The sequence below is a fragment of the Halorussus sp. AFM4 genome (genome assembly GCF_051194995.1).
Classification (GTDB): Archaea; Halobacteriota; Halobacteria; order Halobacteriales; family Haladaptataceae; genus Halorussus.
In genome coordinates, this window is the sequence record NZ_JBNTJT010000001.1 from 1471088 (window position 1) to 1526804 (window position 55717).

Annotated in this window: 55 protein-coding genes (2 of these 55 cut by a window edge); 38 read left to right on the top strand and 17 right to left on the bottom strand. The window is 69.0% G+C overall.

All coding sequences use genetic code 11. The features are described 5' to 3' along the window. Positions 1-26, bottom strand: the 5' portion of a protein-coding gene (locus ACQUQF_RS07690) for a hypothetical protein (protein ID WP_435177385.1). It extends 154 nt beyond the left edge of the window; only the first 26 of its 180 coding nucleotides appear in the window; the start codon lies at positions 24-26; its stop codon lies beyond the left edge, outside the window. 87 nt (positions 27-113) lie between these two features. Between ACQUQF_RS07690 and ACQUQF_RS07695 the strand changes: the two genes are divergently transcribed. From ACQUQF_RS07695 to ACQUQF_RS07720, 6 genes are all read left to right on the top strand, one after another. Continuing rightward, the gene (locus ACQUQF_RS07695; protein ID WP_435177387.1) at positions 114-446 is read left to right on the top strand and encodes a hypothetical protein; all 333 of its coding nucleotides are present in this window, start codon (positions 114-116) and stop codon (positions 444-446) included. A 51-nt stretch (positions 447-497) separates the two neighbouring features. After that, positions 498-905: an SRPBCC family protein gene (locus ACQUQF_RS07700; protein WP_435177389.1), complete on the top strand. Its 408-nt coding sequence runs from the start codon at positions 498-500 to the stop codon at positions 903-905. 163 nt (positions 906-1068) lie between these two features. Then, positions 1069-1293 carry a zinc-ribbon domain-containing protein gene (locus ACQUQF_RS07705; protein WP_435177391.1) on the top strand — a complete coding sequence of 75 codons (225 nt, stop codon included), beginning with the start codon at positions 1069-1071 and terminating at the stop codon, positions 1291-1293. 256 nt (positions 1294-1549) lie between these two features. Continuing rightward, positions 1550-1846 carry a hypothetical protein gene (locus tag ACQUQF_RS07710; protein ID WP_435177393.1) on the top strand — a complete coding sequence of 99 codons (297 nt, stop codon included), beginning with the start codon at positions 1550-1552 and terminating at the stop codon, positions 1844-1846. 1 nt (position 1847) lies between these two features. Then, the gene (locus ACQUQF_RS07715) at positions 1848-2816 is read left to right on the top strand and encodes an ArsA family ATPase (RefSeq protein ID WP_435177395.1); all 969 of its coding nucleotides are present in this window, start codon (positions 1848-1850) and stop codon (positions 2814-2816) included. A gap of 198 nt (positions 2817-3014) precedes the next feature. Next, positions 3015-4844: a carbon starvation CstA family protein gene (locus ACQUQF_RS07720; RefSeq protein ID WP_435177397.1), complete on the top strand. Its 1830-nt coding sequence runs from the start codon at positions 3015-3017 to the stop codon at positions 4842-4844. A gap of 12 nt (positions 4845-4856) precedes the next feature. On the opposite strand, the gene ACQUQF_RS07725 is transcribed toward ACQUQF_RS07720, so the two are convergent. Next, complete coding sequence (locus ACQUQF_RS07725; RefSeq protein WP_435177399.1) at positions 4857-5549, bottom strand: hypothetical protein; 693 nt, start codon at positions 5547-5549, stop codon at positions 4857-4859. Next, positions 5546-5935: a cupin domain-containing protein gene (locus ACQUQF_RS07730; protein ID WP_435177401.1), complete on the bottom strand. Its 390-nt coding sequence runs from the start codon at positions 5933-5935 to the stop codon at positions 5546-5548. The genes ACQUQF_RS07725 and ACQUQF_RS07730 overlap by 4 nt, the downstream gene beginning before the upstream one ends. A 118-nt stretch (positions 5936-6053) precedes the next feature. Here ACQUQF_RS07730 and ACQUQF_RS07735 point away from each other — a divergent pair, with 118 nt between their 5' ends. After that, complete coding sequence (locus ACQUQF_RS07735; protein WP_435177403.1) at positions 6054-6290, top strand: hypothetical protein; 237 nt, start codon at positions 6054-6056, stop codon at positions 6288-6290. A gap of 19 nt (positions 6291-6309) precedes the next feature. Here ACQUQF_RS07735 and ACQUQF_RS07740 read toward each other — a convergent pair whose 3' ends face one another. Both ACQUQF_RS07740 and ACQUQF_RS07745 read right to left on the bottom strand, forming a co-directional pair. Continuing rightward, the gene (locus ACQUQF_RS07740) at positions 6310-7749 is read right to left on the bottom strand and encodes a hypothetical protein (RefSeq protein WP_435177405.1); all 1440 of its coding nucleotides are present in this window, start codon (positions 7747-7749) and stop codon (positions 6310-6312) included. 1 nt (position 7750) lies between these two features. After that, the gene (locus tag ACQUQF_RS07745; RefSeq protein ID WP_435177407.1) at positions 7751-8698 is read right to left on the bottom strand and encodes a DUF7537 family lipoprotein; all 948 of its coding nucleotides are present in this window, start codon (positions 8696-8698) and stop codon (positions 7751-7753) included. 185 nt (positions 8699-8883) lie between these two features. Between ACQUQF_RS07745 and ACQUQF_RS07750 the strand changes: the two genes are divergently transcribed. Together ACQUQF_RS07750 and ACQUQF_RS07755 are read left to right on the top strand one after the other, a co-directional pair. Further along, on the top strand, positions 8884-9570 hold the full coding sequence (locus tag ACQUQF_RS07750) for a DUF5828 family protein (RefSeq protein ID WP_435177409.1): 687 nt from the start codon (positions 8884-8886) through the stop codon (positions 9568-9570). Between the two features lie 138 nt (positions 9571-9708). Then, positions 9709-10896, top strand: a complete 1188-nt coding sequence (locus ACQUQF_RS07755) for an anion permease (protein ID WP_435177411.1) — start codon at positions 9709-9711, stop codon at positions 10894-10896. A 72-nt stretch (positions 10897-10968) separates the two neighbouring features. Here ACQUQF_RS07755 and ACQUQF_RS07760 read toward each other — a convergent pair whose 3' ends face one another. Beyond that, on the bottom strand, positions 10969-12333 hold the full coding sequence (locus ACQUQF_RS07760; RefSeq protein ID WP_435177626.1) for a hemolysin family protein: 1365 nt from the start codon (positions 12331-12333) through the stop codon (positions 10969-10971). 177 nt (positions 12334-12510) lie between these two features. On the opposite strand from ACQUQF_RS07760, the gene ACQUQF_RS07765 reads away from it, so the two are divergent. The 4 genes from ACQUQF_RS07765 (at position 12511) to ACQUQF_RS07780 (ending at position 14588) form a co-directional block, all read left to right on the top strand. Continuing rightward, entirely contained in the window at positions 12511-12825 is a 315-nt protein-coding gene (locus ACQUQF_RS07765) for a glutathione S-transferase N-terminal domain-containing protein (RefSeq protein ID WP_435177413.1), read from the top strand. Further along, positions 12825-13340 (top strand): redoxin domain-containing protein, encoded by a 516-nt coding sequence (locus tag ACQUQF_RS07770; protein ID WP_435177415.1) that lies wholly within the window; start codon positions 12825-12827, stop codon positions 13338-13340. The genes ACQUQF_RS07765 and ACQUQF_RS07770 overlap by 1 nt, the downstream gene beginning before the upstream one ends. A 43-nt stretch (positions 13341-13383) precedes the next feature. Then, complete coding sequence (locus ACQUQF_RS07775; RefSeq protein WP_435177417.1) at positions 13384-13968, top strand: L-threonylcarbamoyladenylate synthase; 585 nt, start codon at positions 13384-13386, stop codon at positions 13966-13968. Positions 13969-14270: 302 nt separating this feature from the next. Beyond that, a complete protein-coding gene (locus ACQUQF_RS07780; protein ID WP_435177419.1) occupies positions 14271-14588 on the top strand; it encodes a HalOD1 output domain-containing protein in 318 nt (105 codons plus the stop codon). A gap of 6 nt (positions 14589-14594) precedes the next feature. On the opposite strand, the gene ACQUQF_RS07785 is transcribed toward ACQUQF_RS07780, so the two are convergent. Both ACQUQF_RS07785 and ACQUQF_RS07790 read right to left on the bottom strand, forming a co-directional pair. After that, positions 14595-15266 carry a CRISPR-associated protein Cas4 gene (locus ACQUQF_RS07785; protein ID WP_435177421.1) on the bottom strand — a complete coding sequence of 224 codons (672 nt, stop codon included), beginning with the start codon at positions 15264-15266 and terminating at the stop codon, positions 14595-14597. Between the two features lie 184 nt (positions 15267-15450). Beyond that, the gene (locus ACQUQF_RS07790) at positions 15451-16053 is read right to left on the bottom strand and encodes a conditioned medium-induced protein 4 (RefSeq protein WP_435177423.1); all 603 of its coding nucleotides are present in this window, start codon (positions 16051-16053) and stop codon (positions 15451-15453) included. A 115-nt stretch (positions 16054-16168) separates the two neighbouring features. Here ACQUQF_RS07790 and ACQUQF_RS07795 point away from each other — a divergent pair, with 115 nt between their 5' ends. The 4 genes from ACQUQF_RS07795 (at position 16169) to ACQUQF_RS07810 (ending at position 20676) form a co-directional block, all read left to right on the top strand. After that, entirely contained in the window at positions 16169-16750 is a 582-nt protein-coding gene (locus tag ACQUQF_RS07795; RefSeq protein WP_435177424.1) for a biotin transporter BioY, read from the top strand. Positions 16751-16769: 19 nt separating this feature from the next. Then, positions 16770-17498: an energy-coupling factor ABC transporter ATP-binding protein gene (locus tag ACQUQF_RS07800; RefSeq protein WP_435177426.1), complete on the top strand. Its 729-nt coding sequence runs from the start codon at positions 16770-16772 to the stop codon at positions 17496-17498. After that, complete coding sequence (locus ACQUQF_RS07805; protein ID WP_435177427.1) at positions 17495-18202, top strand: energy-coupling factor transporter transmembrane component T family protein; 708 nt, start codon at positions 17495-17497, stop codon at positions 18200-18202. Before ACQUQF_RS07800 ends, ACQUQF_RS07805 begins: the two co-directional genes overlap by 4 nt. A gap of 287 nt (positions 18203-18489) precedes the next feature. After that, positions 18490-20676 carry a heterodisulfide reductase-related iron-sulfur binding cluster gene (locus tag ACQUQF_RS07810; protein WP_435177429.1) on the top strand — a complete coding sequence of 729 codons (2187 nt, stop codon included), beginning with the start codon at positions 18490-18492 and terminating at the stop codon, positions 20674-20676. Between the two features lie 265 nt (positions 20677-20941). Here the strand turns inward: ACQUQF_RS07810 and ACQUQF_RS07815 are convergent, their stop codons facing one another. Beyond that, the gene (locus ACQUQF_RS07815) at positions 20942-21487 is read right to left on the bottom strand and encodes a DedA family protein (RefSeq protein WP_435177628.1); all 546 of its coding nucleotides are present in this window, start codon (positions 21485-21487) and stop codon (positions 20942-20944) included. A gap of 411 nt (positions 21488-21898) precedes the next feature. On the opposite strand from ACQUQF_RS07815, the gene hemB reads away from it, so the two are divergent. Further along, positions 21899-22885 carry a porphobilinogen synthase gene (gene hemB, locus ACQUQF_RS07820; RefSeq protein WP_435177431.1) on the top strand — a complete coding sequence of 329 codons (987 nt, stop codon included), beginning with the start codon at positions 21899-21901 and terminating at the stop codon, positions 22883-22885. Between the two features lie 18 nt (positions 22886-22903). Here the strand turns inward: hemB and ACQUQF_RS07825 are convergent, their stop codons facing one another. After that, complete coding sequence (locus ACQUQF_RS07825; protein ID WP_435177433.1) at positions 22904-23398, bottom strand: cupin domain-containing protein; 495 nt, start codon at positions 23396-23398, stop codon at positions 22904-22906. A 200-nt stretch (positions 23399-23598) separates the two neighbouring features. Between ACQUQF_RS07825 and ACQUQF_RS07830 the strand changes: the two genes are divergently transcribed. The 6 genes from ACQUQF_RS07830 to ACQUQF_RS07855 all read left to right on the top strand — a co-directional run bounded on the left by ACQUQF_RS07830 (position 23599) and on the right by ACQUQF_RS07855 (position 30239). Beyond that, a complete protein-coding gene (locus ACQUQF_RS07830) occupies positions 23599-24447 on the top strand; it encodes a DUF7344 domain-containing protein (protein ID WP_435177435.1) in 849 nt (282 codons plus the stop codon). 2 nt (positions 24448-24449) lie between these two features. Beyond that, complete coding sequence (locus tag ACQUQF_RS07835; RefSeq protein WP_435177437.1) at positions 24450-24770, top strand: HalOD1 output domain-containing protein; 321 nt, start codon at positions 24450-24452, stop codon at positions 24768-24770. Between the two features lie 369 nt (positions 24771-25139). Beyond that, entirely contained in the window at positions 25140-26840 is a 1701-nt protein-coding gene (locus ACQUQF_RS07840; RefSeq protein WP_435177439.1) for an ammonium transporter, read from the top strand. Positions 26841-26987: 147 nt separating this feature from the next. Next, the gene (locus tag ACQUQF_RS07845; RefSeq protein WP_435177441.1) at positions 26988-27404 is read left to right on the top strand and encodes a DUF5518 domain-containing protein; all 417 of its coding nucleotides are present in this window, start codon (positions 26988-26990) and stop codon (positions 27402-27404) included. A 94-nt stretch (positions 27405-27498) separates the two neighbouring features. Continuing rightward, positions 27499-28839 carry a glutamate-1-semialdehyde 2,1-aminomutase gene (hemL, locus tag ACQUQF_RS07850; protein ID WP_435177443.1) on the top strand — a complete coding sequence of 447 codons (1341 nt, stop codon included), beginning with the start codon at positions 27499-27501 and terminating at the stop codon, positions 28837-28839. 50 nt (positions 28840-28889) lie between these two features. Continuing rightward, positions 28890-30239 carry a sodium:calcium antiporter gene (locus ACQUQF_RS07855; protein WP_435177445.1) on the top strand — a complete coding sequence of 450 codons (1350 nt, stop codon included), beginning with the start codon at positions 28890-28892 and terminating at the stop codon, positions 30237-30239. Positions 30240-30470: 231 nt separating this feature from the next. Here the strand turns inward: ACQUQF_RS07855 and ACQUQF_RS07860 are convergent, their stop codons facing one another. Continuing rightward, on the bottom strand, positions 30471-30668 hold the full coding sequence (locus ACQUQF_RS07860) for a hypothetical protein (RefSeq protein WP_435177447.1): 198 nt from the start codon (positions 30666-30668) through the stop codon (positions 30471-30473). A gap of 138 nt (positions 30669-30806) precedes the next feature. Between ACQUQF_RS07860 and ACQUQF_RS07865 the strand changes: the two genes are divergently transcribed. Beyond that, the gene (locus tag ACQUQF_RS07865; protein WP_435177449.1) at positions 30807-31265 is read left to right on the top strand and encodes a hypothetical protein; all 459 of its coding nucleotides are present in this window, start codon (positions 30807-30809) and stop codon (positions 31263-31265) included. A 1-nt stretch (position 31266) separates the two neighbouring features. Here the strand turns inward: ACQUQF_RS07865 and ACQUQF_RS07870 are convergent, their stop codons facing one another. After that, complete coding sequence (locus tag ACQUQF_RS07870) at positions 31267-33573, bottom strand: AAA domain-containing protein (RefSeq protein ID WP_435177451.1); 2307 nt, start codon at positions 33571-33573, stop codon at positions 31267-31269. Between the two features lie 107 nt (positions 33574-33680). Between ACQUQF_RS07870 and hemC the strand changes: the two genes are divergently transcribed. From hemC to ACQUQF_RS07920, 10 genes are all read left to right on the top strand, one after another. After that, positions 33681-34856 (top strand): hydroxymethylbilane synthase, encoded by a 1176-nt coding sequence (hemC, locus tag ACQUQF_RS07875; RefSeq protein ID WP_435177453.1) that lies wholly within the window; start codon positions 33681-33683, stop codon positions 34854-34856. Then, positions 34849-35592, top strand: a complete 744-nt coding sequence (locus tag ACQUQF_RS07880; protein ID WP_435177455.1) for a uroporphyrinogen-III synthase — start codon at positions 34849-34851, stop codon at positions 35590-35592. Before hemC ends, ACQUQF_RS07880 begins: the two co-directional genes overlap by 8 nt. 295 nt (positions 35593-35887) lie before the next feature. Then, complete coding sequence (locus ACQUQF_RS07885) at positions 35888-36559, top strand: RNA 2'-phosphotransferase (protein ID WP_435177457.1); 672 nt, start codon at positions 35888-35890, stop codon at positions 36557-36559. Positions 36560-36992: 433 nt separating this feature from the next. Next, positions 36993-38459 (top strand): DHHA1 domain-containing protein, encoded by a 1467-nt coding sequence (locus ACQUQF_RS07890; RefSeq protein WP_435177459.1) that lies wholly within the window; start codon positions 36993-36995, stop codon positions 38457-38459. 573 nt (positions 38460-39032) lie between these two features. Then, positions 39033-39365, top strand: coding sequence for a DUF5783 family protein (locus tag ACQUQF_RS07895; RefSeq protein ID WP_435177461.1), 333 nt, complete (start codon positions 39033-39035; stop codon positions 39363-39365). Between the two features lie 283 nt (positions 39366-39648). Beyond that, entirely contained in the window at positions 39649-40890 is a 1242-nt protein-coding gene (locus tag ACQUQF_RS07900; protein WP_435177463.1) for an ABC transporter substrate-binding protein, read from the top strand. A 178-nt stretch (positions 40891-41068) separates the two neighbouring features. Next, positions 41069-41446 carry a NifU family protein gene (locus tag ACQUQF_RS07905; protein ID WP_435177465.1) on the top strand — a complete coding sequence of 126 codons (378 nt, stop codon included), beginning with the start codon at positions 41069-41071 and terminating at the stop codon, positions 41444-41446. Between the two features lie 94 nt (positions 41447-41540). Beyond that, positions 41541-43025 (top strand): sulfatase, encoded by a 1485-nt coding sequence (locus tag ACQUQF_RS07910; RefSeq protein WP_435177467.1) that lies wholly within the window; start codon positions 41541-41543, stop codon positions 43023-43025. Position 43026: 1 nt separating this feature from the next. Continuing rightward, on the top strand, positions 43027-44073 hold the full coding sequence (locus ACQUQF_RS07915; RefSeq protein ID WP_435177469.1) for a lysylphosphatidylglycerol synthase transmembrane domain-containing protein: 1047 nt from the start codon (positions 43027-43029) through the stop codon (positions 44071-44073). Between the two features lie 129 nt (positions 44074-44202). Then, positions 44203-44397 carry a hypothetical protein gene (locus tag ACQUQF_RS07920; RefSeq protein WP_435177471.1) on the top strand — a complete coding sequence of 65 codons (195 nt, stop codon included), beginning with the start codon at positions 44203-44205 and terminating at the stop codon, positions 44395-44397. Positions 44398-44477: 80 nt separating this feature from the next. On the opposite strand, the gene ACQUQF_RS07925 is transcribed toward ACQUQF_RS07920, so the two are convergent. The 5 genes from ACQUQF_RS07925 to ACQUQF_RS07945 form a co-directional block, all read right to left on the bottom strand. Beyond that, positions 44478-45392 carry a ketopantoate reductase family protein gene (locus ACQUQF_RS07925; RefSeq protein WP_435177473.1) on the bottom strand — a complete coding sequence of 305 codons (915 nt, stop codon included), beginning with the start codon at positions 45390-45392 and terminating at the stop codon, positions 44478-44480. A gap of 383 nt (positions 45393-45775) precedes the next feature. Continuing rightward, positions 45776-46117 carry a DUF7130 family rubredoxin-like protein gene (locus tag ACQUQF_RS07930; RefSeq protein WP_435177475.1) on the bottom strand — a complete coding sequence of 114 codons (342 nt, stop codon included), beginning with the start codon at positions 46115-46117 and terminating at the stop codon, positions 45776-45778. Between the two features lie 320 nt (positions 46118-46437). After that, entirely contained in the window at positions 46438-51486 is a 5049-nt protein-coding gene (locus tag ACQUQF_RS07935; RefSeq protein ID WP_435177477.1) for a DNA polymerase II large subunit, read from the bottom strand. Beyond that, positions 51486-51905: a PPC domain-containing DNA-binding protein gene (locus ACQUQF_RS07940; RefSeq protein ID WP_435177479.1), complete on the bottom strand. Its 420-nt coding sequence runs from the start codon at positions 51903-51905 to the stop codon at positions 51486-51488. Before ACQUQF_RS07940 ends, ACQUQF_RS07935 begins: the two co-directional genes overlap by 1 nt. A gap of 101 nt (positions 51906-52006) precedes the next feature. Next, positions 52007-52177 carry a DUF7556 family protein gene (locus ACQUQF_RS07945; RefSeq protein ID WP_165881768.1) on the bottom strand — a complete coding sequence of 57 codons (171 nt, stop codon included), beginning with the start codon at positions 52175-52177 and terminating at the stop codon, positions 52007-52009. A 292-nt stretch (positions 52178-52469) separates the two neighbouring features. Here ACQUQF_RS07945 and ACQUQF_RS07950 point away from each other — a divergent pair, with 292 nt between their 5' ends. The 3 genes from ACQUQF_RS07950 to ACQUQF_RS07960 form a co-directional block, all read left to right on the top strand. Further along, complete coding sequence (locus ACQUQF_RS07950; protein WP_435177481.1) at positions 52470-54308, top strand: ABC transporter substrate-binding protein; 1839 nt, start codon at positions 52470-52472, stop codon at positions 54306-54308. 217 nt (positions 54309-54525) lie between these two features. Then, positions 54526-55542, top strand: a complete 1017-nt coding sequence (locus ACQUQF_RS07955; protein ID WP_435177483.1) for an ABC transporter permease — start codon at positions 54526-54528, stop codon at positions 55540-55542. A 1-nt stretch (position 55543) separates the two neighbouring features. After that, positions 55544-55717: the 5' end (the start) of an ABC transporter permease gene (locus ACQUQF_RS07960; protein ID WP_435177485.1), read on the top strand. 1224 nt of this gene lie beyond the right edge of the window; the window shows 174 of its 1398 coding nt (coding positions 1-174); it begins with the start codon at positions 55544-55546; the stop codon falls past the right edge of the window.

Sequence of the window (55717 nt, forward strand, 5' to 3'; positions counted from 1 at the left end):
CGCGGGTCGCCCTTCGAGTTCGCCATCGTGCGGGTGTCTCGGCCCGATCGACTTATCTCTTGTCCGATACGAGCCAGCAGAGCGAAAGGGACGCGGACCGTACCCCTACGTCCATGCGCCCGGAGAACAGCCGCGGGATCCCGGTCGACCCGGTTCCGTTTATCGTGGTGGCGGCGATGGGGTTCCTGTTCTGCTACAGCTACGGCCCCATCTACCTGATGGAGTTCGGCGCGGAGCTGGGGGGCGCGCTCGGCTACACGACGATGGTGTTCCTCGCGTTCGCCTGGTACGCCTACTACCGGCTCGTCTGGACCGCCCGGCCGGACCTCCGCGTCGAGGTGCCCGCGCACCTCCGGCTCCGGCGGCTCGTGCTCGGCGCACTCGTCGCCGCCGGGGTGCTCGCGCTCCTGTCGCTTCCGCTGCTCGGTCCGCACCTCCCGAGGTAGCGGGGGCCGGCCGACCGTAACCCTTTCTTGCCGTCGTGCGTAGGGCCGACGATGCGCGAAGTCGAAGTCTCGGCGTTCGTGCCCGCGTCGCCCGCGGTGGTGAAGCGCGCGCTCACGCCCGAGACCGTGGTCGATTACGAGGGGAGCTTCCAGGTACGGCAGGTGGACTCGACCGACGACGGCTGGACCGTGACCGCGGGGGCCAGGGGGCTGACGATGCGGCTCGACTTCGAGGAGCGGGAGGACGGCCTGTACTACCGCCAGCGCGGCGAGGAGGGGCCCTTCGACGCGATGGAGACCGAGGTCGCGGTCGACGCCGCCGACGAGGGGAGCAGGGTGACGATGCGGTCGACGGTGAGCCTGGGACTGCCCGTTCCGGCGCTCTCGGACCGCGTCGCCGCGTGGAAGCGCCGCGGGGAGCTCCGCCGGGCGCTCGACGCGCTCGCGGAGGACGTGTGAGGACGGCCGAAGTACGAGGAGGGCGGAGTCCCGGGTCGTCGAGGAGCCTCGGGACGGCGGAGCGCGGTTCCCCACGTCCGGCGACGTGACCGGGCGAGCGGTCGTGCGTCCGACTCGCACGACGGACGGGGAGTTTTATTGCGGCGGCGAGTGATCCAACACCATGGGCATTATTGGCACGGCCAAGGAGATGCTGCGGGCCTCCACCGAGTCGGCCGACCGCGGGGACGGTGCGGCCGAGCGGTCGAAGGGCGCGTACTGGTGTCACGACTGCGACGAGCGCATCCGGGACGTGGAGGTCGCTGGCGATGACGCCCCGACCTGCCCGGAGTGCGGCGACGAGATGGAGTTCGAGCGGTCGCCGTCCTCGACGGGGTGCGCGTGCTGACGGGCGGAGGCAACGACGGATTTCTTCGCATATCGTGTCGGTTACCGGGGCATACATCCGGCGCGTCGACCCGCCCGTGGTTGTTCCCCGGATAGCCGGGGCGCCACGGGGAGAGGGCGCCACAAGGCGAGGTCGAGACCGGTCGCCGGCGCTGCGCGCGAGACGAGCGCCGTTCGACTCGGCGACCCGACGGAGCGCCGGCCGGCGTGCGGCGGGTCGGCAGCCTTTTATCGGCGGGACGACTGTGTGACGACTGATGACACTTGCCGACCGAATCGAGACGTACCGCGAACGACTCGAGGAGTGGCTCCACGGGCTCTACCACGGGATGGTAGAGCACCCGGCCTACGAGCTCATCGAGCAGGAGGCCGAGGACACCGAGGACGCCTTCATGTTCGCGTGCTTCTCCGACGCGTTCGGCATTCCGAGCCCGGTCTCGTACTACACGGCCGAGCTGCTGCCGTACCTCGGCGAGGAGTTCCAGCACTGGGAGCGCCGGATGTGGGACCGCGAGTCGATGCTCGAGCGCAAGGGCCACCAGTACCACTTCTAACATGAGCAAGTTCGTCTTCTTCGGCGGCAAGGGCGGCGTCGGCAAGACCACCGTCTCGTGCGCGTACGGGCTCAAGTGCGCCCGAGCCGGCCAGAGGACCCTGGTGGTCTCGACCGACCCGGCCCACAGCACCTCCGACGTGTTCGACCAGCAGTTCGGCGACGACCCGAAGGCGGTCGAGGGGTACGAGAACCTCTGGGCGATGGAGCTCGACCCCGACGAGGAGGTCGAGCGCCACATGATGGAGATAAAGCGGACGATGAGCGACCAGGTGAGCCCGGCCATCGTCAACGAGATCGACCGCCAGATAGAGCTGGCCCACCGGACCCCCGGCGCCCACGAGGCGGCGCTGTTCGACCGGTTCATCGACGTGATGCGGAACGCCGAGGAGTACGACCGCGTGGTGTTCGACACCTCGCCGACCGGCGGGACGCTCCGGTTGCTCTCGCTGCCGGGCTTCCTCGAGAGCTGGATCGACCGGCTGCTCGAGAAGCGCGAGCAGAGCATCGACCTCTACGAGAAGGCGGCCATCGGCGGTCGCGACCCGCGCCAGAAGATAGAGCAGGACCCGATCATCGCGCGGCTGGTCGAGCGCAAGGAGATGTTCGAGTTCGCCGGCGAGACGCTGCGCGACGACGCCACGTTCTTCCTGGTGCTCAACCCCGACGAACTCTCGATCCGGGAGACCCGTCGCGCCGTCGAGGACCTGACGGAGTACGACCTCGCGGTGGCGGGGCTGGTCGTCAACAAGATCGCCCCCGAACCCGACGAGGGCGAGGCGGGGACCGGCGCGACGTACCTCCGGGAGCGCCACCGGACCGAACAGGAGCGCATCCGGCGCATCGAGACGGAGTTCGACGAACCGGTGGTGGCCCGCATCGTCCAGCGGGTCGAGGAGGTGAAGGGCGACCTGCTGGCCGAGGTCGCCGACGAGCTGGCGATCGACGTCACCCCCGAGCCCCACCTCTGAGCGCGGTCCGCCACCGTTCGAAGCCAAAAGGTATTCAAGCGGTCGTTAACGTAATATTTCTTATCTTTCCTAAGCGATACCGGGGAGAAGTACCGTCCGCATCGACCGTGGCGCCGGTAACAAATTTCCATTATAAGAAAAGAAAGGAACAATCTTTAAGTCGATGTTCTCCCTTCAACTGGAATGAGGTGACTTACCATGGTACAGGTGATCTGGCTGGTGGTCGCGGTGCTCGTACTGTTCAGCGCGGGGTATCTGGGCTACTCCCGGTACCTCTCGCAGTTCGTCGAACTGGACGAGAATCGAACCACGCCGGCGCATAAATACGACGACGGACAGGAGTACGTTCCGTCGAAGAAGCCGGTGTTGCTGGGGCATCACTATTCGAGTATTGCGGGCGGCGCGCCCATCGTCGGGCCGATAACCGCGGCGGTCTGGTGGGGGTGGGTCCCCGCGTTCCTGTGGGTCGCCATCGGGAACCCGCTGTTCGGGAGCGTCCACGACTTCATGTCGCTGACCTCGAGCGTCCGCCACGAGGGCAAGTCGATCGGGTACATCATCGGCGAGTACGTGGGCGAACGCGGCAAGAGCATGATCCTGTGGTTCGCGTTCCTCACCATCATCCTCGTGGTGGCGGTGTTCGCGCTGGTGGTCGCGCTGGTGTTCACCGCGTATCCGCAGACGGCGACGGCGAGCACGGTGTACATCCTGCTCGCGCTGGTGTTCGGCGTCTACTTGTACCAGCTCGACCTCCCCTTCCTGCCGGGGACGGTCGCGTTCGTCGCCGCGGTGTTCGCGGGCGTGTGGGTCGGCGTCGAGTTCCCCATCGCGCTGACCCCCAGCGCTGGCGGATTCGCCCCCTACCCGGAGGGCACCATCGTCCTGCTGAACAGCAGCCCGCTCCCGGCGGTGCTGGGTAGCGGGAACCTCGCGATGTGGATCCCGGTCGTGATGATCTACGGGTTCATCGCGAGCGTGCTCCCGGTGTGGGTGCTGCTCCAGCCCCGGGACTTCCTCACGTCGAGCCTGCTGTACACGGGCGTCGGCGCGGTCCTGCTGGGCGTCATCGTCGGCACCCTCACCGGCGCGGGCGAGACGTTCGAGATCCAGATGGCGGCGTACAAGGGCTTCTTCGGCGATCCGGACTTCACCACCGCGCCGCTGTTCCCGATCCTGTTCGTCACCATCGCGTGCGGCACCATCTCCGGCTTCCACTCGCTGGTCTCCTCGGGGACGACCGCCAAGCAGTTGGACAAGGAGACCGACGCCCGCCTCATCGGCTACGGCGGCATGCTGGGCGAGGGGCTGCTGGCGACCGTCGCGCTGGTGACGGTGTCGCTGGCCGCCCAGACGCCCGCCGGCGGCGGTATCGGGCTCGCGCTGCCGAACTTCGCGGCGGGCGGCGGCATCGTGATCAACACCGCCTTCGGTATCGGCGAGACGATCGCCGCGACGTTCATGGGGCTCGTGCTTGTGAGCTTCCTGCTCACGAGCACGGACACCGCGGTCCGCCTCGGCCGGTACATGATGGAGGAGATCGTCGGCACGCCGGAGTCGTCGCTCGAGCGGACGGCCGCCAACCGGTACGCCGCGTCGGCCATCCAGATCGCGCCGGCGTACGTGCTGGTCGCGACGGGGAGCTGGGCCGACCTCTGGCCGCTGTTCGGCGGCGCGAACCAGACGCTGGCCGCGCTGGCGCTGCTGGTCGCGACGCTCTGGCTGGCCAACTGGGACGACAGCAAGCAACTGCTCAGCACGGGCGTCCCGATGGCCATCATGTTCACCATGACGACGCTGGCGCTGCTCTACCTCGCGTTCTGGCAGAACCTCAACAACAAGCTCCTCAACGCGGAGTGGATGGCTCAGCACGGAACGCTGGACGTCGTCGCCACCGTGCTCCAGATCGCCATCGCGCTGGTGCTGGTCTACATGGCCGTGTCGCTGGTCAGGATGGGCTACACCAACATCAAGCGCGCCAGGAGCGGCGAGGCGGTCGCGGCCGACGGCGGGGAGGTGACCGACGACTAGCGCGACCGACGGCTAGATCTGGAACCGCCGAGCGATCAGTCTGAGCAGTCCCGGTTCGTCTTTTTCGATCGGTTCCCACAGGCGGAACGCCTCCTCGACGCTGGCCTCGCTGCTGGCGACGATGTCGTCCTCGTCGGGAGCGACCGCGACCAGGTTTATCTCGTAGTGCCCGTAGTAGCCGTACTTGATCATCGTCCGGTCCCGGAACTCCGAGACGAACGCCCGGAGCGGGTCGGGGATCGTGGGCGCGACGAGCACGAACGTGAAGTCGGTGCTGTAGTGCTCCTCGTCGGCCTCGATCCACTCGTCGGCGAGCTCGTGTCCGAGTTCGACCAGGCGTTCGGCCGCCTCGACGGACGGGGTCTCGGTGCGGCGGACGAACAGGTGCTCCCGGACGTCGTGGTGGCCGAACGACAGCGAGGGGTGGAGGAAGTGCTTCTCGCTGTGGACGTCGAGCCGACCGTAGAGGGTGAACCGTTCGCCCCGGACCGTCCGGTCCTTCTCGAGGTCGTAGTTGTACATCAGGCGGTCGCTCACCCGGTCGACGTACTCGTCGTCCCAGTCGGGCACGTCAGGCCCGGCGTCGTCGCCGTCGCGCGCATCGGCTACCTCGTCGGCGGGCGCGGACGGGCCTGTCGACGAGGCGTCGGGCGACTCGCCCTCGGCGTCGGCCGGTCCGTCGGGGTCCGACGTCGCGTCGCTCATGCGTCGGCGTCCCCGGACTCGGGGTCGTAGGCGTGGACGTCGTCGACCGAGGGCGCGCCGACGACCAGCGTCCGGACCGGCTCGGCGGCGTCCTCGGGGACGAACGCCCGCTGGGGGCTGTCGGGCTCGACGACGAACAGGTGGCCCGCGGGGACGACCTTCTCGCCCTCGGGCGTCTCGACGCGGAGCTCGCCGGACTCGACGTAGAAGACCTCCTCCTGGTCGTCGTGGTAGTGGTACGCCAGCGGGATCTGCTCGCCGGGCTCGACCTCGTAGAGGTTGACCGCGGCGTTCTCCAGGCCGGCCTCGTCGCCGACCGCCCGCTGGACGCACGGCCGGTCGGACGTCGGTTCGACTGACGACGGGTCGATGACGTGGTATCCCATGTGTGACCACAGTTCGCAGGAGTTTAAATACCCTCGGACGGCGGGAAGAACGTCCGCGGCGACCGCGGAGCGGGAACCGCGACCGCCGAAACCTTAAGAGCCGAGGCGCCCAACGGTCGTGCAAGAGACACTCATGGACGACCAGCGAACCGAGGCGTGCGGCCGGTGCTCGATGACCAGCGTGGTCTCGATGACGACGGAGGACGGCGAATCGACCGGTCGCGACCCCTTCGACGGGGCGCGCATCGAAGTGCCCGAGTCCGAGCTGCGGAAGGTGAGCAAGCCCCAGATCTGGCTCGGTCGGCTCAAGCGCCGGCTCGACGAGGCGGCGACCCGGCTCACGTACGGCCGCTGACCGGCGGTCCGAACCGGACTCAGTCCTCGGCCACCGCCACGGTCAGGTTCCCCGTCGCTACCGACAGTTCCGTCCCGGCCACGAAGCCCTCGGACCCCGCGAGCACGACCGTCCACGCCCCGCCGGGCGACCGGACGTCCATCGTCGCGCCGTCGACCGTCCAGGTCCCGTTCGCGGCCGGTGCGCGGGCGTCGAGCGACGCCGCGAACGCCGCGGCGAACTCGCTGGCGTTCGCGGGGACGTCCCACCGGAGCACCCAGGCGTAGCTCGCGTTGCCGGACGCGCGCCGGAACGTGTACAGCGTGTCGTTGCCCCAGCCGGCGGCCCCGCGCCGCGCCCGCGACTCGTTCAGCCCGTTCCGGAGCGCGACGCGGACGAACGCCTCGCCCAGCGTATCGGTCCCGGCCCGCCGCCAGGCCGAGCCGGTCGCGTCCACCGAGACGGGCATCGACCGGGCGGGCTCGGCGCCCGGCGGGTGGCCGTGGAGCACCTGCTCGCTCGTCCGGGGCGGCCGCTCGTACACCGCCGCCAGCCGGGCGGGCGAGTCGACCCGGCTCGCGACGTAGCGGTGCCCGGCGATGTACCGGAGGTTCGCGTACCGCTGGCGGCTCCCAGGCGCGAGCCGGCGGTCGTACTCGGTGTAGAACTCGGAGTTGAGCCGGTCGCCCGGGACGTAGCGCCGGAGATACGCGTCGGTCGCGTACACCGCCGCGCCCTCCAGCACGCTCCGGACCGCGAAGCGGTGGTCCGTGGTGGCCCCCGGAAGCGCCCGCCGGAGCTGGGCGCTCCGCCGGTTCTTGAACTGGACGTAGTGGACGTACTCGTGGGCCAGCACCCACTCCATCGACGACGCGTCGGAGTCGGCTGGCGGGTACAGCCGGATGCCGCCGAACAGGGTGGTGACGCCGTTGGGGAGCCGGCGGCGCTCGGACCGGTCGAGCGTCGGCTCGGACTCGACCCCGAGGAGCTGCCAGAACCGGTAGAGCTGGAGCGAAGGGCCGCGGCCGACGGTCGGATCGTCGTCCGCGGTCTCGTTGTCGTCCTCTGCGGTCTCGTTGTCGTCTCCCGTGGTCGCATCGCCGCCCGCGGTGCCGTTGCCGAACCGGTCACCCGCCACGTACACGTACGCCGGCCGGGTGACGTTCGTGCCGAGGACGCGCTGGACGCGGGCGAAGACCCGGGTCTGGTTCACCGGGAGCGGCGCGCCCCGGGCCTCGATGGAGCGGTCGTCGGCGCCAGTTCCGCCTGACGCGGCGGTCGTCGTTACAGTCGCCGCGGTCGTCTCGCCGGGCGATCCCGACGCGGTTGGGGGCTCGCCGGTGGCGACCGGCGACGCAGCGGTGGTCCGGTCGGCGACGCCGCGCCGCTCCTCCCGGACGCTCGTCGGGGCGGTGCAGCCGGCGACGACGAGCAGCGCGGCGGCGAGCAGCGCCGCGCCGGTCGGAGCGGACGGGGTCATGTCAGGCGGTCGTGGTCGTGGTCGCAGTCCGGCCGTCGGTCGTCCGCTCGCCGGTCGAGGTCGCCTCGTCGCTCGTCGTGGTCGTCGCGTTCAGCCGGTCGCCGAGCGAGACCGCGGTCTCCGCGGCCGGCGGGAGCCGGATCGACACGTCGTCGCCGTAGCCCGAGAGCCGGAGGGTCAGCTCCTGGTGGAGGTCCATCTCCCGGCCGCGCACCGAGACGGTGGAGTCGATCGTGGTGTTGGATTTGACCGGGCGGTACGTGTCCGTCGCGAGCCAGTAGGTGACCGAGACGTTCCGCACCTCCCCGACCCGGCGGTTCGTCACGTCGGCCGAGAGCTCGGCGTACCGCTCGGGGTCGGGCGTGGCCCGCAGGACGTAGGTCTCGGTGCCGTCGACCGTCTCCCGGCCGACCAGCTCGACGTCCGAGATGTTCAGGAGCTCGCGCTGGCGGGTGAGCGTGTCGAGCGCCGACCACCGCTGGGAGAAGTTCGCCGAGATGTTGCGCTGTATCCACTTCGAGGAGAACGCCCGCGTGAACTGCGGACTGCGCTGGTAGAGCGTCCGGTCGACCACGTAGGTCGAGACGCTGCTCGACCGGCCGGCCACCCGCGCGGTCCGGTCGATCCGGAGCTCGCGCTCGGCGCGGTCGACCGCGCCGGTCGAGTTGGTGACCGTCCGGCGCTCGACGTTGTTCGACGAGACGACGGTGACGATGCGGGCGTCGATGCGGTACGTCTCCACGTCGGCCATCGCCGAGAGGGCGTCGCGCTTGACCGCCGTGGCGTTCGCCGACTCGACGGTGGAAGGCCCGTCGCTCCCGTCGGTCGTCGCGGTCGCGTCGGGCGCGGCGGTATCGGTCGCGGGGTCGGTCCCGCCGCCGGAACAGCCCGCCAGGACGACGAGAACGGCCAGGAGGAGGGCGACGAGCGCGCGCTGTGGGTTCGACATTCGGGAAAGTTACCGCCGGCTGACAGCATAAAGCCTCCGGTTCGCCGACAGGTTCGTCGCCGCGGCGTCGCGTCGGCGCTCACCGCGGCCGACCGGCGGCGCACCCCGACGCCGGCACTCGGTACCGGGCGACCCGGCCAGGGACAAAAGATAAATCCGCCCGCGCCTTACGGTCGCCGACCAGAATGGAAGAGAGCGTTTCGGGCTTCAAGCTCCGCGGCACGTGGGGCGACATCGTCGAACACGGCGAGCGCATCACCGAGGCACTCCGCGAGGCCGACGCGTCCGGCGACGCCTACGAGGAGTGGGACGAGTGGCGGCCAAAGCACCACGAGCGGCTCGGCGAGGACGTCTCGGAGAAGACCGCCGAGCAGGCCTCGGTCGGCGAGGGCGAGGGCGAGAAGAAGGGCAAGGCGCCCGACGACGACCTCAAGACCGCGGGCGAGAAGATCAGCGAGTCCTACGAGAAGCTGGAGGACGAGAAGACCGACGAGGCGGTCGACAAGTGGCAGGACTCGGTGAGCTACGTCGCCCGCGCGGCCGACTCCGCGAGCCGGAAGGCGCTCCGGAAGGTCGAGGACACCGTCTACCAGAAGGTGATGACCCGGCTGGCGCCCTACTACTTCGACAACGACCTCATCAGCGCCAACGTCCAGCAGGTCGGTCGAGGCGACGGCGAGGAGGAGTTCGTCTTCGAGGTCAACATCAACGACGACGACCTCAAGGAGCAGGTCAGCGAGCGGCTGGCCGAGTACGAGGACGAGGTCACCCGCTGGCACGTCGCCACCGAGAAGCGCACCGACACCGCGGAGGCCGCCGAGGGCGTCGAGCCGCCCCGCGAACCCGAGGAGCCCCACTCGAAGACGACCTGAGCGCGGGGACGACCCGCGAACCGGCCCGGTTCGTCCTCCGCGACCCCGCTCGATCCGTGCCCCGCGAGGTGACGATACCGGGAATCGACGACCTCGAAGCCGGTACACTATTCTACCGTCGGTAACACGTTCACCCATATGGTTGGGAGTGGCGTCGTGACGTTGGTGATCGCAGCCGTCGCCAGCCTCTTCATGGCGTGGGCCATCGGCGCGGGGTCGTCGGGGTCGACCCCGTTCGCGCCCGCGGTCGGCGCGAACGCCATCTCGGTGATGCGCGCCGGGTTCTTCGTCGGCCTACTGGGATTTCTCGGCGCGGTGCTCCAGGGCGCGAACGTCTCGGAGGCGGTCGGTACCGCGCTCATCGACGGGGTCGAGCTGACCGCGATCGCGGCCACGACCGGACTGCTCGTCGCGGCCGTGCTGGTCGCGATCGGCGTGTTCACCGGCTACCCCATCGCCACCGCGTTCACCGTGACCGGCGCCATCGTCGGCGTCGGCCTGGCGATGGGCGGCGACCCGGCGTGGGCGAAGTACCGCCAGATCGCGTCGCTGTGGGTGCTGACGCCGTTCGTCGGCAGCTCCATCGCCTACACCACCGCGAGGCTGCTGCGCTCCGAGCGGACCTCCGAGAAGGTGGTCAACCCGGTGCTGGCCGGGCTGGTCGGGCTCATCCTGGCCAACATCAAGTTCGTCGCGCTCGGGCCGCCCGACGTCAGCCAGTCGGTCGCCGAGACCGCCGCGGCGGCGCTGTCGCTGCCCTCGATCGCGGGGGTCGAGACCGGTCGCGTCGCCGTCTCGCTCGCCATCGCGGTCGCCCTCGCCGGTCTGCTGGCGTGGGACGTCCACCGCGACCTGGAGGCGGGCCAGCGCCACTTCCTGCTCGCGCTCGGGAGCCTGGTCGCGTTCTCGGCCGGCGGGTCGCAGGTCGGGCTGGCCATCGGCCCGCTGGTCCCGCTGCTCGACCCGTTCGACATCCCGCTGGTGCCGGTGCTGGTCGGCGGCGGCCTCGGCCTGCTCGCCGGGTCGTGGACCGGCGCGCCCCGGATGATCAAGGCGCTGGCGCAGGACTACTCGGCGCTGGGCCCGCGCCGGTCGATCGCGGCGCTCATCCCGTCGTTCGCCATCGCGCAGGTCGCGGTGTTCTTCGGCATCCCGGTGTCGTTCAACGAGATCATCGTCAGCGCCATCGTCGGCAGCGGCTACGCCGCCGGCGAGGGCGGCGTGAGCCGCGAGAAGATGGGGTACACGGTGCTGGCGTGGATCGGGTCGCTCGTGCTGGCGACCGGCGTGGCGTACGGGGCGTTCACGCTCATCGAGTCGCTGTAGTCCGAGTCGGGGTCCGACGGAGAAGGAGGCAGAAGGTGACGTCCGACTGCGAGGGCCGAGTGGGGCCGGCCGTCAGTCGGACTCGGTCTCGACGCCCTCGCCGACCTCGACGCCGCCCTCGGTCGCGTCCTCGGCCTCGGCGCGCTCCTGCTCGTCGAGCTTGGTCACGCGGGCCTTCATGATGCGGGTGTTCTCGACCTGTTCGACGTGGAGCCGCACCCCGTCGTAGGTGATGGTCTCGCCCTCCTCGACCAGCCGGCCCGCGCGGTTGAAGATGAAGCCCGCGATGGTCTCGAACTCCTCGCCCTCGGGGAGGTCGATGTCGAGCGCCTCGTTGACCTCGTCGATGTTGAGCTCGCCCCGGACGATGATGGTCTCGTCGTCGACGTACTCGATGGGCTCTTCCTCCTCGCCCTCGAGGATGTCGCCGACGATCTCCTCGACCATGTCCTCCATCGTCACGAGCCCCTCGGTGGTGCCGAACTCGTCGATGACGATGACCATCTGCATCCGGTTCTCGCGCATCTCGGTCAGCAGCTCGTCGACGTTCTTGCTCTCGGGGACGTGGAGGGTCGGCTGGATGACGTCCTCGAGTTCGAGGTCGTTGTGCTCGCCGTAGGTGTGCTCGCGGACCAGGTCGCGGATGTGGATGACGCCGATGACGTTGTCGAGGCTCCCCTCGTAGACGGGGACCCGCTCGTGGCCGCTCTGGACCAGCGTCTCGATGGCCTCCTCGACGTCCGCGGTCTTGGGCACCGCCGTCATGTCGAGCCGCGGGGTCATCACCTCCTTGGCGATGGTGTTGTTGAACCGGAAGATGCGCTGGAGCATCTCGCGCTCGTCCTCCTCGATGACGCCCTCGCGCTCGCCGGTCTCGATCATGTCCTGGATCTCGTCGCGGGTCACGTACGACGTCTCGATGGCCGACCGCCCGCCGGTGACCTTGTTGACCAGCCGGGTCAGGTAGTCGAACGTGACGACGAGCGGGAGCAGGGCGTACTCGGAGTACTTCAGGGGCCTGGCGATGCGGAGCGCCCACGACTCGGTGTTCTCGACCGCGTAGGACTTGGGGGCGCTCTCGCCGAACAGCAGGACGAGCGCCGTGATGCCGAAGGTGGCGACCGCGACCGCCTCGCCCTGGCCGAGGTGCATCGCGAGCACGCCGGTCGCGATCGAGGACATCGCGATGTTGACGATGTTGTTACCGACCAGGATCGTCACCAGCAGGCGGTGTGGATCGGACTTGAGCTCGGCGACCGCTTCGGCGCCCGGCACGCCGTCCTCCAGAAGGGCGTCGACGCGGTGCTTCGCGAGCGAGAACATCGCGATCTCCGACGACGAGAAGAACCCGGACAGCGCGATGAGCACGACGATGGCCGCGGCTCCTATCAGCGTGATCTGCCACTCGGTGAGCGTGACACCGAACACCTGCGCCATCGGGGCGGCACCGAGCGACGTGGCCGCGGGTAACGGGAGTGACACCATTCAACAACCCATCTTGAGGGTCGGCGGGATTAACTCTTTATTCTTTTCCCTCGACGTGACGCCGCGTTGACTTCGGGCGCGGCTGCCGCGAGCGAAGACCTTACGGCGCTTTCGCGCCAATACGCGCCCATGAGCCAGTCAGCGACCGGCGGACCTGCCATCACGCTGTACCGCCTGCAGGCGTGCCCGTACTGCGAGCGCGTCGTCCGGGCGCTGCAGGACCACGACCTCGACTACGCGTCGCGGTTCGTCGAGCCGATGCACAGCGACCGGGACGTCGTCAAGCGCATCTCGGGCAAGCGGACCGTCCCGGCCATCGTCGACGAGAACACCGGCGTCACGATGAGCGAGAGCGCAAACATCGTCGACTACATCGAGAGGACCTACGGCGACGAGGCCCGGGCCGACGGCGGCCGACCCGCCGGCGAGGGAGGGGAGCGCTGATGCCGGACTTCGACGTCGTCGAGCTCCCCGAGACCGACCACGTCGCCGAGGGCGACACCGCGCCGGACTTCACCCGACCGCTGGTCAACGAGGAGTACTGGGAGGACGCGAGCCTCTCGGAGCTGACCGACGAGGGGCCGGTGCTGCTGGTGTTCTACCCGATGGACGGCGCGTTCCCGGCGACGTACATCTGGAACGAGATCCGGGACCGGGCGTGGGGTGGCGACGGGTCGGACCTCACGGTCGTCGGCCTCTCCATCTCGGACCCGTACGCCCACAAGCAGCTCGTCGAGGAGCGCGGGATGGACTACCGGCTGTTCTCGGACCCGCAGAACGGCGTCGCCGAGGAGTACGGCATCGTCAACGACCTCGACGGGATGGCGGGCGTGAGCGAGCCCCGGCCCGCGGTGTTCCTCCTCGACGGGGACCGCACGGTCGAGTACGCCTGGGTCGCCGCGGAGTGGCCCGAGTTCCCGGACTACGACGAGGTCGAGCGGGCCCTCGAATCGGCGTAGTCGACCGACGCGCATTTCTCTCCGAGGCGCGAACGACCGACCGATGACCCGGGAGGACATCGAGCGCGCCGCGGCCGCGATCCGCGACGGCGACCTCGCGGTTTACCCCACCGAGACGGTGTACGGCCTGGGCGCCGACGCGCTGGACGAGGACGCGGTCGAGCGAGTGTTCGAGGCGAAGGACCGACCCCGCGACAAGCCGGTGTCGCTGGCCGTCCCGGACGTCGACGCCGCGCTGGAGTACGTCCGGGCCGCCGAGCGCGAGCGGCGGTTCATGCGGGAGTTCCTGCCCGGCCCGGTGACCGTGCTCTGCGAGAAGCGCGAGGCGGTGCCCGACGCGCTGACCGGGGGCCGCGAACGGGTGGGCGTCCGCGTCCCCGACCACGAGGTGGCGCTGGACCTGCTCCGGGAGGTCGCGCCGGTCACGGCTACGAGCGCGAACGTGAGCGGGCGGCCGAGCGCGACCCGGGTCGCCGACCTCGACGACGAGATCCGGGACGCCGCCGCGGTCGTGCTCGACGGGGGCGAGACCGGCGGCACCGGCAGCACCGTGGTGAACGTCGCGACCGGCGAGATCCACCGCCGGGGACCGAACGCCGACGCGGTCGCGGCCTGGCTGGGCGAGTGATCGACCGGACCGATCGGAGTGACCGGCCGGACCGATCCAGACGCCCGACCGGTCGAGACGGCGGTCCGGCGCCGCAAAGCAGCCGACCCGTGCCGCGGGACGGTCGACCGACCGCCGGTTCCGCCCGGTCACCGGAGCGGGTCGGCGCTCCGAGTCGCGGGACCGACGGACGCCGACCGCGTGTAAGCGGTGGTTACCACCATTCTGACATCAGCTGACGGGGCGGCGGCGCGGCGACCGCGCCGAATCAGGCGGGTCGTAACAAAGGACTGGAAGCGTTAAGGTGTCGGTAGGGACGACCAATGGCAACCACCACGAAGAACACGAACGCGGAGCTCCTGTACCGGGTGAAGCACGACCGGGACCGCGACGGACCGCTGAGCGACGCCGTCGTCGAGGCGCTCGCCGCGGTCGAGGGCGTCGAGCCGGAGAACCTCGACGTCCGGCTGTACGACAGCGTCGACGGCGACGCGCTCGACCGCCTCTACGAGGTCACCGCCGAGCGCGGCGAGCGGCTCCGCGTCGCGTTCACCATCGCCGACTACGAGGTGACGGTCCACGACGACGGCCGGCTCGCGGTCCGGGAGCGGACCGGCGGCCCGACGCCGGACGGTCGGTGACTCGCGTCACAGCCCGAGCAGCGACTTGAGCGAGCGCGTCCGGACCCCGCACTCCGCGCGGTACTCGCAGGCGTCGCACTTCGCGTCGCCCCGGAGCCGCGGCGGCGGGCCGTCCAGCGACCGGACCGCCTCGACGGCCGCCCGGTAGGCGGCCTTCCGGCGCGTCGTCAGTTCGATCTCACGGATCACCCCGTGGCCGGGGTACTCGACGAAGGCCCGATCGACCGACCGCTCGGCCTCCCACGACAGCGCCTTGGCGGCCGCGACGGTCCGCACCGTCTGGGGCTCCCAGACGCCCTCCGCGGGCGGGTCGCCCGCGAAGACCATCGCCGGTACGCGACCGGCCGCGTCGAGCGCGAGCACCTTGTGGACGACGCCCCGGCACTCCCGGCCCTCGGCCAGTCGCTCGCGCTCGTCCGGGTCCCGGATCGCTGGCCACGCCGGCTCGAACCGCCGCCGGGCGCGGTCGAGGTTCGCCCGGAACTCGGCCGGCCCGACCGCCAGCGGGAGGTCGGCGAGTCGCTCGTCGGGACCGTCGAGCAGGTCGCCGTACCGGAAGGCGAGGTCGCGGCGCTCGGCCACCCACTCGGGCACGTCGACCTCGTCGCGCCGCCGGTAGTAGAGCTTCCGCGGGCAGTACGTCGCGGTCTCGAGTTCGCCGAAGGGAATTTTCGACACGGGAGGGGTTCGTCCCGTTCTCCGGTATAAAGGTCAGCAACGGGAGTGCCGACAGTAGCGTCATCCAGAACAAGCATCCGCGCGAGCGAGGACGAGCGAGCGGCCTTTTTTGGTCCAGATTTTTTCGAGGAGGGTACCCGCAGCGCCGAAGGCGCGAGGACACCCGACGAAGAAAAAAGGTGGTCTAGAATGAAACGTTCGTCTCCATCCCCTCGGTCGCGTCGTCGAGGCCGTCCTCCTGGACGCCCTCGGTCATCCGGTCGGAGAGCTCGCGGTCCTGGAGCACGTTCTCGAACTCGTTGCGGAACTGGTCGTTGACGGTGCGGCGCTGGCGCTGGGCCTCGATGACCCGGCAGTAGCGCCGCACCGTCGACTCGCTCACGCCGAGCTCCTCGGCGCACTCGCTCGCGGTGGCGTCGTCGTCGAGCAGGTCGCGGAGGTCGTCCATGTCGAACGGCGCGTCCTCGTCGGCGTCGCGGACGAGATGCAGGTCGATGCGGGCGCGCGAGACGGTCTTGCCGAGCGACGCGTCGCCGAGCTCCCGGGCGATCTCGGCGTCCGAGTCGCCGGCGTAGTAGCCCCGGACGACGGTCACGAGCTCCTCGTCCGAGAGCGAGGTGCCGAAGTCGTAGCGGTCGCGCATGCGCGTGACAATCTCCTGGAGGCGCTCCTCGACCGCCGTCTCCGAACTCAGCGAACCGTGAGTCTCCTCCTGGCGTTCGGTGACGGTCGATTCGTCGGTGACATCCATGAAGATGTCACGGAGTTCCTCGGTCTTCTCGTCCATTATCCTATGATGTGGGTGCCTCGTGACCCCGGTATATAAAGTTGGCGGCAGTCGGGGCGAGGCGCGAGCGTCGTCAACCGAACCTTTCATCCCGGTTGACGGACCAGGGGCGAGTATGAGTACCGACACCGCGTCAGTCGAACTGGTCGGCGAGGAGACCGCGGAGAACGTCGCGCGCGCGGCGCTGCTCGCCGCGCTGACCGGCGCGTTCGCCTACGTCTCGTTCCCGAACCCCGTCTCGCCCGTCGACATCAGCCTGCAGGTACTGGGAGTCTTCCTGGCGGGCATCCTGCTCGGGCCCGTCTGGGGCGGGCTCTCGATGGCGTTCTACCTGCTGGCCGGCGCCGTCGGCGCGCCCGTGTTCCTGGGCGGATCGAGCGGGCTGGGCGCGCTATTCGGCCAGAGCGGCGGCTACCTCTGGTCGTACCCGGTCGCGGCGTTCGCCATCGGCGCCATCGTCCACGGCGGCCTGCAGATCCGGGACCCCGCCGAGCGGAGCCTCGTCCGGCTCGTCGGCGCGATGGTCGTCGGGACCGCGATCATCTACGCCTTCGGCGTGGTGGGGCTCGCGCTGGTGCTCGACATGACCCTGCGGGCGGCGTTCGTCGCCGGCGCGGCCGCGTTCATCCCGGCCGAGGCGTTCAAGATCGCGGCCGCGGTCGGCGTGGTCCGGAGCGACCAGATCGCCGCCGCATAGCGGTTTCGGACACTCCGAGATGATAGAGACGCGCAATCTCGTCCACCGGTACGGCGACGACGGCCCGGCCGCGGTCGACGGCGTCTCGCTGTCGATCGACGACGGCGAGTTCGTGCTGCTGGCCGGCCCCAACGGGTCGGGCAAGTCCACGCTGGTGCGACACTTCAACGGCCTGCTCGAACCCGACGAGGGCGCGGTGCTGGTCGACGGCGCGCCGGTCGACGAGAACCTCGTGGCCGCCCGGACGAAGGTCGGGATGGTGTTCCAGCAGCCCCGCGACGGCTTCGTCGCGGCCACGGTCGGCGCCGACGTCGCCTTCGGCCCCGAGAACCTGGGGCTGTCCCGCGAGGAGATCGACCGCCGGGTCGACGCCGCGCTGGCCGCCGTCAACATGACCGGCCGCCGCGAGGAGCGCATCGACGAGCTCTCGGGCGGCGAGCGCGAGCGGGTGGCCGTCGCCGGCGCACTGGCGATGGAGCCCGACCACCTCGTGCTCGACGAGCCGTTCACGGGGCTCGACGCGCCCGCGCGCGAGTCGGTGGTCGACCAGCTCCGGGCGTTGAAGGAGGCGGGCACGGGCGTCGTCCTCGTGACTCACGACCTCCGGGACGCCGTCGACCTCGCCGACCGGGTCGTCGCGCTCGCCGACGGGCGGGTGGCCGCCGACGGCGCGCCCGACGAGGTGCGCGACCGACTGCCCGACCTCGGGATACGGGTGCCGCCGCGGCGGGAGCCCCGACGACCGTGACCCTCACCTACCGGCCCGGCGACTCGGTCGCCCACCGGCTCGACCCCCGGACCAAGCTGGGCTTCCAGGTCGCGTTCGCGGCCGCGGCGTTCGCCCACACCACGCCGGCGGGGCTGGCGGCGCTGACGGCGGTCGCGGCGGGCGTCCTCCGGGGCTCGGACCTGTCGGCCCGCCGGGCGCTCGCAGAGTACCGGTTCGCCTTCCCGTTCCTGGTCGGCGGCCCGGTGCTCTCCGCGCTGACGCTCGGCCCGCCGTGGGTCCGGTGGGAGCCGGGGTTCGACACCGCGCTCGCCAGCTACCGGGTCGTCCTGGTCCTGCTCGTGAGCGCGGCGTACCTCCGGACGACCCCCGTCCGGGACTCCCGGGCCGCCATCCAGCACCTCGTGCCGGGGAGGGCCGGACGGCTGCTCGGCACCGGCGTCGGCTTCGTCTTCCGGTTCCTGCCGGTCCTCCAGGCCGACCTCCGGCGGATCCGCGACGCCTCGGCCGCCCGGCTCGGCGACCGGCGGGGGCCGGTCGACCGGATGCGGCTGGTCGGGGTCGCGGGGCTGGCGCGGTCGCTCTCGCGGGCCGACCGGTTCGCGCTGGCGCTCCGGGCCCGGTGTTTCTCGTGGAACCCGACCCTGCCGCCGCTGTCGTTCTCGCGGGCCGACGTCCCGGCGCTGGCGGCCGGCCTCGCGCTGCTGGCGTGGGCGGTCGTGTGAACGCGGCGGGCGGGAACGAGCGCCGGGACGTAGTTCCGAAGGATACGGACGGGTTGCGAACTCAACCAAGTCCGCGCACCGCGACACCGTCATGCGAATCATTCCGCACATCGCGGTAGCGATTCGCATGGGTATCGTCCGGGGAACCGAACTGGCACTCGTCGGCGCGGTCGTCGCCGAGGCGGCGCGGCTGAAGCGTCGAGAACTATAAACTCCGCATCCGTTTTCTCGCGGGGGGACGGCCTGAGTCGGTAAAACTTAAGCGAATCGTGTCCCCCGTGTAGAACATGGCAAGACTCGCGCTGGCGCAGGCGGGGGCCGAGACGACCCGGCCGACGTTCTGGCAGATCGGCCACCTCGGCGAGGCCGTCTTCTACTACCTCTCGGCGGTGGCGATCGTCATCTTCCTGTTCGGGCTCTACGACCGGTTCGCCACGTACGCGGAGGGGACCGAGTCGTGGTTCGACCGCCTCGACGACCTGCCGGGCCGGGTGCTCGAAGCGACGAAGATCGTCTTCTCGAACCAGAAGCAGTTCGACCGGGACCTCTACGCGGGCCTGATGCACGCGTTCATCTTCTGGGGCTTCCTGACCCTGCTCATCGGGACGACCATCCTGGCCATCGACATGGACATCTGGACGAAGGCGCTGGGCCAGGAGTCGTTCTTCGAGGGGGCGTTCTACCTCTCGTACTCGCTGGTGATGGACGCGATGGGGCTGCTGTTCGTGGTCGGGGTCGGGATGGCCATCTACCGGCGCTACTGGGTCCAGAACCGCCGGCTGTGGGGCCGCCACACCTCGGCCGAGGACGACCTGTTCGTCTGGTCGCTGTTCCTGCTGGGCGTCGGGGGCTACCTCACCGAGGGCGTCCGCATCCTCGGGACGAGCGCGACGCGCGACGTCTCGTTCGAGACGGTCAGCTTCGTCGGCTGGTTCGTCTACGACGTGCTGCGGGTCGCCGGGGTCACCCCGGAGATGGCGACCGCGGCCTACCCCGTCGTCTGGTGGTCCCACGCCATCCTGGCGCTGGCGTTCGTCGCCTCGGTGCCGTACGCCAAGCCGTTCCACATGATCTCCTCGTTCGCAAACGTCGTCACCCGCGACGAGAAGGCGGGCAAGCGCCTGCCGGGCGTGCCGGACGACGCCAGCCCCGAGGAGATCGGCCACGGCTCCATCGAAGACTTCTCGTGGAAGGAGCTGCTCGACCACGACGCCTGCACCAAGTGCGGCCGGTGCTCGTCGGTGTGCCCGGCGAAGGCCTCCGACCGGCCGCTCGACCCGCGGAACGTCATCCTCGACCTGAAGCGGTACCGCGAGGACCGCGACGCCGGCCGGGTCGAGGACATCCCCATCATCACCGACACCACGACCGACCAGACGTACTCGCCGGAGGGCGTCACTGAGGCGGTGGCCGACGGGGGCGCCGCGACCGCCGACTCGGTCATCGCCAGCGAGACGATGGAGGCCTGCATGTCCTGCATGGCCTGCATGGACGCCTGCCCGGTCGAGATCGAGCACGTCGAGCAGTTCACCCAGATGAACCGCCGGCTGACCGAGTCGGGCCAGATGGACCCGAACGTCCAGGACACGATGATGAACGTGTTCCAGAACGGCAACACGTTCGGCGAGCCCCAGCGCAAGCGCCCCGAGTGGGCCGACGACCTCGACTTCGAGATCCCGGACGCCCGCGACGAGCCGGTCGAGTACCTCTGGTACGTCGGCGACTACCCCAGCTTCGACGAGCGCAACCGGAAGGTCGCCCGGTCGCTGGCGACCATCCTGGAGGAGTCGGGCGTCGACTACGGCATCCTCTACGAGGACGAGCAGGCCGACGGCAACGACGTCCGCCGGGTCGGCGAGGAGGGCCTCTACGAGATGCTGGTCGAGGACAACGCCGCGGCCATCCAGGACTGCGAGTACGACAGGATTGTCTGCACCGACCCCCACAGCTACAACACGTTCAAGAACGAGTATCCGGAGTTCGACGCCTGCGAGTGGACCGAGGACGACGTGTTCCACTACACCCAGGTCGTCGAGGAGCTGTACGACGAGCTCGGCCTCGCGGGCGACGAGCTCGACTACACCGTCACCTACCACGACCCCTGTCACCTGGGCCGGTACAACGACGAGTACGAGGCGCCCCGCGACATCGTCCGCGCAACGGGCTGCGAGCTCGACGAGATGCCCCGCAACCGCAGCAACTCCTTCTGCTGCGGCGGTGGCGGCGGCGGCCTCTGGATGGACTTCGAGGAAAACCCCAAGCCCAGCGAGGAGCGCCTGCGGGAGGCCCTCGAGGACACCGACGCCGGCAGCGCGGTCGAGAAGTTCGTCGTCGCCTGCCCGATGTGCATGACGATGTACGAGGACGGCCGCAAGACCGGCGGCTACGAGGACGACATCGAGATCGTGGACGTCTCGGAGCTGCTGGTCGAGGCCATCGGCGCGAAGGAGCGCGTCGAGGTCGCGGCGGACTGAACTCGCGCTCGGTTCTCGTTCTTCCGCCGGTGTGGAAATCGTAGCAGTGGCTTCCGGAGCAGACGTTCTCGAAAAGGCTGCCGCACCCATCGCGGCAGAGTTGCGCTCGCGTGACGTTCATTGCATGGCACGCGATGAGGTCGGCACGCGAGCGCAACCGAGGGTACGCACCGCGGCTTGTTAGGTCTGACGCATACCAGTTCGCGGAGAAACGCGTCGCGATAGGGCGTCGAGTTGTTCCGCGCAGGACGGTGCGCCGGCGGGCTCAGAGGAAGCCGAGGAAGCCGAGTTCGACCGCGTACAGCGCGGCGGCGGCGAGCCAGGTCTGGAAGACGAGGGTGCCCAGCGCCGAGAGGACGACGAACTCCCAGTCGTTCATCTCGGCGAAGCCGGCGGGCACCGTGAGCATCCCGCGGGTGAACAGCAGCGCGTTGCTCACCGGGACGACGACGCGACCCCACCGCTGGAACCACCCGTCGAAGCGGTCGAGCTGGGACTCGTCGATGCGGAACCACCGCTTCTCGAGCAGGTACTCCCGGCCGCCGCGCTTGGCCAGCAGGAACAGCGCGTACTGGCCGATGGTCGCGCCGACCACCGCGACGCCGATGACCGCCGCGATGGAGGCGTAGTCGGTCGCCGACTCCGCGAGCAGCGTGACGCCCAGCGGGACGAGGCTCTCGCTCGGGGCGAAGTACAGCAGCATCGCGCCCTCCAGGATCAGGATGAGAAAGAGCGCGAGCAGGCCGTACTGGTCGAGCCACTGCTTCGCGAGCTCCTTGTTGCCGACGAAGAACAGGGCGACGCCGACCACCGCCGCGAGGACGACGCCGACGACCAGCAGCAGGAGCCCGTTATCGGCGAAGAACCGCCTGACCGAACCGGGTTCGGTCGCGTTCGACAGCAGGACCCCGCCCACGAACGGGAGGCACGCGAGCACGACTGCTCCGAAGGCTATCGGCGCGTCGGCGACGAGGGCGAACGGGGACAGCATTCGTGACTGTCGTATCGACAGGGGTGATTAAAGGCGTTGTGACCCCGATTGTGCGATGCGTTTGCACGGAGTTGTCCCGGACGAGTCGATGGTAGTGGAATCGACAGTAGCGGCGAGGTAACAGCGAAAACGGTGTGGAAAGCCCCGCCCGAAGGTTCGCGAATCCGAGCTTTCGCCGGTGGAAGTTCCGCGAGCGACGCGGTTTTGGCGCCTGCGCCGCAACACCCGGGCATGAACCTCACCGACCGGCCCCGCCGGCTCCGGCGGGACGGCATCCGCGGGATGGTCAGCGAGACCGACGTCGACGCCTCGGACCTGATCGCGCCCGTCTTCGTGGACGCGACGACCGACGAGCGGGTCCCCATCGAGTCGATGCCCGGCCACGACCGCGTCCCGGTCGAGGAGAGCGTCGACCGGGTCGAGGAGGTGCGTGAGACCGGCGTCGAGGCGGTCATGGTCTTCGGCATCCCCGAGTCGAAGGACGAGCGCGGGACCCGGGCGTGGGCCGAGGACGGCGTGGTGCAGGAGGCCGTCCGCCGGATTACGAGCGAGACCGACGCCTACGTCATCACGGACGTCTGCCTCTGCGAGTACACGAGCCACGGCCACTGCGGGGTGTTGGAGGAGGGGGCCGGTCCAGACGCGGATCCCCGCCTCACCGTCCGAAACGACGAGACGCTCGACCTGCTGGCCCGGACCGCGGTCTCCCACGCCGAGGCCGGGGCCGACATGGTCGCGCCCTCGGCGGCGATGGACGGGATGGTCGCCGCCTTGCGGGAGGGCCTCGACGACGCGGGCTACGCGGACGTGCCGATCATGAGCTACGCCGCCAAGTACGAGTCGGCGTTCTACGGCCCGTTCCGGGACGCCGCCGACGGCGCGCCCGCGTTCGGCGACCGGCGCCACTACCAGATGGACCCAGCCAACCGCCGGGAGGCGCTGCGGGAGGTCCGACTGGACGTCGAGCAGGGCGCCGACGTGCTGATGGTCAAGCCCGCGCTGCCGTACCTCGACGTGGTCCGGGACGTCCGCGAGGAGTTCGACCACCCCGTGGCGGCGTACAACGTCTCCGGGGAGTACGCGATGCTCCACGCCGCGGCCGAGAACGGGTGGTTAGACCTGGAGGAGGTGGCGCTGGAGTCGCTGGTGTCGATGAAGCGCGCCGGCGCCGACCTCATCCTGACGTACTTCGCCGAGGACGTGGCCGACGCGCTGTGAAGGACAGGAACTGTTCGCTCACTCCGGTCCCGCGGTCATCTCGGTGAGTTCGGCGCCGCAGTCCGCACACGAGAGGACGTAGGTTTCGCCGCCGTCGCGTACCTCGTAGTCGCGGTCGGTCTCCTCGCCGCACTCCGGACACTGCTCCTCGATAATCGCGCCGTCGGCGGCCTTGGGCGCACCGACCGCGACGACCCGAGCCGGCTCGTCGCCGGCCGCGATCGCGCGCTGGCGGGCCTCGGGCGGGACGAAGAACGCCTCGCCCGATTCGACCCGGTAGTCGCCGTCGGGCGTCTCGACGCGGAGCTCGCCCGCGACGACGTACAGCAGCTCCTCGTGGTCGGGGTGGCGGTGCTCGCCCCACGGCAACTGCTGGCCAGGGTCGGCGACGTACACGTTGAACCCGAACTCGGTGGCCCCGACCGCCTCGTCGACCTCCTTCTTGTGCCGGGTGTGGTTCGGGGCGTCGGGCAGGTCGTCGACCGCGACCTTGCGGAACTCGCCGTCGGTCATGTGCCCCGATAGGACGCCGACCGCGAAAAGGGTCCGCCTCCGAGACCGGGACAGTCGTTCGGACGCCCGTGGCGGAAGCGACACTCGGGGGACGCCTCCAGTAGGATGTCGGTTCGAGACACTGGAATTAAGACGCGGGTCTCACAGTATCTACCGCTGACGGCACCCTTAATGCCGGCTCACCGCTGGTCAAGGTTGTAATGGGCGATTCACGTGAAGAGCGGGTCGTTCGGTTGCTCGCGGACGCGCGCAATCGGGAGGTCCTCTCCGTTCTGAACGACGCCGACGAGCCGTTACACATAGACGAACTGGCGTCTCGGCTCGTGAAACGAGACAGTTGCGTCCTCAGTACGTCAGCGTACGAGGACGAGTACGACCGAGTTCGCATCGCGTTGCACCACAACCACCTTCCGAAGCTCGCCGAGGAAGGACTGGTCGAGTACGACGCGGGGGAGAACGTCGTCGCCCAGCGGGACCACCAGGCGTCCGACCCGGATTGGACCGACGTGGAACTGATCGACGAACTGCTGGCAGACCTCCGGGGTGGAGACGGACCGGACGAGGACGCGATCGGCGTGATCGAGCGTCGCGAGACCGTGATCGAGTACGGCCGACAGCTCGTCGACGAGGCCGACGAGGAACTGTTCTGCATGTACGTCAATGACGACGTCCTCGAGGAGGAGTGTCTCCGCCGCGTCGAGACCGCCATCGCCCGAGGCGTCGACGCCTACGTCGGTTCGCAGAACGCGAACGTCCGCGATCTCGTCCGTCGTCAGCTACCGGAGGCCACCCTGTGGGAGCCCCAGTTGGACCTGATGAACTCCCCGTCGGGCTATCCGAGAGTCGGGTGGCTGCTCTTCGCGGACCGCGAGAAGCTCATGCTCGCGCTTCTCGACGAATCCGCAGGCGACGAGGAGTACCGGATGACGGCCATGATCGGCGAGGGCGCGACGAATCCGCTCGTGGTCCTGGTGCGTGAGCTGCTAGGTCCGCGGCTCGACCATCTCGATTACCAGAGCGAGGACTTCAGGGGGAAACTCCCCTTCTGACCATGACTGGCAACCCACACTCCGAGGACAGAGACGACACCGACCGACAGGAGCGATCGTCGAGGGGAACCTACGAGATCAGTGCCGGCGAGTCGCCCAGCGAGGCCGTGGTCAGAGCCGTCGCGGCGCGGACGGACACGGCCCCTGTGGACCTCGACCCGCTCTACGACATCGTCGATCCCGACCACCTGGACGCGATGTGCGGGACCGATGACGGTGCCGACCGAGTCGAAAGTTCGGTGACGTTCACGTTCCACGGCTGTCAGGTATCAGTGACGCGGAAGGAAGTCTCGGTTCTCGAAACCGACAGAGACGGCAGATAGACGTATTCTTCTCGGTCCGTTCGGCGCGAGCGGCGGGATTGCGAATCGTCGAAGGAGTCGCGACGGTCGCGCGCACACCGCGTCTCTCGGATCCCCGACACCGACTGCGCCGATGAACGGACGTTCGAAATACGACCCACGACCGCCCGGTTTCTGGACGGAATACAACCTTATATCGCTATTATCCGATTGTAAATCGGACGAGCGTCTATTCAACCCCTTCTATTTTCGAATACGTCAACGCTTAGGCTTATGTACGACGTCATCGTGACAGTATACCGTGAGCGAACACACGAACCGAGAAGAATTCGAGATATTCCTGAACAGTCGTCCAGACGACCTCGTCGAACTCCCGACGGAGGGCGAGCGATGCTAGACGTCGCCCTGCAGGTCGACCCGAGTTCGATCGCCAGCGGGGTCAACAACGTCTGGGTGCTGACCGTGACCTTCCTCATCTTCTTCATGCACGCGGGCTTCGCGATGCTGGAGGCGGGGCAGGTCCGGTCGAAGAACGTCGCCAACCAGCTGACCAAGAACATGCTGACCTGGAGCGTGGGCGTCGTGGTCTACTTCCTGGTCGGCGCGGGCGTCTCGTCGATCGTCGGCGGGGCGGCCGACCCGTTCGCCTACGTCAACGGCGGGTCGGACTCCTGGATCGGCTGGCTGTTCGGCGCGGTGTTCGCCATGACCGCCGCGACCATCGTCTCGGGCGCGGTGGCGGGCCGGGCGAAGCTCCGGGCGTACGTGACCTACACCGTCCTGCTGTCGGCGGTCATCTACCCGGTCGTCGTCGGCTTCACCTGGGCCGGCGGCTTCCTCACCGAGGTCGGGCCGGGCTTCCAGGACTTCGCGGGCGGCATGATCGTCCACGGCATGGGCGGCATCGCCGGGCTCACCGCGGCCTGGATCCTCGGCCCGCGGATGGACCGCTACAACGACGACGGCTCGGTCAACGTCATCCCCGGCCACTCGGTGACGTTCGCCGTCCTCGGGACGCTCATCCTCTGCTTCGGCTGGTACGGCTTCAACGTCGGCACGGCCGCGAGCGTCTTCGTGGTCGAGAACGGCAGCCTCGCGCTCGGCGCGTTCGCCGACACGGTCGGCCGGGTCGCGCTGACCACCACGCTCGGGATGGCCGCGGGCGCCATCGGCGCCGGCACCCTCTCGCTGGTCAAGACGAGGAAGGTCGACACCCTCTACGTCGCCAACGGGATGCTGGCCGGGCTGGTCGGCATCACCAGCAACACCAACGGCATCACGTGGGTCGGCGCGCTGGCCATCGGCCTCATCGCGGGCGGCCAGCTCCCGGTCGTCTTCGAGTTCGTCGAGAAGCGGCTCAGGATCGACGACGTCTGCGCGGTGTTCCCGGTCCACGGCTCGGCGGGCGTGCTCGGGGCGCTGCTGTTCCCGTTCTTCGCCGTGCCGGGCTACGAGGTCAGCTTCGCGGCCCAGGCGATGGGCGTCGCCGTCATCGCCACCTGGACCGTGGCCGCGACCGCCCTGGTCTTCGGCGTCCTGAAGGCGCTCGGCCAGGCCAGGGTCAGCGAGGAGCACGAGCGCGAGGGGCTCGACATCGCCGAGCACGGCGTCGACACCTACCCCGAGTTCGGCCGCCCCGACGTCTCGGAGGGCAGCGCGGTCCGGACCGACGGCGGTGAGCGAACTCCGAGTTCGCGAGCCTCGTCGGGGCTTCGCTCCGACGGCGCTGGCGACCTGCCGAACGCCGGCCGGATCAAGATGGTCACCGCCGTCGTCCGGCCCGACCGCCTCAGCGACGTCAAGACCGCGCTCGCGGAGGTCGGCGCGCCCAGCCTCACGGTCACCAACGTCTCGGGCCGGGGGAGCCAGCCCGCCAAGACCGGCCAGTGGCGCGGCGAGGAGTACACGGTCGACCTCCACCAGAAGGTCAAGATCGAGTGCGTCGTGGCCGACGTCCCCGCCGACGAGGTGGTCGAAGCCATCCGCGAGGCCGCCGACACCGGCGAGCCGGGCGACGGCAAGATATTCGTGCTCCCCGTGGAGGACGCGGTGCAGGTCCGGACGGGCGCGCGCGGTCCGGAGGCGGTGTAACCGAACTCCGACCCGCTCGCGGCCGGCCGTCGTCTCGCCGACGCACGTCGAACACTCGCGAACCACTCCTGCTTCCGAGGTACAGACCACCTGCCCCGAGCCGCCGGCGCGGCCAACATACTTGTTCCCTCGCTGAGAACAGTCGGTATGGCCGAGAGACAACGCACCGCCCGGTCGACGACCCGCTCGCCCTCGACCGCCGACAGGCCGCCACGCGACGAGCCCAACACCCTGCTGAACGCGGTCGTCGGCGCGGTGGTCACCGTCGTGACCGCGCCGGCGCTCCCGTTCGCCGCCATCGTCGGCGGCGCGGTCGCGGGCTACCTCCAGCGGGGGAGGCTCGGGGAAGGCGCGACCGTCGGTGCGCTCGCCGGGGCGATGGCGGCGATCCCGGCCGCGCTGTTCGCGTGGGTCGTCGTCGGCTTCTTCTTCCTCGGCGCGGACCCGTTCTTCGCGCTGTCGAGCGTCTTCGCCGCCGTCCTCTTCGTCGTGGTCGCGGTGTATCTCGTCGGCGCGGGCGCGCTGGGCGGCGCGCTCGGGGCGTACCTCCGGCGGGAGCTGTGAATCGCCGGGACTCGTCCGCACCGCTCGCGGGACCTGCCCGCCCGCGGACTCCGCGACAGAAATCGACTTCACGCAGGAGTCCGAACCCCCGCGTATGAACCGCGACCGCTCCCGCGAGCTGTACGACCGGGCGCTGTCGGTGCTGCCCGGCGGGGTCAACTCCCCGGTGCGGGCGACCCGGCCCTACCCGTTCTTCGTCGAGAAGGGCGACGGCGCCCACGTCGTCGACGCCGACGGCAACAAGTACGTCGACTACGTGATGGGATACGGCCCGCTGCTGCTGGGTCACGACCTGCCCCAGGAGGTCGAGTCGGCCATCCAGTCCCAGCTGTCCGACGGCCCGATGTACGGCGCGCCCACCGAGGTCGAGGTCGAGCTCGCGGAGTTCATCGCGCGCCACGTCCAGAGCGTCGAGATGCTCCGGTTCGTCAACTCCGGGACCGAGGCCACGACCTCGGCGGTCCGGCTGGCCCGCGGCCACACCGGCCGGGACAAGATCGTCGTGATGCAGGGCGGCTACCACGGCGCCCAGGAGTCGACGCTGGTCGAGGGCAAGTCCGGCGGCGTCGGCTCGCCCAGCTCCGACGGCATCCCCGAGGCGTTCGCCGAGGAGACCATCACGGTCCCGTTCAACGACGAGCGGGCCGTCCGCGAGGTGTTCGAGGAGCGCGGCGACGAGATCGCCGCGGTGCTCACCGAGCCGATCCTGGGCAACTGCGCCTCCGTGGGACCGGTCTCCGGCTACCTCGAATCGCTCCGGGAGATCACCGACGAGCACGGCGCGCTGCTGATCTTCGACGAGGTCATGACCGGCTTCCGGGTCGGCGGCCTCCAGTGCGCCCAGGGGAAGTTCGGCGTCACGCCCGACCTCACCACCTTCGCGAAGGTCATCGGCGGGGGCTTCCCGGTCGGCGCGGTCGGCGGTCCGGCCGAGATCATGGAGCAGTTCACGCCCACGGGCGACGTGTTCCAGGCCGGCACCTACTCGGGCCATCCCCTCTCGCTCACCGCGGGCCTGGAGATGCTGCGGTACGCCGCCGAGAACGACGTCTACGACCGCCTCGCCGACCTCGGCGAGCAGTTGCGTTCGGGGCTGACCGACATCCTCGCCGACCGCGCGCCGGAGTACACCGTCACGGGCTACGACAGCATGTTCAAGGTCGTGTTCACCCGCGAGGGGCCCCGCGACCTCTCGGGCCAGTGCGAGGCCGGCAGCCGCCAGGACCCCGACTGCCCCCGGTACGAGTACGCCCCCAAGAACAAGGCCGACGTCGACGCCGCCGAGACCGAGCGCTGGGAGCGGCTGTTCTGGCCCGCGATGCGCGACGAGGGCGTGTTCCTGACCGCCAACCAGTACGAGTCGCAGTTCCTCAGCTACGCCCACACCGAGGAGGACGTCGAGCGGACGCTCGAGGCGTACAAGGAAGTGCTGTAGCGACCGCTCGGGCGTAAGACGTAGGTGGCTGCCCCGTCGTTATCGAACTAGTGCTCGATCGGTTCCGCCATCCCCTCGTCGCGGTCGCCGTCGCGCTGGTGTTGACAGTCCCGTGGATCGCGACGTTCGTCTCGTCTGGCGGATACGGAACCGTGCACCCGGGCGAGAATATCACGCCCGGGATGGCCGTCCTCGTCGGCGGTCTCGCGATCGTCGGTGCGGCGTTCCTGCTCGCGTGGGCGGCCGAGACCGCCGAGAAGGACGTCCCGCAGGCGTTCGCCATCGCGGTGCTGGCGGTGCTCGCCGTGGCGCCCGAGTACGCCGTCGACGCGCTCTACGCGTGGCAGGCCGGCGCCGGCTCGAGCGAGGCCGCCAACCTCGCGGTGGCCAACATGACCGGCGCGAACCGCATCCTCATCGGCCTCGGCTGGTCGGGCATCGCGCTGTTCACGATCTACCGCGCGAAGCACACCGCCGACGCGGCCGTCGAGAACCGCCCGGGACTCCTCGCCGACGCGGTCACGCTCGATCCGGGAATCGCCACCGAGATCGCGTTCCTGCTCGCGGCCACGGCGTACGCGTTCTTCATCCCGCTCAGCGGCGGTATCGGCCCGCTCGATACCCTCTTTCTGGTCGGACTGTTCATGCTGTACATCCTCGTCGTCATCCGCGGCGACGTCGAGCACTCCGAGGAACACGTCGGCGTCCCCGCGTACTTCCAGCAGTATTCGAGGGCCCCGCGCATCGCGTTCGTCCTCTTCGGCTTCGCGTTCTCGGGCGCGATAATCTTCACCGCCGTCCACCCGTTCGCCGAGGGGCTCGAGCAGCTGGGCCTGCAGTACGGCATCCCCGAGTTCTTCATGATCCAGTGGTTCGCACCGCTGGCCTCCGAGTCGCCCGAGCTCATCGTCGTCGCCTACCTGGTGAACAAGGCCCGTTCGACCGCCGGCTTCAACGCGCTCATCTCCTCGAAGCTCAACCAGTGGACCCTGCTCATCGGGACGCTCGCCGTCGTCTACTCCATCTCGGCCGGCGCGATCGGGACGCTCTCGTTCGACCAGAAACAGGCGGCGGAGATCTGGATCACCGCCGCCCAGAGCCTCTTCGCGATCGCCATCCTGACGAACTTCGAGATCAGCGTTCGCGAGGCGGTCGCGCTGCTCGTCCTGTTCGCGACACAGGTCCTCGCGGAGTTCTACGTGATCCAGACCTACACCGAACCGGCCGCGACGACGATCAGCATCTCCATCCTCTACGCCTTCACCGCGGTCTACGTCGTTCTCGGCGTCGGCCTGTTCCTCAAACGCGGCGAGAGCGTCCGCGAGCTGCTCGAAAGGAGCGTCTCGAACGCTCGGACTGCGATAGGAATCGGTGCGAGCGAGCCGGGACGCGCGGACTGACACCGCCGCGTCGACGGAGCGGCCGCCGCGACTCGAACACCGCAGTCGTACGCGCTCGTCCTCGACCACCCGGTCGCGGCGTCCCCACCGCGACCGGACGCCGCCGGCCTGGTCGACTACGACACACGGCGGAACGTCCGTCAGTTGCCGTAGTCGCTCAGCGATGCGACCTGCTACAGCCGCCCCAGTTACAACGACAGGGAACGACGGGGTCGACTCGTCCGGTCGGGCCTACGGCTCGTCGTAGTCGACCTTCCCCTCCTCCTCGGTCATCTCGATGGCGTAGAGCCGCGTGTCCGGAACGTGGAGGTAGCTGCCGTCCTCGCGCTGGACGCGGACGCCGCGGACCTTCCCGGACTCGGACACCTTCCCTGCGTCGACCGCCACCGTCTGGACGCCGTCGGGGCCGTCGTAGGTGATTCGTGCCACGTCTTCGCGTGGGGGCTCCGGTTCAATAAGGGTGATTGCGGCGACGGTGACCGCCCCGTCGGAGACGCTGTCCGGTCCCACCCGGCCGGCGCGACCGCATGCGACACGGGTTTAGGGGCCGCGCCCCCAACTCCGACCATGAGCCGCGAACGCGCGGGCGGGAGCCGGACGAGGCGTCGCCGGTCGCATCACTGGTACTGGGTGGCCGCCATCCCCGCGGCCTTCGTCCTCTGGCTGGCGACGCTCGCGTGGCTGGCGGTCGCGTCGACCTGGGAGGCGTTCGGCTTCGGCCAGAACACGTTCGCGCTCTCGATGGTCGCGCTCGGCGTCCCCTTCGTCTTCCTGACCGCCTACTTCCCGCTGGCGGTGTACCGCGACGCCGACTACGTGAACCGCACCAGCGGGAAGTGGGCGCCCGACCCGAGGCGGCAGGCCCTGCGGGCCGCGGCGGGGCTGGTCGTCCTGGTTCTCACCGCCGTCGCGTCCGTGCTGCTGGGCCTCCCGCCGACGGTGCCCGTCGTCGCGGGGTTCGTGGTCACCGTCCCGTTCGCGACGTACTACCTGTATCGGCGCCACGAGACGGTCGGCACGCCCTGAGTCAGAGCTCGTCGGCCGACGCGCCGCGCTCGTCGGCGTAGTCGGCCAGCGCGCGGTAGAGGTCGGCGCAGTCGTTGCCGTCCTCCGCCCCCGAGCACAGCGTCTCCCAGTCGCCGACCAGCCCGAGGAACCGCTCGGCCCGGGTCAGCGCCACGTTGAGCCGGCGGGGGCCGTCGGGCGAGCGCCCGAGGAAGCCCACGTCGCCCCGGTCGTTGCTCCGGACGAACGAGATGACGACCGCCTCGCGCTCCCCGCCCTGGAACGAGTCGACGGTGTCGACCTCGATCCGGTCGCCGAGCGCGTCGCGGAGCGCCCGGACCTGCCCCTCGTAGGGCGCGATGACGCCGACGTCCGCCGGGGCCACGCCGGCGTCGAGCAGCCGGTCGACCAGCGACTCGACCGCCTCGACCTCGGCCGGGTTCTCGTAGGAGTGGTCGCCGGCCCCGCGCTCGGGCCCCGCGACGTCGGCCCGCACCAGCGCCGGCAGGCCGTCGACCGGCGGGACGTCCCGGCCGTCCCGGAGCGCGCCGTCGTAGAACCGGCGGTCGGGGAACCGGGCGACGTCCGGGTGCATCCGGTACTGGGTCCGGAGCATCGCGCCGATCCGGTGGCCGTACACCCCGTCCTCCGCGTAGAGGTGCTCGAACAGCGACCGGTGGCGGTCGTCCTCGGCGGGGGTCGCCCGCACGTCGAACGGCGGGAGCTGGCGGTGGTCGCCCGCCAGGACGAGCCTGTCGCCCTTCGTCGCGGGGATCAGGGTCGACTGGACCGTGGCCTGGGTCGCCTCGTCGACGACCACGAGGTCGAAGTCGGCGTCGAGCTGGGCCGCGCTGTTGTTGGTCGTCGCCACCACGTCGGCGGCGGGCTCGCGGCGGTCGTAGTTCTCGCGCACGAACGCCTCGTCGGAGTGGTCGGCGCGGTGGCGGGCCAGCTCGAACTCGTCCTCGACCGCGGCGTAGTAGTGGAGCGAGGTCGGGTCCGGGTGGTCGGGCGCGCTCGCGCCGACCAGGGCGTTGTCCACGGCCTGGTTGGAGTCGGCCGCGACCAGCACGCGCTCGCCGGCCGCGACCGCCCGCCGGACCACCTCGATCAGCGTCCGGGTCTTGCCGGTGCCCGGCGGGCCGTGGACGCAGAAGGCGTCGTCGGCGTACGTCGCGCAGGTCGCCGCCAGCTCCTGGCGGTCGTTCAGGTCGGGGTCGGCCGGCGCGGCCGCGCGGCCCGCCTCGCGCTCGAACGTCGCGTCCCGGTTGCCGGTGAGGAGGTCGCGGAGCCGGGGGTCCTCGCGGGCGGCCGCGACCGCCTCGGCCTCCCTGCTCGTGGGCAGGTCGTTGAGCAGCAGCGAGAGCCCCAGCGAGTCGGCCCGGTCGAGGGCGTCGATTGCGCGGTTCAGGTCGTCGGACTCGCCGTCCGTGGCGTCAGTGTCTCCGGACTCGCCATCCGCGACGGCGTCCGAACCGCCGGCGTCGCCGTTCCCGCTCTCGTCTGCGGCGTGCAGCACCAGGTCGACGGTGAAGTCGGCGATCCGGTCGACGGTCGCCTCGACCGGGAGCCGGTCGGGCGCCGCGTCGGGGTCGTTAGCGTGGACCAGCACCTCGTTGCCCTCGTAGACGCCGAACCGGTCGGAGACGTCGCCGTGCGTGTTCTCGGCGAGGACGTGGAACCGCACCCGGCCCGCGTCGGTCCGGGAGAAGCCGCCGACCTCGGGGACGGCAGCGTCGCCGTCGCCGGCCCGCTGTCGGGGCGTGCGACGGCGCGCTTCCTCGCGGTTGCGCTCGCGGTCGGCCTCGCGCTCGGCCTCGACGAACGCCGCGAGCCGGTCGAAGTAGTCGTCGGGGTCCTCGGTGGCGGCGGGCGGCTCCCGGCTCAGCGGGTGGCGAGCGTAGTCTGGAAGCGCGGCGTCATCGCCCTCGAAGCCGGCGTCGCCCCCGGGGAGCCAGAACCGGACCCGACGGGCGAGCGCGGTGCCGGCGAAGTCGGCGGCCGAGCGGGGTTCGGGGTCGCCCGCGTCGTCGAGCGCGACGAACACGTCGCCCCGGACCGGGTGGTCCTCGTAGACCACGTACTCGCCGGTGAGCGCCGGCGAGTCGGCCTCGTGGAGCGGGACGCAGAGCCAGTCGTCGCGCTCGGGGTGGCCGAGGAACCGGGCGCGGTTCGGCAGGACCGAGACCAGCGGGTCGACGCTCGGCGGGTCGTCGGTGGGCTCGCCGGCGTCGGGGTCGGCGGTCCCGCCGTCGAAGGCGGCGGCGCCGACGTGGTCGGCCTCGGCGGGGTCGAACGCCCGGGCGGCGTACTCGAAGAGGAGCGTCACGGATAGCCACGGTAGGGGCCGGAGCCGGATAACCCGCGGGGCCGGCCGAAGGGCCCGCCCGCGCCGGAACGAACAAGTGTTTCAACTTCGGCCGCCGACACTCTCACATGAGCAGACACGGGACCCAGTTACGCCTGGCCACGCGGGGGTCGGACCTCGCGCTCCGGCAGGCGGCCGAGGTCGAGGCCGCCCTGGAGGACCGGCGGTTCGAGGTCGAACTCGTCGAGGTCGAGACGACCGGCGACGAGATACGCGACGAGCTCATCCACCGCCTGGGCAAGACCGGGGCGTTCGTCCGGAGCCTCGACGAGAAGGTGCTGGACGGCGAGCTCGACGGCGCCATCCACTCGATGAAGGACATGCCGACCGACAGCCCCGACGAGCTGGTGGTCGCGGCCATCCCGGAGCGGGCCAGCGCCAACGACGTGCTGGTGACCCCCGACGGCAAGGGCCTCGACGAGCTCCCCGAGGGCGCCACGGTCGGCACCTCCAGCCTCCGGCGGAAGGCCCAGCTGCTCCACCACCGCGAGGACCTGAACGTCGAACCGCTCCGGGGCAACGTCGACACCCGCGCCGAGAAGCTGCTGGCGCCGACGCTCCAGCGCGAGCACGAGCGCCGCACCGAGGCCGAGAAGGAGAAGCAGTCGAAGAAGGCGCAGGCACAGAAGGGCCACAAGAAGGAGTACGAGGGCGAGTTCGACCGGACGGTCGAGGAGTGGTTCAACGACCTCGCGGAGATCGAGCGCCGGGCGTTGGAGCGCGAGGTCGAGACCGAGTACGACGCCATCGTGCTGGCCCAGGCCGGCCTCGAGCGCAGCGGGCTGGCCCACCACCTCGAGTACGTCGAGCTCCCGAGCAGCGAGTTCGTCCCCGCGCCGGGCCAGGGCGCGCTCGCGGTGACCGCGCTCGACGGCGACCTCGCGGGCGACATCAACGCGGTGCTCGACCACCCGCGGACGCGGGTCGAGACCACCGTCGAGCGCACCGTCCTCAGGGAACTCGGCGGCGGCTGCGTCGCGCCCATCGGCGTCCACGGCCTCATCCAGGGCGAGCACGTCCACGTCGACGTCCAGGTGTTCTCCCAGGACGGCACGGAGGTCGTCGAGGCCAGCCGCGACGTGCCGGTCGAGAACCACGTCTCGGCCGCCAAGGAGCTCGCGGCCGACCTCGCCGACCGGGGCGCCGACGAGCTCATCGCGGCCGCCACGGCGGACGCCGACGCCGACGACCCCGAGGGCAAGCGGGGCGAGTCGGTCCACGAGGGGGACGTCGGGGATGAGTAGGGACGTCCGGATCGCGGTGTTCCGGCCGGACGACGAGCGACTCGCCGAGGCCGTGGAGCTGCTGGAGTCGCTCGGCGCCGAGCCGGTCGCCGACCCGATGCTCGAAGTCCGACCCACCGGGAACGCGCCGGCCGAGGGCGACTACGTCGTCCTGACGAGCAAGACCGGCGTCGAACTCGCCGCCGAGGCCGGGTGGAAGTCCGGCGAGGCGACCGTCTGCGCCATCGGCGAGAGCACGGCCGACGCGCTCCGCGAGGCGGGCTACGCGGTCGACGTCGTGCCCGCGGAGTACTCCTCGACCGGCCTGGTCGAGGCCCTCGAAGGCGAGGTCGCGGGCGAGCGCGTCGAGGTGGCCCGCAGCGACCACGGCAGCCCGGTCCTGACCGAGGGGCTGGCCGACGCCGGCGCCGACGTAAACGAAACTGTGCTATATCAATTGGTTCGGCCCGAGGAATCGGGCAAGTCGGCCGAACTCGCCGCGGAGGGCCGTCTCGAAGCCGCTCTCTTCACTTCGTCGCTGACCGTGGCCCACTTCCTCGCGGCCGCCGAGGAGCGAGGCGTCCGCGAGGCGGCCGTCGACGGGCTGAACGACGCCGTCGTCGGCGCCATCGGCGAGCCGACCCGCGAGACCGCCGAGTCGGAGGGCGTCGCGGTCGACGTGGTGCCCGAGGTCGCGGACTTCGAGAAGCTGGCGTGCGCGGTCGTCGAGGAGGCCGCGCCGACGTATCACGGCTGACTCCGATACGTTCTGACTCCTGTGGCCGCGCCCGTACGCAAGAGGGACGAGTAGCAAAGGCCGGAGCGAGGCGGAGGCCGAGCAACGCAGGAGGCTGGGGAGGAGTGAGGTTCGCGGTCGCGGTGCGGAAACTCACAGGTGACGGTAGCAGTTTGCTCAAACTCAGTTCCCCCTCTCACAATCACTGCCTCACTACGACCTCGCTCACTGCGAGACAGTTTATCGAATCACCCGCTCGACGAACGGCGCGGAACGCCGAGCCGCCTTTCCGCGACGAGCGACTACCCCCGGCAGCGTGACCGACCCGATCTACCGCTGTCCGGACCACGGGTTCGTGGCCCCGGATGAGGGCGAAGTCCCGGAGTGCCCCGAGTGCGGGGCCGACGTCGAACGGGTGCTCTCCGGCGGGCGCAGGCGGCGGCTCTCGAAGTTCGTCAGCGGCGCGCTCCGCCACTTCCCCGCGGACGCCGGCATCGAACTCGACGATAGGGGGTGGACCGACTACGACGACCTGGCCGACGCGGTGGCTCGGAAGTACGACTGGGCCGGGCGCGAGCAGTTGGACGCGGTGGTCGCGACCGACCCCAAGGGCCGGTTCGAGCGCGAGACGGGCCGAGACGGCGGGGGCCGCGTCCGCGCGGCGTACGGGCACTCCGTGGACGTCGACCTCGACGATACGGGCGACGGGGGCGAGGTGCCCGACCGGCTCTTCCACGGCACCGACCCGGACAACCTAGACGCGATTCTGGCCGAGGGGCTGCAGTCGATGAACCGACAGGAGGTTCACCTCTCGGCGACGCCGGCGGAGGCGAGGGAGGTCGGGCGGCGCCACGCCGCTGATCCGGTGGTGCTCGAAGTCGACGCGGCCGGGATGATCGCGGACGGGCGGCGGGTCTCGAAGCGCGGTGAGGAGACGTACACCGCCGACGAAGTACCTCCGGCGTATCTTGCGGTTCGGGAGGAGTAGTGGAGGGGCTTGTGTTTGGAAACCGGGACAGGGAGACGATTACAAGCCGGTTCTTCCGTGTTGTGCTACCAGCCAGGGGACGAGAGAGCGAGGAAGCTAGCTACTGCCGTCACCTCTGTACCGCAACCGCACAGCACCGCGACAGTGGGCCTCAGCCCTCCCCAGCCTCGGCGGTCGCCTGAACGCCGTCGGACGAACCGCGTCCGACGAGCCTGCGCGCACTTCGCTTGTGCAGACGCGGCCGCCTCCACCGTCAGAGCTTCGCTCGTGACGAGCCTGCGCTCGCTCCGCTCGCGCAGACCTCGCGCACATCGGCGCGGCATGAAGCCGCGCCAGCGCGCGCCGGTAGTGGAGTCTCACCTATCGAAGCAGAGACGCGTTCCCGAGCCCGCAAGCGGAGGTTTATAAGCGATAGCGACCTACCTGCCCCCGAATGGCTTCCGCTGGTCCAGTTCCCGCCCTCGCAGAGCGCGCCGCCGCGTGCGCCGACCGCCTGCGGGACGCCGACGAGGTGCTGCTCGCGTCCCACATCGACGCCGACGGGCTGACGAGCGCGGCGATCGCGTCCGCGGCGCTCGAACGCGCCGGGATTCCCTTCGAGACCGTCTTCAGCAAGCAGCTCGACGCCGAGGAGGTGGCGTCCATCGCGGCGACCGACTACGAGACGGTGCTGTTCACCGACTTCGGGAGCGGCCAGCTCGACGTCATCGCCGACCACGAGGCCGCGGGCGACTTCACGCCGGTCATCGCCGACCACCACCGACCGGCCGACCCCGACACCGAGTACCACCTCAACCCGCTGCTGTTCGACGTCGACGGCTCCTCGGAGCTGTCGGGCGCCGGCGCAGCCTACGTCCTCGCGCGCGCGTTGGAGTCCGACGGGGGCGACAACCGCGACCTGGCCGGGCTCGCGGTCGTCGGCGCGGTCGGGGACATGCAGACCACCGACGGGGAACTGGTCGGCGCGAACCGGGCCATCGTCGAGGAGGGCGAGGCGGTCGGCGTCGTGGAGTCGCGGACCGACCTCGCGATGTACGGCAAGCAGACCCGACCGCTCCCCAAGATGCTGGAGTACGCCAGCGACACGCGGATTCCCGGCATCACCAACAACGAGAACGGCGTGCTCCGGTTCCTCGACGGGCTCGACGTGACGCTCACCGACGGCGACGGCGAGTGGCGGTGCTGGGTCGACCTGACCGACGAGGAGCGGGCCACCGTCTCGAACGCGCTCATCCAGCGCGCGCTCTCGAAGGGGGTCAGCCCCGACCGCATCGACCGGCTGGTCGGCACGGCGTACACGCTCACCGCCGAGCCCGAGGGGACCGAACTCCGGGACGTGAGCGAGTTCTCCACCCTCCTCAACGCCACCGCGCGCTACGAGCGCGCCGACGTGGGGCTGGCGGTCTGCCTGGGCAACGTGACCGACCTGGCGAACCGCGACGGCGCCCTCGAACGCGCGCGGGAGCTGCTCCGGAACCACCGCCGGAACCTCTCGGAGGGCCTGCAGAAGGTCAAGCGCGAGGGGGTCACCCGCGAGGAGCACCTCCAGTGGTTCCACGCCGGCGACGAGATCCGCGAGACCATCGTCGGCATCGTCGCCGGCATGGCGGTCGGCGCCGAGGGCATCGACCGCGGGACGCCCATCGTCGCCTTCGCCGAGAAGACGGGCGAGGGTGCCGGCGACGGTGACGAGACGGCGGAGGTGAAGGTCTCCGCGCGCGGGACCCCCGCACTCACCCGGCGCGGCCTCGACCTCTCGACCGTGATGCGCGAGGCCTCGCAGGCGGTCGGCGGCGACGGCGGCGGCCACGACGTCGCCGCGGGCGCGACGATCCCGAAGGGCACCGAGTCGGAGTTCGTCGAGCGCGCCGACGACATCGTCGGCGAGCAACTGTCGTAGGCGACGACGAGGCCCGGGTCGAGCATCGTCGCGCGTTCTCCATCGACTGCGACCGCCAGCAGCGCGCGGTTCTACCCGGGACTGATTGTAGAGGCGAAATTCCGCGCGCTCCGTCCCTAACTCGGGGTTCTGTCGACCATCTGCGGACAGTCGTCGTTGACTCGGCAGGCGGTAATTCGTATATCGGAATTTGGTTTATCGGCGAGGCGGGCCAGATTCTCCCGGCCCGTGAAATCCGGCACCGAGAAGCGAGAGAGCTACTGCGGCACCGCTTCCGGCGGCTGACGCCGGGCGGAAGGAACAGTGACGCGGTCACGCCCGAGACAGAGACGAGGTCCGCCTACTCGGACTGCGCGGCCATCCGACGGCGCTCGGCCGTCGCACCGGACCCAACGATCCCGTGTTCGTCGAGGCCCGGCGGCGATTGCGCCCGGGTCGTCGACGTCGAGTCCGCGACTTCGTCCGGCCGTAGTCGTCCGGCTGTGGTCGTTCGCACGCGCGTAGGCAGTCATCCACAGGGCTGCGGCGGGCGGCATCGCCCGACTTTTATCCGCGCTCGTCCAAATCCGGCACATGAGCGACTTCGACCCCGAGAAGTTCGAGGACAAGTACGTCCACTACTTCAACGAGCTCCAGCGGGCGTACAAGAACGCGTTCAACCGGCTCAACGAGCGGTACGACTCGGAGCTGATCCACACCATCGACCAGCAGATCCTCAACGAGTCCGAGCCCTTCTACGAGGGCGACGGCGAGTTCCGCGTCGAGCTCCCGGACGACCCGGTCGACCGCATCCAGGGCGTCGTGGTCGCCGACGAGAAGGTCGCCGAGATGCTGGACGTCTACGTCGACGAGATCGAGACCGAGCTCCGGCGGGTGTTCGGGTTCGAGTCGGCCGACGAGGAGTGACCGGCTCGGTGGATCGGTGCAGCGGCGGGCGGCACTGCCGGACGTAGTGGCGTTTTCCCGTCCGCAATCGGGCGAGTTCTCCGAACCGAAAGGACAGCGCTTTGCTCGCCGTTTTTCTGAGTTAGATCTGGTACGACCGACCTCGGCGATGAATTCTCTTCTGCTATATCGAATCGCGGAGGCGACCGAGAGATGGCTGCGAAGTTCCGGATGGGGTCGGCGAGGGAGCGACTGGTTTAGGTAAACCAAAATCATTAAGCAGTGTTTAGGCGACCCTAAAACCATGGACGAAGCGCAAGCCTCGGAGTTCACGCGGCGACGGTTCCTGAAGGGAGCGGGCGCGGCAGGCGGCGCCGCATTCATCGCCGGCTGTACGGGCGACGGATCGGGCGAGGCCGGCACCACGACCGGAACCGACGCGACGACTGACCGGACGACCACGGGGCGGCACGCCACGACCACGGACGCGACCGGACCGTACTCGGTGACGATGTCGCCGATGGGCCAGGTCGAGTTCGATTCCGTGCCCGAGAACGTCTTCACCGTGTTCCCGCAGTACGCGGACATGGCGGTCGCGCTCGGGCGCGGCGACGCGGTGAACGCCGTGTACGTCCCGGAGATGTCCGGGACGACGATGAACCACTACTACCACCACCTCGACGGGGTGGCGTTCGACTGGGAGGGCCTGCACGACCCTCTGGCCGACGGGTTGCCGAAGGAACTGCTCTTCGAACTCGACAGCGACGTCCACCTCGCCGACCCCGCGTGGGCGTCGACCCAGGACAACTGGACCAGGTCCGACGTCGAGGAGATCGGGTCCCAGATCGCCCCGTGGTTCGGCAACTTCTACAGCGGGACGCGGGCGTCCCCACCGAAGGGGTACGACGGCTATCGGTACTACGACCTCTGGGAGCTGTTCGGCAAGGTCGCGGCCGTGTTCCGGGAGACCGAGCGCTACGAGGCGCTGGCCCAGATTCACGCCGACCTCGTGTCCACGATACAGGAGAAGCTGCCGCCGAAGGAGGAGCGCCCGACCGCGGTGCGGGTCACGCTCGCGGGCGACGGCGAGTCGTTCTGGACGTACCACCTCAACGAGCCCGGCTACTGGCTGGCCGACACCCGGCCGCTCGGCGCGAACGACGCGTTCGCCGAGAAGGACTGGGGCAGCCTCTGGGGGCAGGTCGACTACGAGACCATGCTGGAGGCCGACCCCGACGTCATCCTCCACCTCTGGGGGATGACGCCCAACTACAGCATGAGCGACACGCTCGCGTCGCTGAAGGACCACCCGGTCGGGAGCCGGCTCACCGCGGTGAAGAACGACCGGGTCTACCCCGCCGGGATGCGGTACCAGGGTCCAGTCATGAACCTGTTCCAGATCGAGATGGGCGCCAAGCAGCTCTACCCCGACCTGTTCGGCGAGTGGCCCGACTACGAGGACGGCCAGCACTACCCCCGGATTCCCGAGGACGAACGGCTGTTCGATCGGACCGAGGTGGCTGACATCATCACGTCGGGCGCGTAGGCGGGTCGGGCGAGACGGGACGCGTCGGCCGAAACCGACTGACGCGTCGGCACCGTCCCGATTCGGCGCGCTTAAGGGGCAGCGCGGCGCTCGCGGAGCGACGTCTCCGGCCGATTCGGCCGGTTCCGGGCCTGCGAACAGGAAAAGGTTGAAGACCGCACACACCCTACCTCGCGGTATGAGCACCGAGACTCAGGACGACGGAGACGACCTCGAGGAGCGGGTCAGTAACTTCCTGCGCCGCAACTTCCCCCAGATCCAGATGCACGGCGGGAGCGCGGCCATCCAGAACATCGACCGCGAGACCGGCGAAGTCAGCATCCAGCTCGGCGGCGCGTGCTCGGGCTGTGGCATCTCGCCGATGACCATCCAGGCCATCAAGAGCCGGATGGTCAAGGAGATCCCCGAGATCGAGCAGGTCCACGCCGACACCGGCATGGACGGCGGCAGCGGGATGGGCGGCAGCGGGATGGGCGGCGGCGGCATGAGCCCGTCGTTCCCCGGCGAGACGACCGACGACGGCGACGACGACGAGGGCCCGCAGGCCCCCTTCTAAGTTCGGATTTCCGCGGCGGAAACGGCCCAATTCTTCGCGTAGAACGCGGCTAACATCAGGATATTTATCCCGCCGGGTGTTGGACGGTACTGGTATGACCAACGACGATGCGGGGAACGTCGTGTTCGTGGTCATGGACACGGTTCGCAAGAGCCACCTCTCCGTCTATGGCTACGACAGACCGACGACGCCGGGGCTGGAGCGGTTCGCCGAGGAGGCGGCCGTCTTCGAGCAGGCGGTCGCCCCCGCGCCGTGGACGCTGCCGGTTCACGCCTCGCTATTCACCGGGATGTACCCGAGCGAGCACGGCGCGAGCCAGGAGAACCCGTACCTGGAAGGTGCGACGACGCTCGCCCAGACCCTCTCGGACGCGGGCTACGAGACGGCCTGCTACTCGTCGAACGCCTGGATCACGCCCTACACCCACCTCACCGACGGCTTCGACGACCAGGACAACTTCTTCGAGGTGATGCCCGGCGAGTTCCTGTCGGGCCCGCTGGCGAAGGCCTGGAAGACGATGAACGACAACGAGACGCTCCGGAAGGCCGCCGACTGGCTGGTGTCGGTCGGCAACAAGATCCACGAGTACACCGCCTCCGGCGAGGGCGCCGACTCGAAGACCCCGCAGGTCATCGACCGGACCATCGAGTTCATCGACGACGCCGACGGCGACTACTTCGCGTTCATCAACCTGATGGACGCCCACCTGCCGTACCACCCGCCCGAGGAGTACAAAGAGGAGTTCGCGCCCGGCGTCGACTCCGCGACGGTCTGCCAGAACTCCAAGGAGTACAACTCCGGCGCCCGCGACATCTCCGACGACGAGTGGGAGGCCATCGAGGGGCTGTACGACGCCGAGATCCGCCACATCGACTACCAGCTCGCGCGGCTGTTCTCGTGGATGGAGCAGAACGACGAGTGGGACGACACAATGGTCGTCGTCTGCGCGGACCACGGCGAGCTCCACGGCGAGCACGGCCTCTACGGCCACGAGTTCTGCATCTACGACCCCCTGATCAACGTCCCGCTGCTGGTCAAGCACCCCGAGATGGAGACCGGCCGACGCGAGGACCAGCAGGTCGAGCTCCTGGACCTCTACCACACCGTGCTCGACCACGCCGGCGTCGAGGCCGAGCGCGCGACGGTGCCGCTCGACCGGACCCGGTCGCTGCTGTCGGCCGACTACCGGGACTTCGCCGAAGGCGACTACGCCTTCGTCGAGTACTACCGGCCGGTCGTCGAGCTCAAGCAGCTCGAGGAGAAGGCCGCCGACGCCGGCATCGAGCTCGACCGCGACTCGCGGTTCTACTCCCGGATGCGGGCCGCCCGCCGCCCCGACGCCAAGTACATCCGCAACGAGCGCATCGCCGACGAGTTCTACCACCTCGACGTCGACCCCGGCGAGACCGACAACGCCCGCGGCCAGGGCAGCGACGAGGAGGTCGAACTCGAGGGCGCGCTGTCGGAGTTCGAGGAGCGGGTCGGCGGCGAGTGGAAGGAGGTCGAGGACGAGGACGTGCTCGACGACATGAGCGACGACGCGAAGGACAGGCTCCAGGACCTCGGCTACATAGATTAACGTGACGACGAAGGACAGCGCGGACGGCGGCGAGGCAGTGGTAAGTGGGCTGACCGACAGGTCCGGCGTCGCCAAGATACTCGTCGGGTTCCTCATCGCGGCCCTGCTCGTCTACCTGCTCGGCGTCGCCGCCGGGTGGGAGCGCACCGTGAACGCGCTCCAGCAGGCCGAGTACGAGTGGGTCGCCATCGCCTGCGCGTCGTCGGTCGTCGGCCTGCTCGCGTGGGGGAAGGCCTGGCAGGTCGTCCTCCGGGTGCTGGGCATCGAGGTGCCGTACCGCCGGCTCGGCGTGACCTACCTCGCGGCCACCTTCGCGAACTACGTGACCCCGATGGGTCAGGCCGGTGGGGAACCGTTCACCGCCTACGTCCTCTCGAAGGACACCGAGGCGAGCTACGAGGACAGCCTCGCGAGCGTGGTGACCGCCGACCTGCTCAACCTGCTGCCGTTCTTCAACTTCGCGGCGATCGGGCTGGTCTACCTGCTGTTCCGGACCTCGCTCACCGAGGACGTCGAGACGCTCGCCCAGGGGCTGGCCGCGATGGCCTTCGGCGTTCCCCTCCTGGTGTACGTCGGCTGGAACCACCGCGACGCCGTCGAGCGGATCATCCTCCGGGCGGTCCGGCCGGTAACGAGGCGGACCGACCGCGTGAGCGCCGAGGGCGTCCGGCGGCGCATCGACGAGTTCTACGAGTCGCTCGAACGCATCACCGGCGAACCCCGGAGCCTGCTGTACGCGCTGGTGTTCTCGTACGTCGGGTGGGTGTTCTTCGCCATGCCGCTGTACTTCTCCGGGAAGGCGCTGGGGCTGCCCATCACGCTCGTGCTGGTGCTGTTCGTCGTCCCGGCGAGCACCCTCGCGGGGCTGACCCCGCTGCCCGGCGGCCTCGCGGGCGTCGAGGCCGCGCTGGTCGCGCTGCTCGTGGCGCTCGCGACCGTCCCCAAGGGGCCGGCGTTCGCCGCGACCATCCTCTACCGGTTCTCCTCGTACTGGTTCGTGCTCGCGGTCGGCGGGTTCGCGACGTTCTGGGTCATCGCGCGGTCCTGACGCCGGGCGGGACGGCCCGCCACTGACGGACCGCCGCTCTACGATTCGACAGGAGGTCCGGATACGCTTTCCCCGGGCGCCGGCCACAGCAAGGGCACGCTATTTCCCCGCCGAGCGCCTACCGAACGTATGGCGAACTTCAACGCGGACTCGGCGAACAAGCTCAGCATGGTCTCGACGCTGGTCGACGCGGCGATGGCGTTCGCGCGCGGCCGGCCCAAGAGCGGCATCCTGCTCGTGGGCGCCGCGGCGCTGTCCTCGCGCGTACCCGGCCTCGGCACCGCCGTCTCGCTGCTGCTGCGGCTGGTCCGGCGGTTCCGGTAGTCCGACTGTCGACTCGCGGTTCGCTGATTCTTCGATGGGAAGTCGAACGCGCCGAGCGGGGCGCGAACTCAATCATCGGGTCAGTCGGCGTCGACGTGACCATCCTCCCAGGCCCGGAGGAGGTTCCGGAGCGTCCGGTTGACCGGGACCGCAGGGGTGTCTCCGACCCCGTGCGCGTCGGCCCGGGCGACCACGTACCCGCTGATGGCCTCGACCTCGGTCCGGCGGCCGGCCGCGACGTCCTGGCGCATCGAGGAGTCGTTGGCGGCGGTGGCCTCCGCGACGCGCTCGACCGCCCGGACCGCCTCGTCGTCGTTCAGGTCGACGCCCTCGGCGCGGGCGACGCGAGCGGTCTCGCGGGCGGCGTCTGCGGCCACCTCGCGGGCCGGCCCGTCGAGCAGCGCGCCGTTCTCGACGCGGGCCAGCGCCGTGGTGGCGTTGATGCCCGCGTTGACCGCGAGCTTCCCCCAGAGGCGCCGGGGCATGTCGTCGGCGACGGTGGTCTCGATGCCCGCGGCGGAGAAGGCCCGCCCGACCGCGTCGGCCGCCTCGGAGGTCCCGCCCTCGCGCGGCCCGAGAACGATATCGCCCCGGCCGGTGCACTCGACCAGGCCGGGCTCACGGAGGACCGCGCCGTAGGTCGCGGTGCCGGCGAGCACCGGGCAGTCGAGGAACCGGGCGAGCGTCTCCTCGTTGCCCATCCCGTTCTGGAGCGAGAGCGCGGCGTCGAACCCGCCGGTCGCGAGCGTCCGGGCGGCGGCCTCGGTGTCGAAGGCCTTGACGGTCACCACCGCGAGGTCGGCCGCGAGCCCGGTCCCGTCCGTGGTCGCGTCGGGCCACACGGTAACATCGTACTGCCCGCCCACGCGCAGGCCCGCCTCGCGGACGCGCGCGACGTGGGGGTCGCGGCCGACCAGCGTGACCGCGTGCTCGCGGGCGAGCAGTCCCCCGACGAGGCTGCCGAGGCTCCCCGCGCCGAACACGACGACGTCCATGTCGACACGTCGGGACCGGGGGTAGAAAAATCGGTGCGTCTCGTTCGCGGAACGGGCGATGAATCTGACGGTGCAGCGGGTGGATGAAAGGGGCCGCCGGTCGCGGTCACGCGAGCGAAGCGAGCGTGATCTCGGGAGACGCGGTTGTCTCCCGGCGCTACGCTTGGTCGTCTCCGCGAGCCACTGTTCCTGCGCCTCTCCGCACAGTTCGGCGCAGGAATATCTCGCAGAGCGACCGCGACCGACCGGGGCTTTCTAAGCGTTCGTCACCGCGGCTGTCGTAGTACTGGCGGAGTTGATAACAGTACGGACTAATCCGACACGCACTGCGATGAACGGAGGAATTGTCGTGCGTCCTCCACTCCCGAAGGAGAACCGAACGTCTAGTCCTCGGTCCAGTACATCAGCGCTTCCTTGGGCTCGCCGCAGTTCGGGCACTCGTCCGGGATGCCGTCGTCGATCTCGCCCATCTCGCCGCACTCGGTGCAGCGCCACATCAGCTCGCCCTCGCCGTACTCGTGGCCGGCCCGGGAGTGCTCGACGCTCAGGCTCTCGACGCCCTCGCGCGTGGTGACGAAGAACCCGCCGCGCTCGAAGCCGCGGATCTCCCCGATCTCGTTCCCCTCGTCGTCGTAGACGGTCTGGCCGAGGTCGAGCTGCATGATGGCCTCGGACGCGTGCTCGTCGCCGTCGTCCTCCACCGGTTGCTCTCCGTGTCCGCTCATACCCGGTCGTACGCCGTCGTGAGTGATAAAGCCCGTCGCCGATTCGCAGCGCGGGGGACGTGAGTGGACATCCATCGAGAAGTAGCCGCGTGAAGCATCCGAACGGAAGGTGCGACCAGGTGAACGGGTTAGTGATAGTACCGCGAGGGAGGACGGTAGGGACGAGCGAGCGGACCAAGGGAGGACCACCGGAGGACCTTCGGTCCTCCGAGCCTTCGGCGCGGAGCGCCGAAGACGCAGGGACGACCGCAGTGTTTTTCACGAAAGTTTTACCAGCGGGGAAATTCGCCGGAGGCGGATTTCCGAGCGCAGTAAAACTTTCACATGAAGTCCGCGATGCTGCCCTGCTTGTTCTTGTCGTTCTCGAAGATGCTCTCCAGCCGGGTGTCCATGATCTCGAGGCGCTGCTTGGTGTACTCCCGGCAGTCGTACTTCTCGGCGACCTGGATTGCGGTCTCCATGTACTTGTTCACCGACCCCTGGTGGACCGTGAGGTTGACCTGGCCGCCGCACTCCCGGCACTCGCCGGTCAGGGGCATCCGGCGGTACTTCTCGCCGCAGTCGAGACACCGGGTCTCCTGCCGGGAGAACGCCCGGAGGTTGCCGATGAGGTCGGGCAGGAAGTGGTACTCGATGACCCGCTCGGCCACGTCGGTCTCGTCGACCGACCGGAGCTTCCGGGCGAGCTCGAGCTGGGCGTCCATCTTGTCCATCATCGACCCGAGGGTCTTGTACGCCGAGAGGTCCGGCCCCAGGGCGATGTCGGAGGTGTCGTGGCTGTGGTGGAAGTCGGTGTACTCGCGGTCGGTGCCCAGGGTCTCCTCGGCGATGGTCATCACGTCCTCAACCTCGCCGGGGTCGGCCATCTCCCGGGTCGCCTCGAAGAACTCCAGGGGGTACTCCCGCACGATGTCCATGTTGTGGGCCTCGTCGTCGATCTCCGAGGGGTCGATGCGCGAGGACATGACGAGCGGCGCGTCCATCTGGCCCCCGCGCTTGTCGGGCAGGAACTCCTTGCTGAAGTTGAGTAGGCCGTCCATGAGGAGCATCACGCAGTCCTCGTCGCCGTCACACTGGCCGACGAAGAGGTCGTTCGCGACGAGCGTGTGGGTATCTTCGACGGTGACCGAGTAAGTGTAATCCACGTCCGAATCGATTATTTCCACCGATTCGACTTCGTCTAGCCACAGGTCCCCACCATCGCCGAAGAGGCGTTGCGACCGGACGGGGACCGAATCGAGCGTGTCGCGCAGGGTTTCGGACTTCCTATCTAGGTCGAACCCGATCTCCCGAGCGAATTGCGCCGCGTTTTCGGATGTCACCTTGAGGACCCACGATTCGAACTCCGGAACTGGTTCATCGTCGTAGAACTCGGCTACTGCTCCAGTCGAAGGACGACGGAGTTCCGTGTACACTTTGGTCGCGATGCCGAGGCGTTTCAATATCCCGACGAGGTCGTTCTTTAATTCGTCACTGACCGTGTAGGCCCGGATATCGATCCGATCAGTTGCAACGCTACCGTCTCCGCTAAAGTAAGACCGAAGGAACTCTCGAACGACGGGTTTGGGGGAATTGGCGACGCAATCCGGAACCCGTTTCTCCTCAGCAGAACATCCAGCATCGAGAATTTCGCTGAACAGTAGGGCGACGAGGCGGCTCGAGGTCGTAATCTTCCACTGGTTCTCTTCGTAGGGAGTCACCGAGAGTTTGTCTTCGAAGGTTTCGATGATGTGACTTCGTGGCTCTTCATCGGGAGTGCAGATTGTGGTTTGGTAGAACTCGCCGTCTTCAGAACGAGTGAATCCTTCGGCGGTGTAATAGCCGAGGACTTTCGCCATCTCCTCGTCGACAGTTAGCATCCGGCTTACCGAGGCGGTATCCCGTCGAACCCCGAGTTCGAGGTCGTCAGGGAGCTTTCCGAGAGTCTCTTCTCTACCCAGTAATGTGATGAATACCGAGGCGGGAACGCTGTCCCGATTGACCCAGTTGTAAACGGACGAATCACTCTTTTCGAGTTTCTCCGCAACGGGCTTGAGATATCCTCTCTCCTCAGTAGCGGAATCGAAGAGGCTCTTGATCCTCTTCTCACCGAGACCTCGAACCATCAGGTCCTCGTTAGGAAGCGAGTCGAGATGCAAGAACTGTTCGAGAAGGTCAATCGAAGCGTGTTCTCCCTCGAACTCTACTTCTTTTGGGGAGGGGATTTCATCGCCAGCGTCTAGTTCCCGAGCTTCGACCTCCTCAACGCCGTCGGAAGTCCAACGACGCATCGAGTGGTCCGGAGTAACCGTGATCTCGCGACCGCTTCGCGTCTCTATTTCCACGAGATGGTCGGGAGCAGGGTGTTTCGAGACCGCCTCGACCGGCTTCTGAACGACAGTACCGTCTTCGTCTACCGAGGGGACCCACACGTCGCCGTCCAACTCCTCGACAAGCGCGCCGAAGTCGTCTTCGCGCGGGTCGACAAGTCGTTCTTCCACTAGCTTCCGGATCTCGTCGTAGTGCCACTCGCCGGCCTCGTCTTCGTACCAGACCTTCGTCTCGGGGTGGAAGCAATTCCGGCGTTTCGCGGCGTGAAAGTACGGATGCGCGTATCCCACGGCGGCCGAGGTGAAGCCCACGATGCGCCCGACGACCGCCGCGGAGGTGTGGGGCGCCATCCCGAAGACGAGTTCGCCGACGAGGTCGTCGCGCTCCTCGAGCTCGTAGAAGGGGTCGAGCCCGTAGTACTGCTCCAGCAGGTCGTCGACGAAGTCGGCGGTCTGCAGCAGGTGCTCGGCCGCGCCGTCCGAGAGCACGATGTCCTGGACCTTGAGCTCGACCAGCTGGTCGTCGTGGCGCAGCGGGTCGCCGTGGACGTCCTCCTCGTAGCCCAGCGACCGGAAGTGGTCGGCCGTCACGTCGAGTTCGGCGGGCCGGACCGCGGTCACCGGCAGGTCGGTCATGTCGTACCGGACCGTCCCGTCCTTGAACGCCGAGACGTCGTGCTTCGCCCGGAGGATGCCCTTCTCGATGGGCTCGGGCGTCTTGTACGACGAGGACAGCCCCTTGACGCCTTTCAGCGTGTCGAAGGCGTTCTCGCGCTCGCCGACCGACTCCAGGGCCGACCGGAACTCGTCGTTGACGTCGATGGTCCGGAACTCGACCGAGGTGGCCTCGACCTCGCAGCGGTCGCAGACCGCCCGGCCCGACTCGTCGAGCTCGACCACCTGGTCGCAGTCGGGGCACTTGAAGTGCGCGAACGTGTTGCCGCCGCACTCCGGGCACTTGCACTCGTAGGTGTGCTCGCCGCAGTCCTCGCACTCCCGGCGGCCGACCTGGGCCTCGACCAGCCCGGGCGTGCTCTCCATGTCGGGCGCGTGCTTGGCGGCCGCGGCCACGTCGCGCTGGCTGCCGCCGGCCTCGCCGATGGGGAAGAGGGTGTGGACCGCCGGCGAGAGCTCGCGCTCCTCGGACTTCTCCGGGCGACCCATCCGGTTGCCGATGCGGGTGGGCGCCCGCTCCCGGACGGTGAACGGCGCGACCTCGTTGACCGCGCGGACCGCGTTGTCGCCGTCCTCGTCCTCGCCCCAGTTGCGGGCCTCGGGCGAGAGGTCGTCCCACGTCCGCTCCAGGCGGCCGGTCTCGTCGTCGACGACCACCCCGAGCGACCGGGCGAGCGGGCGCCACTCCGGAATCCGAATCTCGGTCTCCTGCTGCTCGTGCGGGACGAGGACGCATTCGAGCGCGGTCCGGACGGCCTCCTCGGTGAACTCGACGTGAAGGTCTCCCCCGACGACCTCGCCGTCCGCGACCGCCTCGGCGAGCGCCTCGAACTGCTCGACGGTCAAGTCGTGCCAGAGGTAGGTGTACTTCGGGTGGAGCGGGCAGTCGTACTCGGTCGCCCACGTCAGCGCCTCGTCGGGGGACGGGTCCGAGAGGTCGACGCTCGGGGAGTCCCGCAGCGCCTGGACGTCGGCGCCGGCCGCCTCGAACTCCTGGACCCACCACTCGACGGTGTAGGAGGCGGGCGCCAGCGGGTGGTTGTTCTCGACGAACTCGCCGTAGTTGACCAGGTACTCCCCGAGGTCGAGGATCTTCTCGACGCCGTTCCGGAGTTCGAGCGCCTCGTCGGGGTCGTCGATGCGCCGGACGTCGCCGTTGGCCAGCCGGACCGTCGGCCCCTCGATGGAGTCGACCGGCACCACGCCCGCGGCCTTGCCGGGGCGCTCGGTCTTGATCTGTGTGCCGGTCGCCAGGAAGTCGTCGACCAGGTGCATCGTCGCGGGGTGGACGCCCGCGGTCGCGAACCCGTGGTTGCGCGCCCGGCCGTAGCGCAGCCGGAAGCCGCCGGACTCGCTGGGGTGGCCGAAGACGGGCCGGCCCGCGATGAGGTCCCGGAGGAACTTCTTGGCGGGGTCGACCCGGGGCGGTCCCGAAACCTCCTCGACGTCGTCCTCGGCGTCCTCCTCGGCGGCGTCCGCGTCGGTCTCCTCGCCGTCCTCGCCGTCGCTCTCACCGTCGTCGGCGTCCGCGTCGCCGCCGTCCTTGCCGATGGTGCCGTCGATGAGGTCCTGGAGCCACGGCCAGTCGACCTCGTCGAGGTTGCGGGTGTAGCGCTGGATCTTGGGCGCCTTGAGCGCGATGCCCTCCGCGAGCACCAGGCACATCCCGCCCCGCGGGTTGTTGGTGTCGACCCGCTCTAAGTCGCGGAACCCCGAGACCTCCTCGTCGCCGGTCGACTCCCCGTCGAGCATGATGGGCATGTGCTCGGCGATGAACTTCGTCTCCTTGTCCTTCGGCGAGTACTGGAGGCCGGTCTCCTTGTCGTAGAGGTTGATCTCCTCGGCGTACCGCTCGATCTCCTCGTCGCGGGCCTCGTACTCGGACATCCCCACGAGCGCCCGGGTGTAGTCGGCGACCAGCACCGACAGCGCCTGTGCGGTCCCGCCGGCCGACCGGATCGGCCCGGCGTAGTAGACGTTGACGAACTCGGTGCCGTCGTCGTTCTCCAGGATCTCGACCCGGTCGATGCCCTCGATGGGCGCGGCGACCACGCCCTCCGTGAGGAGCGCGACCGCGGTCCGGACCGCGCCCTCGACCTTGCCGGCCTTGCTCTCGTAGTCGCCGACCCGGCCCTCCGCGAAGTCCTCGGCGAGTTCGAGCGCGGCCTCTTCCCTGCTCATCTCGCCCTCGAGTTCGCGGACGCGCTCGGCCACGCCGTCGATGCCGAGGATGTTCTCGACCCGGTCGGCCATGTCCTTCGCGACCGGGATCTCGACCTCGGGCTTGGGGTCGCCGCTGTTCGCCCGGGCGTCGCGGGCCACCTCGAACGCGTCGTCGAGGTCGGCCTCGAGGTCCTCGAAGTAGCGCTCGTCCTCCGCGCGCATTATAGCCAGAGGTCGAGCTCGGTGGGTTCGTCGGGCTCGCGCACCAGTTCGTCCTCGAAGGTCCGCATGTACAGTTCGCCGGCGAAGACGGTGGCGGCGTCGAGGTGGCCCGCGAGGGTCTGGCCGCTCTTGCGCGAGAGGACGGCGTGGGTGTGGGCGAACCGATCGCCGTCGAGCCACGCGACGTTCCCCACGCAGGCGGCCACCTCCAGCGGTTCGTCGAACTCGACCTCGCGGTACTCCAGTTCGTCCTGGTCGTAGTACCAGACGGTGGCGTCCTGTACCGCGCCCATCGCGACGAACCAGGCCGCGTCGACGTCCGCCTCGGCGGCAAGCGACTCGATCTCCGCGCGCCAGTCCTCGCCGTGCCCGAGTCGGGCGACGAACTCGCGGTCCCCTGAGACCTCCCGATAGTTCATGTTGCAGGTGAATGTGGACCGTCGGGAAAAAGGTTCAGTATTGCCCCGCTACCGCGGGGAAGCGGGTCGTGTCGCGTCGACCGGAATCCGCGTCGAGACCGCTACTGCCAGTCCTGGAGGGGTGCGCTCCCCGAGACGGGGACCGAGAGCCACGCGTCGTCGGCCGCCGTGTCGGCGATGATGAGCCGCTCCGTGCGACCGTCGTCGTCCAGCGAGGCCATGACCTCGCCCTGTGCCACCGAGTCCGACGGAGCGGCCGTGTTCGGCGCCATATGTGACACGTGATACCACGGGTTGATAAACGCACCGATACGTCAGACCCGCGCCGGAAACGAAGTGTTGCCGGTGCAGACGGTCGTTCCACGCGTCATTTATACCAGCGCTGTATCACGACCGGGGAGGGTCCGCGGTGCGGAGTTTCCGGATACGTGTTCAGAATCATCAGTAGAAAAAGAACAAACCGGACCGAATGCGGCCGGAGACGGGACAACTGCGGGACCAAGCTAGTGTTTCACGAGGTAACAACGGTAACTTTATCCGCTCTGCTTTACAATGAGCGGTTGGATGACAGATACTGACAACGTTAGTCGCCGTCGCTTCCTGCAGGCGACCGGCGGTGCGGCATCGGCCGCAGCGCTGGCCGGCTGCATCGGCGGTGACAGCAGCGGTCAGGAGACGACGACGACCAGCGGCGAGGGCGCACCCGACGTCGGCGAGAACTACCTGCGGCTCATCAACTCCACGATGACCACGATGGACCCGGTCCGGGCGACCGACACCGCCTCCGGGCGGGTCATCCAGCAGGTGTTCGACGCCCTGATGAACTACCCGAACGGCGAGATCGAGATCGAGAACCAGATCGCCAGCGGGTACGAGACCTCCGACGACTTCAAGACGTACACGTTCAAGCTCAAGGAGGGCGTCACGTTCCACAACGGCGACGAGGTCACGGCGAAGGACTTCGTCTACTCGTGGGAGCGCCTCGCGGCCTCCGACAAGTCCCGGCGGGCGTACTTCATCCTCGACTCCATCGGCGTCAAGCACGAGAAGGAGACGGTCACGAAGGACGGCGAGGAGGTCGAGCAGTACAAGCCCGGCTCGATGGCCGTCACGGCCGTCGACGACTACACCATCGAGATGGAGCTGAGCAAGCCGTTCCACGCCACGATGGAGATGCTGGCGTACACCTCGTTCGCCGCCGTGCCCGAGGGCATCGTCGGCGACGTCGAGGGGTACGAGGGCAAGATGCCCCACAAGGAGTTCGCGACCAAGAACCCCATCGGCGCCGGCCCCTTCGAGTTCGACCACTGGGAGGGCAACAACGAGGCCGTGGTCACCCGGTACGACGACTACCACGGCAAGAAGGCCAACATCGAGGGAGTCCACTGGAACATCATGTCGGACTCCGAGGCGATGTACACCTACGGGACCGTCAACCAGAACGCCGACATGGTGACCGGCGAGCAGCTCCCCACCAGCCACTACAACCCCGACAAGGTCAACGTCGAGAAGACCGACGACCTGGGCCGCAAGGTGGGCACCTACGGTGAGACCACCAGCGGCGCGACGATGGACTACACCGGCTTCGCGACCATCAACGCGTACTACATCGGGTTCAACATGGAGGCGGTCCCGGCCGCGGTGCGCAAGGCCGCCGCCTACGCGCTCAACCAGCAGGAAGCCGTCGACAAGGTGTTCAAGGGCCGCGGCGAGACCGCGTACCACTTCACGCCGCCGTCCATCTACCCCGGCGGCGCGCCGGCCTACCGCAAGCACGCCAAGAACAACTACCCGTACGGGTACAACGAGACCCAGCTCGACAAGGCCCGTCAGGTGATGAAGGACGCCGGCTACGGCCCCGACAACAAGGCCTCGTTCACGTTCACCGTCTACGAGTCCTCGTCGACCTGGCCGGACCTGGGCAAGCTCCTGCGCGACAAGCTCGCCAGCGCCCACATCGACATGACCATCGAGACCGCGCCGTTCTCGACGCTGCTCAAGCGCGGCCGGAACGGCAACCTCGAGGCGTACTCGCTCGGGTGGCTCATGGACTGGCCCGCGCCCGACAACTTCCTGCAGCTGCTCAACCCGCCGCAGACCGACACGTCGCTGGACGCGCCCATCTCGTACTTCAACTGGTCCGGGACCAAGGCGTCCAAGCAGGCAAAGCAGGCCTGGCAGACCATCCAGAACAACCGCGCGCCGACCGACAAGGCCCAGCAGGCGCGCAACGAGGCGTACGTCAAGATGGAGGAGGCCAACTGGGACGACATGGTCCTGCTGCCGGCCTACCACCAGATGGACGAGCGGTTCAAGTACAAGTGGGTCGACGTGCCGAAGTTCGGCGGCGCCGGCACCTCGCGCCAGATGTACAACACGGTCAAGCTCGGCAAGCGCAACTGACCTCACGACTTTTATTCTTTTCGACGAGTTCCGGTCTGATAGCGTTCGCGGAAGCGCCGGGTACACAGCCGTGAGGGGCGTTACTGCCGGAATTTCCCGTGGTGTCAGAAAGCGCAAGACATAATGACTGGACTCACTATTTGTCGCTCATGTGCGCGGTCCAGTTTGGGTACGTTCAACACGACAGGAGTAGCCGCCTCCGCGGCGGTGGTTCGCCGTGAGCAGGTGGCAGTACTTCGCGAAGCGGCTGTTGCTCTCGATTCCGGTGTTGCTGTTCGGGACGTCGATCACGTTCCTCGTGATCCGGGCGGGACCGCTCGACCCGGTGTCCGCGATACTGGGACCACAGGGGAACCCGCAGGCGTACGAAGCCATCAGGCGGCAACTCGGGCTGAATCAGCCGCTCTGGGAGCAGTACATCGACTACATGATCAACATGTTCACCTTCGACCTGGGGGAGTCGTGGGTGGTCAGCCCCGACACGAGCGTGTACGCGCTGGTGGCCAGTTACGCGCCCCGGACCATCTGGCTGGGGTTCTGGTCGGTGCTCATCGCGCTCTTCATCGGCATCCCGCTGGGGTTCTACGCGGGGCTCAACCCCAACACGTTCAGCGACTACGTGGCGTCGTTCGGCGGCATCGTCTGGCGCGCCATGCCGAACTTCTGGCTGGCGGTCATCCTGATGAGCGTCCTCTCGCAGTCGGGCGACTACCTCTTCGGGTTCAACTGGGAGGGGTGGCTGTTCCCGACGAACGTGACGGGCCCGCCGCCGCTGGGTGACCTCACGTCGGTCGAGGGGTTCGTCACGGCGCTGAAGAAGATCGCGCCGGCCGCGCTCGTGCTGGGGTCGGCGTCGATGGGCAACGAGATGCGCATCGGCCGGACCGCGGTGCTCGAGACGGTGAACTCCAACTTCATCGAGACGGCGAAGGCCAAGGGCGTCCCGCCCCGGTCGCTCGTCTGGAAGCACATCTTCCGGAACGCGCTCATCCCGCTGGTGCCGATCATCACGGGCGAGGCGTTCATCCTCATCGGCGGGTCCGTGCTGGTCGAGACGGTGTTCGACATCAGCGGCATCGGCTTCCTGTTCTTCCAGGCGGTCAAGAACGGCGACATGCCGCTGGTCGGGTCGCTGATGTTCATCTTCATCCTGCTGGTCGTCGTCATCAACATCGTCCAGGACCTGCTGTACACGATAATCGACCCGCGAGTCGGCTACGACGGAGGTGCCTGATATGAGCGCAGACCCGCGACGAGAGGACGCGTCGATACTCGAACGCATCCGGGAGAACCCCGGGCCAGCGATGGGATGGCTCGTCGGCGCGCTGCTGCTGTTCGCGCTCGAAGCCGGCGCGGTCGTCCACTTCGTGACCGGTCTGGTGGGATCGCCGGTCGAACTGCCGACGCTG

Excerpts from the sequence above, each read along its gene's own strand:
- ACQUQF_RS07770 (WP_435177415.1), top strand. The coding sequence starts at position 12,825 with ATGCCGGACTTCGACGTCGTCGAGCTCCCCGAGACCGACCACGTCGCC.
- ACQUQF_RS07730 (WP_435177401.1), bottom strand. The coding sequence starts at position 5,935 with ATGGGATACCACGTCATCGACCCGTCGTCAGTCGAACCGACGTCCGAC.
- ACQUQF_RS07710 (WP_435177393.1), top strand. The coding sequence starts at position 1,550 with ATGACACTTGCCGACCGAATCGAGACGTACCGCGAACGACTCGAGGAG.
- hemL (WP_435177443.1), top strand. The coding sequence starts at position 27,499 with ATGAACCGCGACCGCTCCCGCGAGCTGTACGACCGGGCGCTGTCGGTG.
- ACQUQF_RS07745 (WP_435177407.1), bottom strand. The coding sequence starts at position 8,698 with ATGTCGAACCCACAGCGCGCGCTCGTCGCCCTCCTCCTGGCCGTTCTC.
- ACQUQF_RS07950 (WP_435177481.1), top strand. The coding sequence starts at position 52,470 with ATGACAGATACTGACAACGTTAGTCGCCGTCGCTTCCTGCAGGCGACC.
- ACQUQF_RS07895 (WP_435177461.1), top strand. The coding sequence starts at position 39,033 with ATGAGCGACTTCGACCCCGAGAAGTTCGAGGACAAGTACGTCCACTAC.
- ACQUQF_RS07845 (WP_435177441.1), top strand. The coding sequence starts at position 26,988 with ATGGCCGAGAGACAACGCACCGCCCGGTCGACGACCCGCTCGCCCTCG.
- ACQUQF_RS07890 (WP_435177459.1), top strand. The coding sequence starts at position 36,993 with ATGGCTTCCGCTGGTCCAGTTCCCGCCCTCGCAGAGCGCGCCGCCGCG.
- ACQUQF_RS07810 (WP_435177429.1), top strand. The coding sequence starts at position 18,490 with ATGGCAAGACTCGCGCTGGCGCAGGCGGGGGCCGAGACGACCCGGCCG.
- ACQUQF_RS07705 (WP_435177391.1), top strand. The coding sequence starts at position 1,069 with ATGGGCATTATTGGCACGGCCAAGGAGATGCTGCGGGCCTCCACCGAG.
- ACQUQF_RS07795 (WP_435177424.1), top strand. The coding sequence starts at position 16,169 with ATGAGTACCGACACCGCGTCAGTCGAACTGGTCGGCGAGGAGACCGCG.
- ACQUQF_RS07725 (WP_435177399.1), bottom strand. The coding sequence starts at position 5,549 with ATGAGCGACGCGACGTCGGACCCCGACGGACCGGCCGACGCCGAGGGC.
- ACQUQF_RS07830 (WP_435177435.1), top strand. The coding sequence starts at position 23,599 with ATGGGCGATTCACGTGAAGAGCGGGTCGTTCGGTTGCTCGCGGACGCG.
- ACQUQF_RS07695 (WP_435177387.1), top strand. The coding sequence starts at position 114 with ATGCGCCCGGAGAACAGCCGCGGGATCCCGGTCGACCCGGTTCCGTTT.
- ACQUQF_RS07740 (WP_435177405.1), bottom strand. The coding sequence starts at position 7,749 with ATGACCCCGTCCGCTCCGACCGGCGCGGCGCTGCTCGCCGCCGCGCTG.
- ACQUQF_RS07900 (WP_435177463.1), top strand. The coding sequence starts at position 39,649 with ATGGACGAAGCGCAAGCCTCGGAGTTCACGCGGCGACGGTTCCTGAAG.
- ACQUQF_RS07905 (WP_435177465.1), top strand. The coding sequence starts at position 41,069 with ATGAGCACCGAGACTCAGGACGACGGAGACGACCTCGAGGAGCGGGTC.
- ACQUQF_RS07945 (WP_165881768.1), bottom strand. The coding sequence starts at position 52,177 with ATGGCGCCGAACACGGCCGCTCCGTCGGACTCGGTGGCACAGGGCGAG.
- ACQUQF_RS07835 (WP_435177437.1), top strand. The coding sequence starts at position 24,450 with ATGACTGGCAACCCACACTCCGAGGACAGAGACGACACCGACCGACAG.
- ACQUQF_RS07700 (WP_435177389.1), top strand. The coding sequence starts at position 498 with ATGCGCGAAGTCGAAGTCTCGGCGTTCGTGCCCGCGTCGCCCGCGGTG.
- ACQUQF_RS07880 (WP_435177455.1), top strand. The coding sequence starts at position 34,849 with ATGAGTAGGGACGTCCGGATCGCGGTGTTCCGGCCGGACGACGAGCGA.
- ACQUQF_RS07935 (WP_435177477.1), bottom strand. The coding sequence starts at position 51,486 with ATGCGCGCGGAGGACGAGCGCTACTTCGAGGACCTCGAGGCCGACCTC.
- ACQUQF_RS07790 (WP_435177423.1), bottom strand. The coding sequence starts at position 16,053 with ATGGACGAGAAGACCGAGGAACTCCGTGACATCTTCATGGATGTCACC.
- ACQUQF_RS07865 (WP_435177449.1), top strand. The coding sequence starts at position 30,807 with ATGAGCCGCGAACGCGCGGGCGGGAGCCGGACGAGGCGTCGCCGGTCG.
- ACQUQF_RS07775 (WP_435177417.1), top strand. The coding sequence starts at position 13,384 with ATGACCCGGGAGGACATCGAGCGCGCCGCGGCCGCGATCCGCGACGGC.
- ACQUQF_RS07800 (WP_435177426.1), top strand. The coding sequence starts at position 16,770 with ATGATAGAGACGCGCAATCTCGTCCACCGGTACGGCGACGACGGCCCG.
- ACQUQF_RS07755 (WP_435177411.1), top strand. The coding sequence starts at position 9,709 with ATGGTTGGGAGTGGCGTCGTGACGTTGGTGATCGCAGCCGTCGCCAGC.
- hemC (WP_435177453.1), top strand. The coding sequence starts at position 33,681 with ATGAGCAGACACGGGACCCAGTTACGCCTGGCCACGCGGGGGTCGGAC.
- ACQUQF_RS07920 (WP_435177471.1), top strand. The coding sequence starts at position 44,203 with ATGGCGAACTTCAACGCGGACTCGGCGAACAAGCTCAGCATGGTCTCG.
- ACQUQF_RS07930 (WP_435177475.1), bottom strand. The coding sequence starts at position 46,117 with ATGAGCGGACACGGAGAGCAACCGGTGGAGGACGACGGCGACGAGCAC.
- ACQUQF_RS07825 (WP_435177433.1), bottom strand. The coding sequence starts at position 23,398 with ATGACCGACGGCGAGTTCCGCAAGGTCGCGGTCGACGACCTGCCCGAC.
- ACQUQF_RS07715 (WP_435177395.1), top strand. The coding sequence starts at position 1,848 with ATGAGCAAGTTCGTCTTCTTCGGCGGCAAGGGCGGCGTCGGCAAGACC.
- ACQUQF_RS07750 (WP_435177409.1), top strand. The coding sequence starts at position 8,884 with ATGGAAGAGAGCGTTTCGGGCTTCAAGCTCCGCGGCACGTGGGGCGAC.
- ACQUQF_RS07910 (WP_435177467.1), top strand. The coding sequence starts at position 41,541 with ATGACCAACGACGATGCGGGGAACGTCGTGTTCGTGGTCATGGACACG.
- ACQUQF_RS07840 (WP_435177439.1), top strand. The coding sequence starts at position 25,140 with ATGCTAGACGTCGCCCTGCAGGTCGACCCGAGTTCGATCGCCAGCGGG.
- hemB (WP_435177431.1), top strand. The coding sequence starts at position 21,899 with ATGAACCTCACCGACCGGCCCCGCCGGCTCCGGCGGGACGGCATCCGC.
- ACQUQF_RS07780 (WP_435177419.1), top strand. The coding sequence starts at position 14,271 with ATGGCAACCACCACGAAGAACACGAACGCGGAGCTCCTGTACCGGGTG.
- ACQUQF_RS07765 (WP_435177413.1), top strand. The coding sequence starts at position 12,511 with ATGAGCCAGTCAGCGACCGGCGGACCTGCCATCACGCTGTACCGCCTG.
- ACQUQF_RS07720 (WP_435177397.1), top strand. The coding sequence starts at position 3,015 with ATGGTACAGGTGATCTGGCTGGTGGTCGCGGTGCTCGTACTGTTCAGC.
- ACQUQF_RS07925 (WP_435177473.1), bottom strand. The coding sequence starts at position 45,392 with ATGGACGTCGTCGTGTTCGGCGCGGGGAGCCTCGGCAGCCTCGTCGGG.
- ACQUQF_RS07760 (WP_435177626.1), bottom strand. The coding sequence starts at position 12,333 with ATGGCGCAGGTGTTCGGTGTCACGCTCACCGAGTGGCAGATCACGCTG.
- ACQUQF_RS07940 (WP_435177479.1), bottom strand. The coding sequence starts at position 51,905 with ATGAACTATCGGGAGGTCTCAGGGGACCGCGAGTTCGTCGCCCGACTC.